53 protein-coding genes (1 of these 53 running past the window's edge) are annotated in these 57,671 nt (G+C 32.5%); 29 read left to right on the top strand and 24 right to left on the bottom strand.

Going from position 1 to position 57,671, the window contains the following annotated elements; all coding sequences use genetic code 11:
• The 5 genes from fusA to ACTF45_RS00245 all read left to right on the top strand — a co-directional run.
• Positions 1-2,012: the 3' portion of an elongation factor G gene (fusA, locus tag ACTF45_RS00265; protein WP_288347081.1), read on the top strand. Its footprint begins 64 nt before the window's first position; 2,012 of the gene's 2,076 nt are visible here — the last part of the coding sequence; its start codon lies beyond the left edge, outside the window; it ends in the stop codon at positions 2,010-2,012.
• Positions 2,013-2,055: 43 nt separating this feature from the next.
• Positions 2,056-3,255 (top strand): elongation factor Tu, encoded by a 1,200-nt coding sequence (gene tuf, locus ACTF45_RS00260; protein WP_288347080.1) that lies wholly within the window; start codon positions 2,056-2,058, stop codon positions 3,253-3,255.
• 109 nt (positions 3,256-3,364) lie between these two features.
• Positions 3,365-3,685: a 30S ribosomal protein S10 gene (gene rpsJ / locus ACTF45_RS00255; RefSeq protein ID WP_011133135.1), complete on the top strand. Its 321-nt coding sequence runs from the start codon at positions 3,365-3,367 to the stop codon at positions 3,683-3,685.
• Between the two features lie 55 nt (positions 3,686-3,740).
• Complete coding sequence (locus ACTF45_RS00250) at positions 3,741-4,397, top strand: LON peptidase substrate-binding domain-containing protein (RefSeq protein ID WP_288347078.1); 657 nt, start codon at positions 3,741-3,743, stop codon at positions 4,395-4,397.
• Entirely contained in the window at positions 4,398-5,333 is a 936-nt protein-coding gene (locus ACTF45_RS00245) for a methyltransferase domain-containing protein (RefSeq protein WP_438949154.1), read from the top strand.
• Here the strand turns inward: ACTF45_RS00245 and pheA are convergent, their stop codons facing one another.
• Entirely contained in the window at positions 5,334-6,179 is an 846-nt protein-coding gene (gene pheA, locus ACTF45_RS00240; protein ID WP_438949153.1) for a prephenate dehydratase, read from the bottom strand.
• A gap of 52 nt (positions 6,180-6,231) precedes the next feature.
• Between pheA and ACTF45_RS00235 the strand changes: the two genes are divergently transcribed.
• Entirely contained in the window at positions 6,232-6,750 is a 519-nt protein-coding gene (locus ACTF45_RS00235; protein ID WP_288348341.1) for a DUF1997 domain-containing protein, read from the top strand.
• Here the strand turns inward: ACTF45_RS00235 and ACTF45_RS00230 are convergent.
• Together ACTF45_RS00230 and ACTF45_RS00225 are read right to left on the bottom strand one after the other, a co-directional pair.
• Entirely contained in the window at positions 6,736-7,365 is a 630-nt protein-coding gene (locus ACTF45_RS00230) for a ribonuclease HII (RefSeq protein WP_438949152.1), read from the bottom strand. The genes ACTF45_RS00235 and ACTF45_RS00230 overlap by 15 nt on opposite strands.
• Entirely contained in the window at positions 7,310-9,127 is a 1,818-nt protein-coding gene (locus tag ACTF45_RS00225) for an Rne/Rng family ribonuclease (RefSeq protein WP_438949151.1), read from the bottom strand. Before ACTF45_RS00225 ends, ACTF45_RS00230 begins: the two co-directional genes overlap by 56 nt.
• A gap of 300 nt (positions 9,128-9,427) precedes the next feature.
• On the opposite strand from ACTF45_RS00225, the gene ACTF45_RS00220 reads away from it, so the two are divergent.
• A complete protein-coding gene (locus tag ACTF45_RS00220) occupies positions 9,428-10,654 on the top strand; it encodes an LL-diaminopimelate aminotransferase (RefSeq protein WP_438949150.1) in 1,227 nt (408 codons plus the stop codon).
• Between the two features lie 38 nt (positions 10,655-10,692).
• Positions 10,693-11,010: an ATP-dependent Clp protease adapter ClpS gene (gene clpS / locus ACTF45_RS00215; RefSeq protein WP_036930728.1), complete on the top strand. Its 318-nt coding sequence runs from the start codon at positions 10,693-10,695 to the stop codon at positions 11,008-11,010.
• A 35-nt stretch (positions 11,011-11,045) separates the two neighbouring features.
• Here the strand turns inward: clpS and ACTF45_RS00210 are convergent, their stop codons facing one another.
• The 3 genes from ACTF45_RS00210 to ACTF45_RS00200 all read right to left on the bottom strand — a co-directional run bounded on the left by ACTF45_RS00210 (position 11,046) and on the right by ACTF45_RS00200 (position 15,421).
• Positions 11,046-12,665, bottom strand: coding sequence for a photosystem II high light acclimation radical SAM protein (locus ACTF45_RS00210; protein WP_438949149.1), 1,620 nt, complete (start codon positions 12,663-12,665; stop codon positions 11,046-11,048).
• Between the two features lie 102 nt (positions 12,666-12,767).
• Positions 12,768-13,859, bottom strand: coding sequence for a glycosyltransferase family 2 protein (locus ACTF45_RS00205; RefSeq protein ID WP_438949148.1), 1,092 nt, complete (start codon positions 13,857-13,859; stop codon positions 12,768-12,770).
• Positions 13,860-13,894: 35 nt separating this feature from the next.
• Positions 13,895-15,421, bottom strand: coding sequence for an ArnT family glycosyltransferase (locus tag ACTF45_RS00200; protein WP_288348075.1), 1,527 nt, complete (start codon positions 15,419-15,421; stop codon positions 13,895-13,897).
• Between the two features lie 173 nt (positions 15,422-15,594).
• Here ACTF45_RS00200 and ACTF45_RS00195 point away from each other — a divergent pair, with 173 nt between their 5' ends.
• The gene (locus tag ACTF45_RS00195; protein ID WP_288348076.1) at positions 15,595-15,834 is read left to right on the top strand and encodes a DUF3493 domain-containing protein; all 240 of its coding nucleotides are present in this window, start codon (positions 15,595-15,597) and stop codon (positions 15,832-15,834) included.
• Positions 15,835-15,838: 4 nt separating this feature from the next.
• On the opposite strand, the gene infB is transcribed toward ACTF45_RS00195, so the two are convergent.
• The 4 genes from infB to rimP form a co-directional block, all read right to left on the bottom strand.
• Positions 15,839-19,120: a translation initiation factor IF-2 gene (gene infB, locus ACTF45_RS00190; RefSeq protein WP_438949147.1), complete on the bottom strand. Its 3,282-nt coding sequence runs from the start codon at positions 19,118-19,120 to the stop codon at positions 15,839-15,841.
• A gap of 72 nt (positions 19,121-19,192) precedes the next feature.
• Complete coding sequence (locus tag ACTF45_RS00185) at positions 19,193-19,432, bottom strand: YlxR family protein (RefSeq protein ID WP_438949146.1); 240 nt, start codon at positions 19,430-19,432, stop codon at positions 19,193-19,195.
• A gap of 17 nt (positions 19,433-19,449) precedes the next feature.
• Positions 19,450-20,853, bottom strand: coding sequence for a transcription termination factor NusA (gene nusA / locus ACTF45_RS00180; RefSeq protein WP_288347699.1), 1,404 nt, complete (start codon positions 20,851-20,853; stop codon positions 19,450-19,452).
• Between the two features lie 36 nt (positions 20,854-20,889).
• Positions 20,890-21,357, bottom strand: coding sequence for a ribosome maturation factor RimP (gene rimP, locus ACTF45_RS00175; protein WP_288347697.1), 468 nt, complete (start codon positions 21,355-21,357; stop codon positions 20,890-20,892).
• A 162-nt stretch (positions 21,358-21,519) separates the two neighbouring features.
• Here rimP and ACTF45_RS00170 point away from each other — a divergent pair, with 162 nt between their 5' ends.
• Positions 21,520-22,647, top strand: coding sequence for a trypsin-like peptidase domain-containing protein (locus tag ACTF45_RS00170; RefSeq protein WP_288347696.1), 1,128 nt, complete (start codon positions 21,520-21,522; stop codon positions 22,645-22,647).
• A 65-nt stretch (positions 22,648-22,712) separates the two neighbouring features.
• Entirely contained in the window at positions 22,713-23,408 is a 696-nt protein-coding gene (rpiA, locus tag ACTF45_RS00165; protein WP_288347702.1) for a ribose-5-phosphate isomerase RpiA, read from the top strand.
• Here the strand turns inward: rpiA and hisD are convergent.
• On the bottom strand, positions 23,405-24,691 hold the full coding sequence (hisD, locus tag ACTF45_RS00160; RefSeq protein WP_438949145.1) for a histidinol dehydrogenase: 1,287 nt from the start codon (positions 24,689-24,691) through the stop codon (positions 23,405-23,407). The genes rpiA and hisD overlap by 4 nt on opposite strands.
• A gap of 122 nt (positions 24,692-24,813) precedes the next feature.
• Here hisD and rpsT point away from each other — a divergent pair, with 122 nt between their 5' ends.
• The 13 genes from rpsT (at position 24,814) to ACTF45_RS00095 (ending at position 40,074) form a co-directional block, all read left to right on the top strand.
• Complete coding sequence (rpsT, locus tag ACTF45_RS00155) at positions 24,814-25,107, top strand: 30S ribosomal protein S20 (RefSeq protein ID WP_438949144.1); 294 nt, start codon at positions 24,814-24,816, stop codon at positions 25,105-25,107.
• 6 nt (positions 25,108-25,113) lie between these two features.
• Positions 25,114-25,908, top strand: a complete 795-nt coding sequence (locus tag ACTF45_RS00150; protein ID WP_438949143.1) for a TatD family hydrolase — start codon at positions 25,114-25,116, stop codon at positions 25,906-25,908.
• A gap of 238 nt (positions 25,909-26,146) precedes the next feature.
• Complete coding sequence (gene rpoB, locus ACTF45_RS00145; protein WP_438949142.1) at positions 26,147-29,440, top strand: DNA-directed RNA polymerase subunit beta; 3,294 nt, start codon at positions 26,147-26,149, stop codon at positions 29,438-29,440.
• 38 nt (positions 29,441-29,478) lie between these two features.
• A complete protein-coding gene (locus ACTF45_RS00140; RefSeq protein ID WP_288347691.1) occupies positions 29,479-31,383 on the top strand; it encodes a DNA-directed RNA polymerase subunit gamma in 1,905 nt (634 codons plus the stop codon).
• 33 nt (positions 31,384-31,416) lie between these two features.
• On the top strand, positions 31,417-35,517 hold the full coding sequence (locus ACTF45_RS00135; RefSeq protein WP_438949141.1) for a DNA-directed RNA polymerase subunit beta': 4,101 nt from the start codon (positions 31,417-31,419) through the stop codon (positions 35,515-35,517).
• 50 nt (positions 35,518-35,567) lie between these two features.
• Positions 35,568-35,720 (top strand): high light inducible protein, encoded by a 153-nt coding sequence (locus tag ACTF45_RS00130; RefSeq protein WP_288347688.1) that lies wholly within the window; start codon positions 35,568-35,570, stop codon positions 35,718-35,720.
• A 33-nt stretch (positions 35,721-35,753) separates the two neighbouring features.
• A complete protein-coding gene (rlmN, locus tag ACTF45_RS00125) occupies positions 35,754-36,800 on the top strand; it encodes a 23S rRNA (adenine(2503)-C(2))-methyltransferase RlmN (protein ID WP_438949140.1) in 1,047 nt (348 codons plus the stop codon).
• Between the two features lie 70 nt (positions 36,801-36,870).
• Positions 36,871-36,996 carry a hypothetical protein gene (locus ACTF45_RS00120; protein WP_268741257.1) on the top strand — a complete coding sequence of 42 codons (126 nt, stop codon included), beginning with the start codon at positions 36,871-36,873 and terminating at the stop codon, positions 36,994-36,996.
• Between the two features lie 19 nt (positions 36,997-37,015).
• Positions 37,016-37,786, top strand: coding sequence for a HEAT repeat domain-containing protein (locus ACTF45_RS00115; RefSeq protein ID WP_288347685.1), 771 nt, complete (start codon positions 37,016-37,018; stop codon positions 37,784-37,786).
• A 118-nt stretch (positions 37,787-37,904) separates the two neighbouring features.
• The gene (locus tag ACTF45_RS00110; RefSeq protein WP_438949139.1) at positions 37,905-38,120 is read left to right on the top strand and encodes a DUF2997 domain-containing protein; all 216 of its coding nucleotides are present in this window, start codon (positions 37,905-37,907) and stop codon (positions 38,118-38,120) included.
• Positions 38,107-38,499, top strand: a complete 393-nt coding sequence (locus ACTF45_RS00105) for a DUF1257 domain-containing protein (RefSeq protein ID WP_438949138.1) — start codon at positions 38,107-38,109, stop codon at positions 38,497-38,499. The genes ACTF45_RS00110 and ACTF45_RS00105 overlap by 14 nt, the downstream gene beginning before the upstream one ends.
• 3 nt (positions 38,500-38,502) lie before the next feature.
• A complete protein-coding gene (locus ACTF45_RS00100) occupies positions 38,503-38,868 on the top strand; it encodes a ferredoxin (RefSeq protein ID WP_288347904.1) in 366 nt (121 codons plus the stop codon).
• Positions 38,869-38,874: 6 nt separating this feature from the next.
• Complete coding sequence (locus ACTF45_RS00095) at positions 38,875-40,074, top strand: aldo/keto reductase (protein WP_438949137.1); 1,200 nt, start codon at positions 38,875-38,877, stop codon at positions 40,072-40,074.
• Here ACTF45_RS00095 and rsmG read toward each other — a convergent pair.
• Entirely contained in the window at positions 40,071-40,790 is a 720-nt protein-coding gene (gene rsmG, locus ACTF45_RS00090) for a 16S rRNA (guanine(527)-N(7))-methyltransferase RsmG (protein ID WP_288347899.1), read from the bottom strand. The two genes, ACTF45_RS00095 and rsmG, sit on opposite strands and share 4 nt — an antisense overlap.
• 91 nt (positions 40,791-40,881) lie before the next feature.
• Between rsmG and ACTF45_RS00085 the strand changes: the two genes are divergently transcribed.
• Positions 40,882-41,328 carry a J domain-containing protein gene (locus tag ACTF45_RS00085; protein WP_011133102.1) on the top strand — a complete coding sequence of 149 codons (447 nt, stop codon included), beginning with the start codon at positions 40,882-40,884 and terminating at the stop codon, positions 41,326-41,328.
• Between the two features lie 17 nt (positions 41,329-41,345).
• The gene (locus ACTF45_RS00080) at positions 41,346-41,603 is read left to right on the top strand and encodes a DUF3143 domain-containing protein (protein WP_011133101.1); all 258 of its coding nucleotides are present in this window, start codon (positions 41,346-41,348) and stop codon (positions 41,601-41,603) included.
• Positions 41,604-41,612: 9 nt separating this feature from the next.
• Here the strand turns inward: ACTF45_RS00080 and bioA are convergent, their stop codons facing one another.
• The 5 genes from bioA to ACTF45_RS00055 are packed head-to-tail and all read right to left on the bottom strand — an operon-like array spanning position 41,613 to position 46,183.
• Positions 41,613-42,914 carry an adenosylmethionine--8-amino-7-oxononanoate transaminase gene (gene bioA / locus ACTF45_RS00075; protein WP_438949136.1) on the bottom strand — a complete coding sequence of 434 codons (1,302 nt, stop codon included), beginning with the start codon at positions 42,912-42,914 and terminating at the stop codon, positions 41,613-41,615.
• A gap of 3 nt (positions 42,915-42,917) precedes the next feature.
• Positions 42,918-43,580 carry a dethiobiotin synthase gene (gene bioD / locus ACTF45_RS00070; RefSeq protein ID WP_438949135.1) on the bottom strand — a complete coding sequence of 221 codons (663 nt, stop codon included), beginning with the start codon at positions 43,578-43,580 and terminating at the stop codon, positions 42,918-42,920.
• Positions 43,577-44,335, bottom strand: a complete 759-nt coding sequence (locus tag ACTF45_RS00065) for a methyltransferase domain-containing protein (protein WP_438949134.1) — start codon at positions 44,333-44,335, stop codon at positions 43,577-43,579. The genes bioD and ACTF45_RS00065 overlap by 4 nt, the downstream gene beginning before the upstream one ends.
• The gene (locus ACTF45_RS00060; RefSeq protein ID WP_288347892.1) at positions 44,325-45,041 is read right to left on the bottom strand and encodes a hypothetical protein; all 717 of its coding nucleotides are present in this window, start codon (positions 45,039-45,041) and stop codon (positions 44,325-44,327) included. The genes ACTF45_RS00065 and ACTF45_RS00060 overlap by 11 nt, the downstream gene beginning before the upstream one ends.
• Positions 45,038-46,183 (bottom strand): aminotransferase class I/II-fold pyridoxal phosphate-dependent enzyme, encoded by a 1,146-nt coding sequence (locus tag ACTF45_RS00055; protein WP_438949133.1) that lies wholly within the window; start codon positions 46,181-46,183, stop codon positions 45,038-45,040. Before ACTF45_RS00055 ends, ACTF45_RS00060 begins: the two co-directional genes overlap by 4 nt.
• Positions 46,184-46,322: 139 nt before the next feature.
• Here ACTF45_RS00055 and ACTF45_RS00050 point away from each other — a divergent pair, with 139 nt between their 5' ends.
• Positions 46,323-49,049: a DEAD/DEAH box helicase gene (locus tag ACTF45_RS00050; RefSeq protein ID WP_438949132.1), complete on the top strand. Its 2,727-nt coding sequence runs from the start codon at positions 46,323-46,325 to the stop codon at positions 49,047-49,049.
• An 11-nt stretch (positions 49,050-49,060) separates the two neighbouring features.
• Here the strand turns inward: ACTF45_RS00050 and ACTF45_RS00045 are convergent, their stop codons facing one another.
• Together ACTF45_RS00045 and purB are read right to left on the bottom strand one after the other, a co-directional pair.
• Complete coding sequence (locus ACTF45_RS00045) at positions 49,061-50,446, bottom strand: class II fumarate hydratase (RefSeq protein ID WP_438949131.1); 1,386 nt, start codon at positions 50,444-50,446, stop codon at positions 49,061-49,063.
• A 40-nt stretch (positions 50,447-50,486) separates the two neighbouring features.
• Positions 50,487-51,782, bottom strand: coding sequence for an adenylosuccinate lyase (gene purB, locus ACTF45_RS00040; protein WP_438949130.1), 1,296 nt, complete (start codon positions 51,780-51,782; stop codon positions 50,487-50,489).
• Between the two features lie 293 nt (positions 51,783-52,075).
• Between purB and ACTF45_RS00035 the strand changes: the two genes are divergently transcribed.
• Positions 52,076-52,888 carry a TlyA family RNA methyltransferase gene (locus ACTF45_RS00035; protein WP_438949129.1) on the top strand — a complete coding sequence of 271 codons (813 nt, stop codon included), beginning with the start codon at positions 52,076-52,078 and terminating at the stop codon, positions 52,886-52,888.
• On the opposite strand, the gene ACTF45_RS00030 is transcribed toward ACTF45_RS00035, so the two are convergent.
• Both ACTF45_RS00030 and ACTF45_RS00025 read right to left on the bottom strand, forming a co-directional pair.
• Entirely contained in the window at positions 52,889-53,227 is a 339-nt protein-coding gene (locus tag ACTF45_RS00030; RefSeq protein ID WP_011133091.1) for a P-II family nitrogen regulator, read from the bottom strand.
• A 24-nt stretch (positions 53,228-53,251) separates the two neighbouring features.
• Positions 53,252-53,497 carry a hypothetical protein gene (locus ACTF45_RS00025; protein WP_438949128.1) on the bottom strand — a complete coding sequence of 82 codons (246 nt, stop codon included), beginning with the start codon at positions 53,495-53,497 and terminating at the stop codon, positions 53,252-53,254.
• A gap of 193 nt (positions 53,498-53,690) precedes the next feature.
• Between ACTF45_RS00025 and queF the strand changes: the two genes are divergently transcribed.
• Entirely contained in the window at positions 53,691-54,101 is a 411-nt protein-coding gene (gene queF, locus ACTF45_RS00020; RefSeq protein ID WP_438949127.1) for a preQ(1) synthase, read from the top strand.
• Here queF and ACTF45_RS00015 read toward each other — a convergent pair.
• The 3 genes from ACTF45_RS00015 to ACTF45_RS00005 all read right to left on the bottom strand — a co-directional run bounded on the left by ACTF45_RS00015 (position 54,098) and on the right by ACTF45_RS00005 (position 57,354).
• Entirely contained in the window at positions 54,098-55,384 is a 1,287-nt protein-coding gene (locus ACTF45_RS00015; protein ID WP_438949126.1) for a cytochrome c biogenesis protein ResB, read from the bottom strand. The two genes, queF and ACTF45_RS00015, sit on opposite strands and share 4 nt — an antisense overlap.
• Positions 55,385-56,041: a cytochrome c biogenesis CcdA family protein gene (locus ACTF45_RS00010; RefSeq protein WP_438949125.1), complete on the bottom strand. Its 657-nt coding sequence runs from the start codon at positions 56,039-56,041 to the stop codon at positions 55,385-55,387.
• An 83-nt stretch (positions 56,042-56,124) separates the two neighbouring features.
• Complete coding sequence (locus tag ACTF45_RS00005; protein WP_438949124.1) at positions 56,125-57,354, bottom strand: FtsW/RodA/SpoVE family cell cycle protein; 1,230 nt, start codon at positions 57,352-57,354, stop codon at positions 56,125-56,127.
• Between the last annotated feature and the right edge of the window lie 317 nt (positions 57,355-57,671).

The raw sequence follows: 57,671 nt of genomic DNA, 5'->3' as shown, positions 1-57,671 counted from the left end.
GTAAAACAACTACTACTGAAAGAATACTTTTTTATTCAGGGGTTGTTCACAAAATCGGAGAGGTACATGATGGTGCTGCAGTAACAGATTGGATGGCCCAAGAAAGAGAGAGAGGAATTACTATCACAGCTGCTGCTATTTCTACAAGTTGGCAAGATCATAGAATTAATATTATTGATACTCCAGGCCACGTTGACTTCACTATCGAAGTTGAAAGATCAATGAGAGTCTTAGATGGGGTTATAGCTGTGTTTTGTGCGGTAGGAGGGGTTCAACCACAGTCAGAGACTGTTTGGAGACAAGCTGATAGATATTCTGTCCCAAGGATGGTTTTCGTCAATAAGATGGACAGAACAGGTGCAGACTTCTTAAAAGTTAATCAACAAATTAAAGATCGTCTCAAAGCAAATGCTTTTCCTATTCAACTTCCAATAGGAGCTGAAGGTGATCTTTCAGGAATTATTGATTTAGTAAGTAACAAGGCCTATTTATACAAAAATGATTTAGGAACTGATATTGAAGAAGCTCCAATACCAGATGACATGAAAGATGAGGCATTGGAATGGAGAAGTAAATTAATGGAAAGTGTCGCAGAAAATGATGAAGAATTAATTGAAATATTTTTGGATAAGGGAGAATTAACTGAAGATCAACTAAAAAAAGGGATTAGAGAAGGAGTTCTCAAACATGGTTTAGTTCCTGTTTTATGCGGATCAGCCTTTAAAAATAAAGGAGTTCAATTAGTTCTTGATGCAGTAGTTGATTATTTACCAGCCCCAATTGATGTAAAACCAATTCAAGGTGTTTTACCAAATGGTAAAGAAGATGTTAGACCTTCGGATGATAATGCTCCTTTCAGTGCACTTGCTTTCAAAGTTATGTCTGATCCTTATGGAAAACTAACTTTTGTAAGAATGTATTCTGGAGTGCTTTCTAAAGGAAGTTATGTTATGAATTCAACTAAGGATGCTAAAGAGAGAATTTCAAGGTTAGTTATCTTAAAAGCAGATGAAAGAGAAGAAGTTGATGAATTAAGAGCGGGAGATTTAGGTGCTGTATTGGGATTGAAGAATACAACAACAGGTGATACCTTGTGTAATACCGATGACCCAATAGTTCTAGAAACTTTATTTATCCCCGAACCTGTTATCTCAGTTGCTGTAGAACCAAAAACTAAAGGAGATATGGAGAAACTTTCTAAGGCCTTACAAGCCTTGTCTGAAGAAGATCCAACCTTTAGGGTAAGTACAGATCAAGAGACTAATCAGACTGTAATAGCCGGAATGGGGGAACTACATCTTGAAATTCTTGTAGACAGAATGTTGAGAGAGTTTAAAGTTGAGGCAAATATAGGCGCCCCTCAGGTTTCTTATAGAGAAACAATTAGATCAAGTTCCAAGGGTGAAGGTAAATATGCAAGACAAACAGGAGGTAAAGGACAATATGGACACGTAGTTATTGAAATGGAACCTGCCGAAGTCGGCAAAGGGTTTGAATTTGTTAACAAAATCGTGGGTGGAACTGTGCCAAAAGAATATATTGGACCAGCCTCAAATGGAATGAAAGAAACCTGTGAATCAGGGGTTCTTGCCGGTTATCCGCTGATTGATGTAAAAGTAACACTAGTCGATGGTTCGTTCCACGATGTAGACTCATCTGAAATGGCCTTCAAAATTGCAGGTTCAATGGCTTTTAAAGATGGGGTTAAAAAATGCAATCCTGTCCTCTTAGAGCCTATGATGAAAGTCGAGGTCGAAAGTCCTGATGATTTTCTTGGATCTGTAATTGGTGATCTCTCTTCAAGGAGAGGTCAAGTCGAAGGACAATCTGTCGATGATGGATTGTCTAAAGTACAGGCCAAAGTGCCTTTAGCCGAAATGTTCGGTTATGCCACTCAACTCCGATCAATGACTCAAGGTCGGGGCATATTTTCAATGGAGTTCGCAAATTATGAGGAAGTTCCTCGTAACGTTGCTGAAGCTATCATTTCCAAGAATCAGGGCAACTCCTGATCTCTAAACTAAACACTCTTTAACCCTCGATTCTTTAATTCAAATGGCTCGCGAGAAGTTCGAAAGGAACAAACCACATGTCAACATAGGTACTATTGGCCACGTTGATCATGGAAAAACAACCCTGACTGCTGCTATTACTAATGTTTTAGCTAAAAAAGGTCAAGCACAAGCTCAAGACTATGGAGACATCGATGGTGCTCCAGAAGAAAGAGAGCGTGGTATTACAATTAATACCGCACACGTTGAATACGAAACAGCCGACAGACATTATGCTCACGTTGACTGTCCAGGTCACGCTGATTATGTGAAAAACATGATCACTGGTGCAGCTCAAATGGATGGTGCAATTTTAGTTTGTGCGGCAACAGATGGTCCTATGGCTCAAACAAAAGAACACATTCTTTTAGCAAAACAAGTTGGAGTTCCTGCTTTGGTTGTTGCCTTGAATAAATGTGACATGGTAGATGATGAAGAAATCATTGAACTTGTTGAAATGGAAATCAGAGAACTTCTTGATAGTTATGATTTCCCTGGTGATGATATACCCATCGTTCAAGTTTCAGGTCTAAAAGCTTTAGAAGGAGATTCTACTTGGGAATCTAAAATTGAAGAATTAATGACTGCCGTTGATGCTAGTATTCCTGAACCTGAGAGAGAAATCGACAAGCCATTTTTGATGGCAGTTGAAGATGTATTTTCTATCACAGGTAGAGGAACAGTTGCCACTGGAAGAATAGAGAGAGGAAAAGTCAAAGTAGGGGAAGAAGTCGAAATAGTTGGAATAAGAGATACAAGATTGACTACTGTCACGGGCGTTGAAATGTTCCGTAAACTTCTTGATGAAGGTATGGCTGGAGATAATGTTGGACTGCTTTTACGTGGTGTTCAGAAAGAAGATATTGAAAGAGGTATGGTTCTTGTTAAAAAAGGTTCGATTACTCCTCATACAAAATTTGAAGGAGAAGTTTATGTCCTTAAGAAAGAAGAGGGTGGTAGACATACACCTTTCTTTGCTGGTTACAGACCACAATTTTATATAAGAACAACAGATGTAACTGGACAAATCACTGCATTCACTGCTGATGATGGAGCAAATGTTGAGATGGTAATGCCAGGTGACAGGATAAAAATGACTGGAGAATTAATTTGTCCAGTTGCGATTGAACAAGGTATGCGCTTTGCTATTCGTGAAGGTGGTCGTACTATTGGAGCTGGTGTTGTTTCTAAAATTATTGAATAATTTTCTTTAATTTTATAAAGTTAACCTTTGATAATCTAAAATAGTTAAATACAGATATATGGGTTATTGATTATCAATAACCCCTTCATAAAGAGATTAATTTAAACTTATGACAGCTTCACTTACTCAACAAAAAATACGTATCAGATTAAAAGCCTTCGATAGAAGAATGCTTGATTTGTCTTGTGACAAAATAATTCAAACGGCAGATACAACCGCTGCTTCAGCTATTGGACCAATTCCATTACCAACTAAAAGAAAAATTTATTGCGTTTTAAGATCGCCTCATGTAGATAAAGACTCTAGAGAGCATTTTGAGACCAGAACTCATAGAAGAATAATTGATATTTATAGTCCTTCAGCTAAAACTATAGATGCTTTAATGAAATTAGATCTTCCTAGTGGTGTAGACATAGAAGTTAAATTATAAGAAATCCCGAATAGAACTTTAATTCACTAAAATACAAGAAACATTTGAGGTTTAAATGGGAGAGCTTTCAGTAAGGGAATTACCATTGTTCCCTCTCCCAGAAGTTGTTCTTTTCCCACAAGAAGTCTTACCACTGCATATCTTTGAGTCGAGATACAGAATTATGCTTAAATCTGTACTTGAATCTGATTCAATGTTTGGAGTAATTAAATGGGATCCCAATAAAAAGAGTATGGCTAACGTTGGCTGTTGTGCTCAGATAATTAAACATCAAACGGCCGAAGATGGTAGAAGTAATATAATCACTTTGGGACAGCAAAGATTTCAAGTTCTTGAAATTGTACGTTCTACACCTTATTGTTCAGCAATGGTAAGTTGGATAACTGACGAAAATATTGATAGTTTTCAAAGTTTAGATCTTTTAAGAGATTCAGTCACTGAAGCCTTAAATGATGTAGTTAAATTAACTAGTAAATTAACTAATTCTCAGAAAGTTCTTCCTGATAAGTTACCTGAGAACCCTATGGAACTTTCTTTTTGGATCGGTGCTCATCTTGGAGGGCCAGTAGCTGAAGAGCAGCAAAAACTTTTAGAGGAAAGGAATACACATACTCGTTTGCAAAGAGAGTTTGAAATGTTAGATCATACTAGAAAACAATTAGCAGCTAGAACAGCTTTAAAAGAAAGTTTTCCTGATATCAAAGAAAACTAAATGTCTATTTTTTTAATATCTTCCCTCGTTATATTTTTAACTCTATTATTTTTTTCTTTAATACTTTGGAGATTTAATAATAGAAAATACATTTCTTCGAGAACTGTAGCTAATGCATATGATTCCTGGACTCAAGATAAATTACTAGAAAGATTGTGGGGAGAGCATATACATCTAGGTTATTATCCTCTAAATAAAAATATAGGTTTTAGAGAGGCTAAAGTTCAATTTGTGCATGAGTTAGTAAGTTGGAGTGGTTTAGATAAATTACCTAGAGGTTCTAGGGTTTTAGATGTCGGTTGCGGAATAGGTGGAAGTTCTAGAATTCTCGCGAATTATTATGGATTTAATGTCACTGGAATAACTATTAGTCCAGCTCAAGTAAAAAGAGCAAAAGAACTTACGCCTTATGAATGTAAATGCAACTTCAAAGTTATGGATGCTTTGGATTTGAAATTTGAAGAGGGAATATTTGATGGTGTTTGGAGTGTTGAGGCAGGAGCCCATATGAATAATAAAACTAAATTTGCAGATCAAATGTTAAGAACTTTAAGACCTGGAGGATATTTAGCATTGGCTGATTGGAATTCAAGAGATTTACAAAAACAACCACCATCCATGCTTGAAAAAATAATCTTAAAACAATTACTTGAACAGTGGGTACATCCTAAATTTATAAGTATCAATGACTTCAGTAGTATTCTTATAAATAACAAAAATAGTTCAGGTCAAGTTATATCCTCTAATTGGAATTCTTTTACAAATCCCTCTTGGTTTGATTCAATATTTGAAGGAATGAGAAGACCTAATGCAATTTTGTCCCTTGGTCCCGGAGCGATTATAAAGTCTATTAGAGAGATACCTACAATACTTTTAATGGATTGGGCCTTTAAAAAAGGTTTAATGGAATTTGGAGTTTACAAATGTAGAGGTTAATTAGTCCAAATAAACCTCTTCTGATAAATAACATCCAAAGTCGATCAAATGTTTACATAAGGGTTGTATTTTTTTCTTTAATTTATTAAATGCTTCAATATTAGTTTTAGTATTTATTTCAACATCAACATAGATAATATATTCTCCTAGTTCTCTCTTTGAAGGTCTAGATTCTATTTTACTCATATTGAATCCAAATTCTGCAATATAATTTAAAGCTTCTAGTAAAGCACCAGGATTATTTGAGAGTAATGAGAAGGCAAAACTTGCAATATTGGCTTTATCTACAATGTATTCTTTACTCAACAATACAAATCTTGTACAATTACCCGGGACATCATTAATAGGAAATGCTAATTCTTGAAGTCCTTCTATTTCAATAAGAGATTTCGAACCAATAGCGGCTCTAAATGAGCTTCCTTTTACCATATTCACAGCTTCTGAAGTTGATTTTGTTGATAAAGTAATAGCTTCTGGAAGGTTCTCAGATAGCCATTCTGAGCATTGAGCTAAAGCTTGTGGATGAGATAATACCTCAGATATCTCTGAAATCTTGCCATCACTAATTAATGCATGTTTTATTGGCAAAACAATTGCTTTATTAATATTAATATCAGAAAATTTCCAAAGCGCGTCTAAAGTCGTTGTTACTCCTCCTTCAACAGAATTCTCAATGGGCACTATTGCTGCATCACAATTGTTGTAGGCTATTGATTTAATAACCGAATACAGCCCGTTACATGGTACAAATAAAGGTGACTTAAAATTAGCAAGCTTTGATAAAATATGAGCTGCTTTTTCAGCGTATGTCCCTTTAGGGCCTAAATATGCAACTTGTTTGCTCATGGTAAATTGTAATAAAAAAAGAGATCAAATAAGCATTGGAGGTATATAGAAAATGCTTTTAGCTTTTGATGCAAAACAGAAACTTAAACTTTCTGTTACGAGGAATAAAGAATATCTTTCTAAATATCTTTTGGAGGAAGAAAGAGTTGTTGGAGCGATGCTAGACCCAAATAAATTAGAACCTGAAGGGGAAGGAATGTATAAGTATACTGTAACAAGTTTCAAGGTTTTTCAATTAGATGTTAAACCTGTTGTATCAATTGCAGTTGAGAATAATGAGGGTGTTTTAAAAATGAGTGCACTTGATAGTACATTAGATGGTTTAGGCATGGTTGAAGACTTTAATTTAATTTTGAAAGCAAATTTGGAGGCAACAGATTTTGGGTTAGAAGGTGAAGCCTTACTCGGAGTTTCAGTAAGTCAACCGCCTCTTTTGAAACTTTTGCCAAAGAAAATTTTAGAATCTACAGGTCATTCAGTATTGAATGGAATTTTATTAGGAATAAAATCTAGAGTTCAACAACAATTAATAAAAGATTTTGTAAATTGGTGTGAATTAAATCAGATTTAACTTATTCAAGAAACTTTTTCTATGGAGATTAGTTAGTCCATTTTCTTTAAGACTTGAAAAATGTTGTTTGGTACCATATCCCTTATTTTTAAATATGAAATATCCAGGATATTTGCTTTCTAATCTTTCCATCAAAGAGTCACGCATTACTTTAGCAATTATGCTTGCAGTAGCTATTGAAATAAATTTAGAATCACCTGAAATAATATTTCTTTGATTACCCTCCCAAAGTCTTAATGGTAATGGGCCGTCAATTAATAGTTCAGATGGAATATGTTTTAACTTTTTAACTGCTCTAATCATTGAAAGTTCAGTTGCATGCCTTATCCCCAACAAATCTATTTCTCTTACTGAAGACTGCCCTAAACCGTAATCTGATGATAATGCAATAATTTTAGGAAAAACATCTTTTCTTTTTTTTGGAGTTAATTTTTTACTATCATTAACCCCTAATTTATTGAGAGTTAATCCACTTTTCTTAGAAAGAACTACAGCAGCAGAAAATACAGGTCCGAAAACCGAACCACGACCTACTTCGTCAATACCTATCTCAGAAGCTTTATTCAATATTTGCAGATGATCTTCTTCTTTTTCTTCTTGAATTATCAATTTCATCTTTAGTTTCTATTTCCTCGTTCTCATTTGTTACTTTTGGCAATTTTTTGTCGGGATTCACTTCTTTAGGGTAATCTGCTTCAACCTCTTCTTTTGAATCAAAAGTTGAGGTTATTTTATTTGATTTCTTGCTTGAAACTTTATTATTTGTTTTTACATTTTGCTCAGAAGCAGTTTTTTCTTTGTTCTTAGCATCTTCCAAACGTACTAAGTGATTACTACTTAGATATTCTTTTCCTAATTTAATTAATGGATTAATGCCCAATTGGCTATAAACAATTTTTTCATCATTACTGAGCTCAACCGTGATTACTTTCTTTTCTCTACGATTATTTGAATTAGATACTTCATTATCATTTCTCCTTTTATTGGAATTATCATCGTCTTTATTGGTATTTCTAGTTTTAGTAAACTCTTCCCTAGTGATCGTTTCTTGATTTTCAATTAATTGAATGGGAGTTAAGTCTGGGATTTTGGTGTCATTTATTTTACTGGATTTTTTTGCATTTTGATTAGTTTTTAAAGAATTATTTTTATAATTTGGTAAATTTTCTATATGCCCTAATCCATTGCAGTTGCTACATTTAGTACCAAATAATTCATATATATTTTGACCTTGTCTTTTTCTTGTTAATTCAACTAAACCTAACTCAGTTAATTGAGCTATCTGTGGCCTTGCTGAATCATCTTTAATGGCTAAAGTAAAATGTTCAAGTAACTGAAATTGATCTCTTCGAGATTCCATATCTATAAAATCTATAACTAAAACTCCCCCAATATTTCTTAATTTCATTTGCCTAGAAATTTCTATAGCTGCTTCACAATTCGTCCATAAAACAGTTTGTCTTGAATTAGCTGATCTTGTGAAAGATCCAGAATTAACGTCAATTACTGTTAATGCTTCAGTAGGTTCAATAATTATGTATCCTCCTGAAGGTAGATCTACTCTTGGCTGAAGCGCCTTTTGAATAGTTTTATTAATTTGGTATTTTTCTAAAATATGTTCATTTATTTCATTATTGTGAAAAACAAGTTCCACTTTAGAGTCATTATTAACTAAAAAGTCTTTTGCTTTTTCGAGAGCGATATTATTATCAATTACAATTTTATTAGTGGATGATTTGATGCAATCTCTTAAAATTTTTAATGAAAAATCTTCATCTCTACTTATTAAATTTGGTGGATGAGTACTCTCTGAATTTTTTAATACTTGATCCCATTGTTGAATTAAATTTTCTAAATCTTCAATAAGTAATTCTTCTTTGATTTGTTCGGCTTCAGTTCGAAATAATAATCCTGTGCTTGGCGGTTTAATTAAAACTCCAAGAGCTCTTAAACGACTTCTTTCAGTCTCAGTATTTATCTTCCTAGAAATATTGACTCCTTGTCCATATGGTTGCAATATCAGATATTTACCAGGTAATGAGATATTACCTGTAAGTCTAGGTCCTTTATTTCCTGTAGGTTCTTTCATTACTTGCACGAGAACTTTTTGTTTTGGTTCAAGAAGTTCAGTAATTCCTACAACACCTTTTTTTAATCTTAATGGACCTAGATCTGATACATGAATAAAGCCATTTTTTTCACTTTCTCCAATATCTATAAAGGCAGCGTCAATACCTGGAAGGACATTTTCAACAGTTCCTAAAAAAATATCCCCGATTTGATATTGACCTTGTGCGACGATTAATTCATCAACTTGATCATCTGTGAGTAGTGCTGCAATACGCGCCTGCTCAGCTATTACAATTTGCTGAGACATAAAATGTTTTAAAGTATGTTTTGAATTTTTTGAAAATCGATAAAAAGTAAATAATTATATACTTAATTATTCGCTAGCAATTTCTTGAAAGCTTAATTTATTAGATTTTTAAAATAATTAGTAGCAGTTTGACTTGCTAAGTTTTTTAGTTTTAGACGACTTTCAAACGATTTGAAATTGATTAATAGCTATGATTATTTCTTTAATTAAATCATAACCACCTTCATATTAACATCTAATTCCCGCTTAAGTACATTGTCCATTATTCTTGTATAGGTCAAGTGTAGAAATTTTTTTAAAGTGGTTAAAGTCAACGAAAATTATTTAAAACTCAAAGCAGGATATTTATTTCCTGAAATTTCAAAAAGAGTTAATAATTATACTCAAGCTAATAGCAGTTCGAAAGTCATTAAGCTTGGAATAGGCGATGTAACGGAGCCGCTACCTAAAGCTTGTGTGAAAGCTATGGGCGAAGCATTAAATGAAATGGGAACAAATAACGGATTTAAAGGTTACGGCCCGGAGCAAGGATATGGATGGCTTAGGGAAAAAATTTCTGTAAATGATTTTATTTCAAGAGGGTGTCAAATCTCATCGGAAGAAATATTTGTTTCTGATGGTTCAAAATGCGATAGTAGCAATATTTTAGATATTCTTGGGGATGATAATTTAATTGCCGTAACTGACCCAGTTTATCCTGTCTATGTCGATACTAATGTGATGACTGGGAGAACAGGAGAAACACTTCAAAATGGTACTTATCAAGGATTAGTATATTTAGCGATTAATGAAGAAAATAATTTTCAACCTGAAATCCCAAAAAAGAAAGTTGATATTGTTTATCTTTGTTTTCCAAATAATCCAACTGGGGCAACAATTACTAAACAAGAATTGAAAAAATGGGTTGATTATGCTATCGAAAACAAGTCTTTGATTCTTTTCGATGCAGCTTATGAAGCTTTTATTCAAGACAAAAATATTCCTCATTCAATATATGAGATTGAGGGGGCAAAAAATTGTGCTATCGAATTTAGATCTTTCTCAAAAAATGCAGGATTTACTGGAGTTAGATGCGCTTATACAGTAATACCAAAAAATCTATCAGGACAAAATTCAAAAGGGGATAAAATTGATTTATGGTCATTATGGAATAGGCGTCAATGTACTAAATTTAATGGAGTAAGCTATATCGTACAAAGAGGAGCTGAGGCGGTATATTCTTCTCAAGGTAAAAAAGAGGTTAATTCTCTAATTGACTTTTATATGAAAAATGCAGAAATTATGCAAAATAAGCTCAGAAGTGCAGGTTTTAAAGTTTATGGAGGTGATAATGCACCATATGTTTGGATAAAAGTACCAGATAGAATGACTTCTTGGGACTTTTTTGATTATTTACTTGAAAAAGCTGATGTCGTAGGTACACCAGGAAGTGGATTTGGATTGGCGGGTGAGGGCTATTTTCGATTATCTGCTTTCAATTCAAGAATGAATGTTAATAATGCAATGGAACGAATAATTAATATATAATGATCAATAGATTTTCTTGTAATTACAATCAAAAAGTAATGTCAAATATAAAGTTTGAAAAAGGGGAAAATAATAACGCAGCAGTGTTGGAGAAAAAAACAGCCCCGTTAAAAAACAAATCACCAAAATACAAAGTTTTACTTCACAATGATCCAGTTAATTCAATGGAGTATGTTACTAATGCACTTAGAGAAGTAGTCCCACAATTAAGCGAACAAGATGCTATTTCCATTATGCTTGAAGCTCATAATACTGGTGTTGGTTTAGTTATTGTATGTGATCTTGAGCCGGCTGAATTTTATTCAGAATCTTTGAAATCAAAAGGGATATCAAGTTCAATTGAAAAAGAAGATTAATTATCTTCTTACGAATGAATTAATTTTAAATACTTTTAAACTTTTGCTGCAGTAAGCTTTCTTTCTGATAATTTACGAACTTTTAGGGAATCATCTAAGGATGATTTACCATAATTTCTTTCCAAAATATTAATAACTGTTTTTCCAAATTCGTCATCTTTATTATCAAAAGCTTCTAAACATACCTCTCCCAGTTTTTTACCAAGAGGACCAGGGTTCCATAAAAGTTTACGTGCTGTCCAAGGCATCATACTCATTGGATTATAACTAGGTTTTAATATATTATTTTCAAGAGCGTACTTTTCTAAAAGTGTATGTGGTTGTAAACCTATAAAAAATATAGCTGGATCTACTAAACCTTTCCCAAATATATTTTCTAGCTCTCTATGATAAGCAACTGTTTGTTTAATTGTATTAGGGGTTTCATCAAAAACATTAAATGAGTAATTCACTGAGACATGATTTCTAAAACCTGCCTCAACAAGCATTCTACAATTTTCAAGTACAGTTTTAAGGTTATATGCGAGTTGCATTTTTCTAACAAGTTCCTGAGATCCTGATGTAATCCCTATCTCAAAATAACTCATTCCTGTCTCAACCATTAATTGAGCTAATTCACGATCAATATTATCGGCCCTAATATATGCCGCCCACTTAAGATCGGTCCAACCCTGATCTTTTATAGCTTGAAGAAGTAATTTTGCATCTTGAATATGTTTCTTTGTTGGAATGAATTGAGCATCAGTAAACCAAAAACCTCTAACGCCCATCTCATAAAGTTGCTTCATTTCTTCAATAATTTCATTTACGGGATTAACTCGAACTTTTTTACCCTCTACAACTCCATAAACGCAAAAACAACAATTATGTGGACAACCTCTTTTTGTTTGAACTCCTACATAATAATCACCACCTTCTATGTACCAATCAAACTCAGCCCAAATAGATTTAATATATTTGTAGTTGCAAGCTGTTTTAATTGTTCCTGACGGCTGTTCATGTATTAATTTATTTCTAGGTTTTTGCCCAGCAAGATAACATCTTTCTTCGATAATAGAATCACCCTTAAGAACTTTTTCGATAAGGTTCTCACCTTCTCCAACAGAAATTATTGTACCTTTGGGTAATAATTTACCTAGCTGTTCGTAGAAAACGCTTACAGCTCCTCCTCCTAAAATCACTTTTACAGATTTGTTGTATTTTTGAGCTCTATTGAGACCCATCTTCACTAAGGATGTATTTCTATTTATTTCTTCATAATGTGATGTTATTAACTTTAGACCTCCCCAAGCACCTCTAATTTTTTTTAAGATATTATTCGAATAAAAAACTTCAAATGAGTTTTGCAAAGGATTGCCACTTCTTCCGTCAACTGGTGCGTATATTTGTATGTCCCTCCAAGAATAAACAATTATATGGGGTCTGAATTGGTCAATTTTTCTTTTTAGATATTTAGATACGTTGTTTAGCGGTACTATTGCTAAATCTATGAATTGTTGATCAATCTCAGGAAAACACTTATGAATATGATCCGCTAAGTAAATAGGCCCTATTGGAAATATCGGGTTGCATGGAAGTCTAACAATGAGAACTTTTCTAAAAGATTCTCTATTGGTCTCTTTAGCTAAATTTTTTGAAGGAAAGTTAAACTCCATAAAAGAGATTTAAATGATCTCATGTTAAGAATCTAACTATTTTATTACCCTTTCGGTGATTTTTTTAAATTTAATCCTGAAAAAATTTAACTCTATTTTCAGTTAGATGTCTGAAATCATATATTTCCAACAAACATTTAGAAGTTTAATACCATCTATCCATCGTGATATATTTGGTGCTCCAGACCGCCTTGCATAATATCTGACAGGGTAATTTAAGATTTTAATATTATTATTGGCCGCTTCAAAGATTATTGTAAAATCGCCAAAAGGATCTGACTTTGATTCCCAACTACCATTTTTTTTCATCAAATTAAAAAACTTCCTTGAGAAAACTTTTGTTCCACAAAGCGAATCAGATATAGGCTTGTTAATTAAAATTGATAAAAATATTGCAAAACATCTATTGCCAATATAATTCGCCCATCTCATGGCATCTTTTTCCATTGGGAAAGTTGTCCTAGAGCAATTTATTAGTATATTTTCATTTTTTGTGGATTCCATTATGGCACTAATACTATCGTCAATATCTACGGTTAAGTCAGAATCAATAATTGCTAGAGTATCCCCAGTTGATATATTAAATCCTTCAACAACTGCGTTTTTCTTTCCCTTCGAAGTTTGTTTTAAAAGAGACATTTTAAAGTTTTTTGAGAAGTCTTTAGTAAGATCTTCCAACATTTGAAAAGTATTATCTTTACTATTTCCCTCTACAAATATTATTTCGATTTTATTTGGTATTTTTTTAAATTTATTTAAGGCTTTGATTAAAAGTTCTCTATTACCTTCTTCATTTCTTGCAGGGATAAGTATTGAAATCATATGATCATTTAAAGTTTCATAATATTTATAAAATGTGATTTCTATTTCAAATGCAAGGTTCTTAATTATTGGTAACTTTCGCAAAGTATTTTTTATAGAATGGGGAACTAATTTGGTTTGTATTGGAGTTAATTTTTTTGCTTTCCATCTGATAGATCTGTAATTATAGATTTCTGCTAATGATTCAATATCACATAACGTAATTCTTGCTGTATTTGTTGTTCCCCTAAATATTCTGGAATCTAATCTAAGCCATCTTGTAATTGGTTCCCAAGTATTACCTCTTACTTTAAGTGAAATAAATTCTTTATCATCTTTAAATAATTGGTGGAGTTTATTGTTCGTTAAATTCCAAGTTTTTACTGATTTCATTTTTTGAAACTTTAACCATGATTAATATTAACCTATTAGATTTTTTTGATTAATTTCCAAGGAAATATAACTTCATTTTCATAAATAATCTTAATGGAGGTATCTTTTTTTTGATCTTCTTTTGGAAAGATAGACCAAGCAAGGTCTGAGGATTTTAAACTTTTGATGTTATCGATCCCTTCGCCTAAATTAGGCGTTAAGAGAGCAATTCTAATAATTTTTGAGTGTGTTGAAGCATTTATAATGCTGCTTTTATCAACTTTAATTATTCGATTATTGATTGTTTTCAAAGAAGAGATAATCTCCATAGTTTCTCTTATTTCTCTTGATCGGTCTGTAAAAAGACCTGATTGCAAAAAACAGGATGTCATTAAATAGGGTCCAATAATTAATATAGAAATCATTTTTGAGGGGTTTTGACTTTTTTTGATAAAACTCCAAGCCAATGCGAATAGTATTAATCCACTTATTAAAAATGTATTTTCTCTGAGATTAAAATTTATCGTAGCTTTGAAAAAGAGGAAATATATAAAAACTATCGTTACTACAAATAATGGAATTACTCTTGACGATATAAAAATAAATAGAAATTTAAATCTTTTTTCTTCTATTAAATACTTGATACCTATAAATGCATTTAAGGATAGTAAAGAAGAGATTTGTAAAGGATAGTATGGCGTTTTTGTAGAAAAACTACTTATCAAAATTATTAGAATTAAGGGGAAGTAAAATAAAATAAAACCTTGTGAATTTTTGCTTTTTAAACCATGAACTAATCCAATAATGGAAAATATGCTCCATGGAAGAAAAGTTACTGGTATGTTCCACAAATAATAGTAAAAAGGATTTGTAAAAGTATTTTCTTTAGATAAATTATTAAATTTATCTAAAAGGTGAAAAATAATATTTTTATCAAGAAATGTATTTATAGATGTTGACCATACAATGAATGGAGTAAAACCAATTATTAATCCAAGCCAAAAATATTTTGAAGTAAAAATATATTTTTTTTTAATCAGATAGGGTAATAATGATGTAATTGGTACCGCTACTAGAAAAGTCTTCATCATAAAAGCTAAACCTATCCAAATTCCAAAAAGAGATATGTAAACTAATTCTTTTTTACTGTTTGTTTTTACAATGGAAAATATTCCAATAGTCACTAAACAACTGTATATTAAATCTTGAGTAGCTAAGTGAGAATAATCAAACCACAAAAAAGTTGTTGAAAGAATAAGTGGTGATGCGATTGCAAACTTTTTACCTATTAATTCTTCATGTAATTTATAGGTTATTATTAACATCACTATTGATGAAATAGTTGTTGGTAAATAGGCTGCGAATAAATTTTCCCCAAATATTTCTTGTGATTTGGCAATTAGAAATTGTATACCTATTGTTCTATCTAAATTAAAATCTCCCCACCATAATGGAATTGTCCAATTTCCTTTTTCCAATATCCATCTGGCCTGTAAAGCATAAAATCCCTCATCATAAGCTAAGTAACTTCTTTTACCAAAGTAGAAAATTAATGGAAAAAATATAAATAATTTTAAAATCAATTTGAAATTAATTTTCCACATATAAAAGTTTGTCTTATTTTAGATAAATACCGATAATTTGAATTGAACAAATTACCTAATGTTTACGAAACAGTTTCTGTTCCACCGACTATGTCGGCGATATTAAATTTTAGTTTTTTCATATAGACTTAACTTTATATTTTAAAGAATTAATGTCAAAAATTGACCCTGAATTAAAAAAAAAGTTACTAAAGGAGACTCAAGCTCCATTCAAAGGTTTAAGGAGAATATTATGGATTGCCTTCTCTGGTTCTGCTTTTTTAGGTCTTCTAATAATGGTTTCTAAAATTGCTGGAGGAAATGAAATACAGCAAAATAATCTTTTAATACAACTAGGAGCTTGTGCATTATTTCCTATCTTATTTTTCTTCGATAGAAATAAGGAAGATTAAGTTTTTATTTATTTAGAGTCCTTTTTTTTGTTACAAATTTGAATGCCGAAATGATATCTCCTTCACTCCAAGTTGAGAATTTATCACATCCAACTCCACATTCGAAACCAGTATTAACCTCTTTTACATCATCTTTCGATCTTTTCAGAGAATCTAAATTACCTTCAAATATTACTTTATCGGATCTAAGTACTCTTAAAGAACAATTTCTTTGAAGCTTTCCACTTTGTATGTAGCATCCAGCAATTGCTCCTTTCCCAACCGCAAATGTTGCTCTTACTTCAGCTTGACCTAAAGATTCCTCAACCAAATCAGGTTCAAGTAATCCTTCCATAGCAGATTGAATATCTTCTAGAAGTTTATAAATGACTTCATACTCTCGTATGTCAACATCATTTGCGTCGGCCGCTCTTTTGGCTCCAGAGGCTAATGATGTGTTGAAGCCTATTATTACTGAGCCAGAGGCAGCAGCAAGATCTATGTCAGTCTCAGTTATTTCACCAGGTGCGGAGAGTAGGACTCTCACTTGAACCTCATTCTTTGGTAATTGTTCTAATGAACCTAATATAGCTTCTACACTACCCTGGACATCTGCTTTTAGAATTAGATTTAGTTCTTTAAGTTCTCCATCATTTGCTTGAGTAGATAAAGACGATAAGCTTACCCTTCTTGATGCCATTTGCTGGGCTAATTTTGTTGCTCTTGCATCAGTCGCTCTATCCCCAACAATTGCTCTAGCAGATTTCTCATCAGGATAAACTTCAAATTCATCACCAGCTGTTGGGACTTCGCTAAATCCAAGAGCTTCCACTGGACATGAAGGCCCAGCCTCTTTAATTCTATTACCATGTTCGTCGACCATGGCTCTAATTTTCCCAAGGACTGAACCTGCTGCTAAAACATCACCAGCTTTTAATGTGCCATTTTGTACTAATAAAGTTGCAACAGGACCTTTGGCTTTATCTAAATGGGCTTCAATTACTGTCCCTTTAGCTAATCTTTCTGGGTTTGCTTGGAGATCTTCAACTTCAGAAACCAAAAGGATCATTTCGAGTAATTTATCAATATTTTGTTTTTTGATTGCACTGACTGGCACCATAACTACATCCCCACCCCAATCTTCGGCAATTAGATCTTTTTCTGATAATTCCTGTTTAACTCTATCTGGAGAAGCACCTTCTTTATCAATTTTATTTATAGCTACAACTATTGGTACTTTCGCTGCTCTTGCGTGACTAATAGCTTCAAGTGTTTGAGGTCTGCAACCATCATCAGCAGCTACAACAAGTACCGCTACGTCAGTAACTTTTGTACCTCTTGCACGCATGGCCGTAAATGCTTCATGACCTGGAGTATCAAGAAAAGTTAGCTTTTTCTTTTTTGATTCGTGCTCAAATTCAACTTGATAAGCTCCGATATGTTGAGTTATTCCACCTGCTTCTCCAGAGGCTACTCTGGATTCTCTTATGGAATCTAAAAGACTTGTTTTACCATGATCGACATGTCCCATAACTGTAATGACTGGAGGTCTTTTGATGAGACTTTCAATATCATCGGTTTCAATCATGTCTACTGTTTTCTTTGCAGCCTCTTGAACATCATCTTGTAAAACAGGGACCCCAAATTCCTCAGCCACTGTTTCAATGGTTGCTAAGTCAAGTGATTGAGTCACTGTAGCCGTAATACCTTTAAAGAAAAGAGATTTGATTATTTCAGAACTTTCAAGACTAAGCTTATCGGCTAATTCTTGTACTGTTAAATTATCTTCAGGTATTATTATCATTTCAGGTCTTACTTGTTTCGCATCTTTCGCAGCTCTTAATTCCATAGCTCTTCTCTTTTGTCTTTGCCTAGTAGTCTCTTTTTTCTTTTTCTTGAATTGTTTTGAGGGTTTTTGTGATTTGATCTCTTCAGACTTTTCTTTTTTTGGACGAGCCAAACTTGCTGATAGTATTGAAACCTTTTCTCCTGAGTAACCGCTAGTCTCAGAGGTTAATGAATCATCATTTTCGCCAATAATATGAACTTTTTGTCTTTGTTTCTGTGGATTTTTATTTCTTAATGCTTCCAGCTTGGCACTATCGTCCCAATCTGTTCTGCCAGGCTTCTTAGAGTTGCTTGCAAATGATCTATGAGGTGGTTTCTTGGCCGTAGGAGAAGGAGATGTATTTAAACGACTATTAGGTGCTTTTGCCTTCTGATTGGCCCCTTCGATTTTTTGTTTGTTTACATTAGAAATATTAGGTTTTTCTTTATTTGATGCATTGGTTTTCTGTAACTGCATCAGTTCATTGGGTGCTACTGGCTTTCTAATCCCAGAAGCACCTTGTCTATAAGGAGTTCCTGGCCTATTAGGAGATCCCTGTCTATAGGGGCCACCGCCCTCTCTATTTGGAACACCCTGCCTATTCTGCCCCCCTGGCCTATTTGCAGAAATTTGTGTATTAGATGAGGGTTGCCTGCTATTAGAGTTTGGCCTGTTTGTATTAATTTTAGGATCTTCCCTTCTAATCGGGGCACCTACTAGTTCAGGAGTACTTTTTACGTTAGGACTATTTAAGTTCTTTTTAGGAAAATTATTATTATCAGCTCTACTTAATTTATTATTATCAGCTCTATTTAATGATTGAGCCCTTTGATTAACTGAGTTATTTATTTTGTTTGCGTTTATATTCCTATTGGAATTTGCCAAATTTTTTGGTTTTTCAATTAGTTGAATAGGCGGTCTTGCAGTAGTTTTTGCGGGAGATCCTGAAGAGTTTTTTAAAGGCTTTTTGTCTTGTAGAGCACTTGGATCTTTTTTGTCTTTTAGATTGGGAGTTGTTATTACTGAAGTATTAGTTTTATTTTGAGTTTTTGAAAGCGCTTGAGATTTGAGGTTAGAGACAATAGTAGGGGGATTTGGATTTTTAATATTATTTAGATTTTTTTTATTTGAGCTTACTAATGAATTCTCTACTTTATTAGTAGGCTTTATTAAAAGGGGTTTTTTATTTAAACCTTCTTTTGACAACTTTTCTGGATGAGAGGGATTAGAAAAATTTTTATTATTTTTTGGGTTTTCATTTTTTGCTTTAATTTCAGATTTACTTACAGAAAGAATTTTTTTACTTGAATTTTTGTTATTTATAAGATTTTTAATTTTTTTCGCATCTTCTAAACTTATTGAACTGCTGTGACTTTTGACTGATATTGAAAGTTTTTGAGCAGCGTCCAATATATCTTTATTTTCCAGTTTTAGATCTCTGGAAAGTTCATAAACTCTGATTTTATCGCTGATAGTCATTTAATCTGAATGTTACTCTTTTTAAGAAATTTTGGAAGAATGTAATTTTAATTATATGCCCTTTTGGGATAGTTATTTATAGTTTGCAATTTCCCTTTCAAAAATATCAATAAATTCAGGATTTAAAATGCCTTTTAAAGCTTTTTGAAGCTTTTTTTTAAGTTTAGAATCTGTGTAACACTTTTTTGACTTACAAATGTAAGCAGAACGACCCATACCTTGGTTAAGCATTATTCCTAACTTATGATCATTAGTAATCTTCAAAAGATTATTTCTATCAAAAGTTGTCCTGCAAGAAATGCACTTACGCATAACAGGAGATTTCTGTATCACCGTGTGTTCTCCTCTTTAGACAATAGTTCCTCTTGTTTCAAGTTTTCTGTTTGGTCGTTTTCTGAACGAGTTTCTTCTTCGTATAGTTCATCTCCATATTCTTCATCATCTTCAGGTAAAGGGTAAAGTTCCCTTAGTCTTTTATCTTCTGCAGCTCTTTCTGCTTGCTCAGCCTCCAATCTCTGTTCAGCTTCTCTTTGAAGATTCTCTTCTTCCTCCCTTTGAACAATTAATTCTGCTACTGCAGAGTCTTCAGTCTCCTGATCATATTCATGGGAGTTTTTAACGTCTATTTTCCAGCCTGTTAACCTAGCAGCAAGACGAACATTTTGACCTTCTCTTCCTATGGCAAGACTTAATTGATCAGGGGGAACTAAAACATGAGCATGTTGTCCTTCTGGATCAACAAGTCTGACAAGATCAACTTTAGCTGGACTCAAAGAATTTAGTATGTACTGAATAGGGTCAGATGACCACTTTATAACATCTATTTTTTCTCCCCGTAATTCATTAACTACTTGTTGAATTCTTGCTCCTCTAGCTCCAATGCAAGCTCCGACTGGATCAACTTCTCTTTCAATACTATCTACGGCAACTTTAGTCCTTGGCCCAACAGCTCTTGAAGGAGGATTTGCTTCTCTCGAAACAGCAACAATTTTGACTGTGCCTTCTTGAATTTCTGGGACTTCATTTTCGAATAAATAAACCACTAGACCAGCATTAGCTCTACTTACAAAAAGTTGAGGACCTTTTCTCGCTACTTCGCTAACTTCTTTAAGAAAAACTTTGAATGTAGCGTTAGCTCTATAATTGTCATTAGGTAATTGATCCCTTTTAGGAAGTTCTGCTTCTACTTCTGGTCTCCCGATCCCTGAGCTAACCCCCATAATTACTGACTGTCTCTCAAATCTAATAACTCTTGCAGTTAAAACAGGATCTTCCAAATCTGCGAATTCTTCCTGAATCATTTTCCTTTGTTGGTCTCTCAACTTTTGAGCCAATACTTGCTTAGTTGTCGAGGCAGCCATTCTACCAAAATCCTCTTTTTCGGGAGTGACATCTAAAACGACGGTATCGCCTATTTGAGCATCATCAGCAACTTGTTTAACTTCTTGAAGAGATATTTGATGATCTTCGCTTTCAACATTTTCAACAATAATTTTACTCGATAAAATTCGATAACCCTCTTCGTCTAGATCGAATCCTACATCAAAATTACTAAAATATTCTTCATCAAATGGATCTTCTTTCACTCCAATGTAGAAAGTTTTTCGGTATTTTTCGTAGCCTTTAAGTAAAGCTTCACGTAAAGCTAATTCCACAACGTGAGGAGGTAATTTTTTTTCCTCACTTATGTCTTCAATAAGATTGTTTAAACCTGGGAGAATTACTAATGCCATCTATGATGGGTAAAATGAATAAGAGTTGATAATTAATTAGTCTTTAAAAGTGCAAAGACTAACCTTTAATACTTCATTAAAGGGAATTTTTTTAATCTTACCTTTAATGTTAATGGCTAAATAATCTTTAGACTTTTCATAAAGTAAACCGTTCAAAAATTTTATTTGAGAATTTTTTTGGTTTAACTCAACATTAACTGGAAAACCTTTAAAAGTTTTGAAGTCTCTTTCTGAGGTTAATTCATCACTGACACCTTGACTACTAATTTCTAAAACATATGAACAATTTAAAAGATTTGAATTCTCAATCACACTAATAGCAGGGTTATTGAATCTTGAACAGTCATCTAAAGTAATATCATCGTTGTTAGTTTTGCAAATAATAATTTTTATAATAATAGGATTTTGATTTGTCAGTATATCTAAACTATGAATCTTTAGGTTAAATTCTTTAGCGACTCCTTGAAGAAGACTTTCTAAGTTGCTTTTACATTCCTTATCCAATTTATTTTAAGTTTTTGTTTTAATAATTGATTATTTTCACATATCAAAAAGTTTTTTTGAAAATAAGTTTTTGTAATGTGTATTTTATGGATGTTAACAAAAAAACAACACTAGGAATTTTATTCAATTAAATTCTGAATATTCTTGATGTTTTTAAAGGTAATGAGATTTCTAAAAACTAAATTTAGTTATTTGCTTAAAATAAGTTTACTAATTACTTTTTTTATATATTTATTCCCTTTTTCTGAAGTTTTAGCTCTTGATTTTATTGATGGGCATAATTTTGTTTCAGATGCGGTCAAAAAGGTAGGTCCTGCAGTCGTAAGGATTGATACTGAAAGATTAGTAGAAAGACAACAATTTGATCCAACTTTATTAGATCCACTATTGAGAGATTTACTTGGAGAACCCGGCATGGCTCCCGACCGAGAGAGAGGTCAAGGTTCAGGTGTAATTATTGATAAAGATGGTTTAGTTCTAACTAATGCTCATGTTGTAGAACGAGTTGATAATGTATCTGTTACTTTGGCTGATGGAACTAATCGGGAGGGTCAAGTGTTGGGAACGGACTCAATTACCGATTTAGCCTTAGTTAAAATTGATAATCAACAGGACTCTAGTTATGCACCCTTAGGAGATTCAGAAGAGCTTGAAGTTGGAGATTGGGCAATAGCTCTTGGGACTCCTTATGGCCTAGAAAAAACAGTAACTCTTGGGATAGTTAGCAGTCTTCATAGAGACATTAATGCTCTCGGTTTTTCTGATAAAAGGCTTGATCTTATACAAACAGATGCTGCAATTAATCCAGGTAATTCAGGAGGCCCACTTATTAATTCCAATGGTCAGGTAATTGGTATCAACACTCTAGTAAGAAGTGGACCTGGAGCTGGTCTTGGTTTCGCAATACCAATAAATTTGGCTAAAAATGTTTCTGAACAGTTACTAGAAAATGGAGAAGTTATTCATCCTTATTTAGGCGTACAATTGATTTCCTTGAATCCTAAAATAGCCAAAGAACACAATGAAGATCCTAATTCACTTGTTCAATTGCCAGAGCGGTCAGGGGCTTTAATTCAATCTGTAATACCAAATAGTCCTGCAGAAAAAGCGGGATTAAGAAGAGGTGATCTAGTAATTGCTGCTGAAAATATTCTAATAGAAGAGCCTAAAACTCTTTTAGATGAGGTAGAAAAAGCTCAAATTGGAAAAATATTTCTTTTAAATGTCTTAAGAGATAATAAAGAAATTAAAGTTAATATTAAACCTGAAGCACTTCCAGGTTTGACATAAAGCATCTGTTGAAATTTAATAATCTATAAACTCTTGGTCAAAACATTTTGGATTTACAGACTCAGATGAAGCAAATAGTTGCTGACGCAGCTATTAAAGAAGTAGAAGATGGAATGATCTTGGGTTTAGGATCTGGATCAACAGCTGCACTTATGATAAAAAGTCTTGCTGAACAAATTAGATCAGGCAAATTAAAAAATATTAAAGGAGTTCCAACTTCCTTTCAATCAGAGGTACTTGCATTAGAACTCAATATCCCTTTAATTGATTTAGCTTCAGTTCCTTACATTGATTTAGCCATTGATGGAGCGGATGAAGTAGATCCTGACTTTCAACTCATCAAGGGTGGAGGAGCTTGCCATGTCCGAGAAAAATTGGTTGCATCTAAAGCAAATAAATTATTAATTGTTATTGATGAATCAAAGTTAGTGCAAAATTTAAACCAAGTTTTCCCTCTCCCTGTGGAGGTTATGCCTTCTGCGTGGAAGCAGGTGAAGGATATAATTTCAGAAATGAGTGGAGTTTCTAATTTAAGGATGGCAACAAAAAAAGCAGGCCCAGTTGTCACAGATCAAGGTAATTTGATTTTGGATGTTTTATTTGATGCTGGTATAAAAGATCCAAAAGATTTAGAAATGCGTATTAATAATATTCCTGGAGTCTTGGAAAATGGATTATTTGTTGATTTAGTAGATAAGGTTTTGGTGGGTAGAATTGAGGATGACGTTCCAGTATTATTTTCACCTTCTAGGAAAAGTTAATCTTCAAATCTAATTTTTACTGAATTTGCGTGACTATGTAAACCCTCACTATTTGCCAAATTAATAATATCCAAACTGTTAATTTTTAAACTTTTTTCATTAAATTCAATTATTGAAGAATTCTTCATGAAAGTTTCAACTCCTAATGAACCACTAAACCTCGCATTCCCACATGTTGGTAAAGTATGGTTTGGCCCAGCTAAATAATCACCTACAGCCTCTGGTGTCCATTTTCCTAAAAATATCGCACCTGCATTTTCAATAGACTTGAGGATCGTTTTTGGATCAATAGTCACTATTTCTAAATGTTCTGGGGCAAACTCATTACTTAGTTCAACACATGATTCTAAATTTTCGCAAATAGCAATTAATCCCCAATTCTTAATTGATTGAATGCAAATTTCTTTTCTGGGGTGATGCTCTATTTTCTTAAAGACTTCATCAAAAACTTCTTGGGCTTGATCATTTGATGTAGTCAACAGTATTGAGGAAGCTAATGGGTCATGCTCGGCTTGTGCTAGTAAATCCGATGCTATTTGAGAGCTGTTGGCTGTTCTATCGGCGATGATTAAAATTTCACTTGGACCGGCTAAGGAATCAATTCCAGTAAATCCGTAAATTAACTTTTTAGCAGTGGTTACATAGATATTTCCAGGTCCCGAAATTACATCAACTTTATTTATTTGCTTTGTGCCAAATGCTAATGCGCCAATTGCCTGAGCTCCACCAATTCTAAAAACTTTATCAACCCCTGATAAGTAAGCAGCGGCTAAAACAGTTGTATTTATTTCCCCTTTTTTGTTTCCAGGGGATACCATTGAAATTTCTTTAACTCCAGCTACTTTTGCAGGTATCGCATTCATTAAAACTGTACTTGGATATGCCGCTCTCCCTCCAGGAATATATAAACCAGCATTTTTTACAGGCATCCATCTTCTTTGGACGTAGTCACCATATTCTCCCTTTATAGTAAATGATTCAGGGATTTCTTTTTCATGGAATTTTTTTATTCTTTGATAGGCAATTTCTAATGATTGCTTTAAATGCTGATCTGTCTCTTCCCACGCAGTTTTTAAATCCCTAGTACTTACTTGCATTGGTTTAGGATAGAATCCATCAAATTTTTTTGTATATTTTTCTACAGCTATATCTCCATGAAATTTCACCTCTTGAAGAATATTTTCAACAATTGAATTTATTTTTTTATTGTCTCCAGAGGTAGTTCTTTGTGAAATTCTTCTTAACTCTTGGAGAGCTTTTTGTTTATTATTTATAATCTTCATATTCTTAAACTTAATTTAAATTCAATTAATTAATTATGTAACTCACTGATCTAAATTATATATTATTGATTAATAGTCTATCTATTTGATATAATAAAATCTATATTTTAATCTAATTTTCTGTGGCCAATAACAAATCAGCGAAAAAAAGAATTCAAGTTGCTGAGAGAAATCGTTTAGTTAATAAATCATATAATTCAACAGTAAGAACGCTAACAAAAAAAACATTAGCTAACTGTGAGAAATATAAGCAAGAACCTAATTCAGATAATAAAAATCTAGTTCTTGTTAGTGTAAATGAAGCCTTCAGTCTTATCGATAAGGCAGTCAAGAAGAATGTTCTACATAAGAATAACGGTGCTAACAAAAAATCAAAAATCAACAAAGTAGTTAAAGATTTTCTTACAAGTAAGTAAGTAAAAATGACCAATATTGAACTAATTGATTCTCATTGTCATTTGATATTTGAAAATTTTGAAGAGGATCTTGAGGCAGTTGTTTCAAGATGGCGTTCAATAGGAGTAAAAAAATTGCTCCATGCATGTTGTGAATTATCAGAAATTCCCAAATTGAAAAATATATCTCGAAAATTTGATGAATTGTATTACTCAGTTGGTTTACATCCTCTTGAAGCTAACAAATGGGAATGTAATTCTAAATCTATAATGAAAAATGCAGCCCAAGGTGATTCAAGAGTTGTTGCTATTGGTGAATTAGGATTAGATTTTTTTAAAAGTGATAATACAAATAAACAGATTGATGCGCTTGTTCCACAAATGCACTTAGCCTGCGAACTTGACTTGCCCGTCATTATCCATTGTAGAGAAGCTGCAAATGAGATGATAAAAATATGTCACGATTTATCTAAACAAGGTATATGTCCTAAAGGAGTTCTGCATTGTTGGAGTGGCACTCCAGATGAGATGAGGCAATTTTTAGATCTAGGATTTTATATAAGTTTTAGTGGGATAGTTACATTCCCAAAAGCATACGAAATTCATGAATGCGCAAGAATTGTTCCGAGTGATAGATATTTAATAGAAACAGATGCTCCCTTTTTAGCCCCTGTCCCATATCGAGGGAAAAGAAATGAGCCAGCTTTTGTTGAGAGTGTAGCTAAGTCTATAGCCAGTTTAAGATCTTCAGACTTGAAAAATATTGCAGATGAGTCTTCTAGGAATGCTGAAGAATTGTTTAAATTTGACTTGATAAATTAACATATAACCTGTTAATATTAAAAATTACTGGATTTTTTCCTTAATTATTAGTAAACAGCTGGTTGAAGTGTGGTTTTATTACCTTTATCTTTGATCATTTCAGCTAATAATAATCTTGATATTTGTTGAATTCAAGACTAAAATCTCGAATTCACTTTAAAAGTTTTGATTATTTTTCTAAAAGTTAAGTCAAACTTATGGTAATTAGTAAATCTTACATAATGGCGGGTTTTCTTGGATGAACAGTAGCGCTTTACAGATAGCTAAAACAGCAACTTATCTACCAGATTTGGTTGAAGTTCAAAGGGCAAGTTTTAAATGGTTTCTGGAAAAAGGCTTAATTGAAGAATTAAAAAGCTTTTCTCCAATTACTGACTACACAGGTAAATTAGAACTACATTTTATCGGCGAAGAATATAGGTTGAAAAGACCTAGACATGATGTAGAAGAAGCCAAGAGAAGAGATGCAACTTTTGCTTCGCAAATGTACGTAACATGTAGGTTAATAAATAAAGAAACAGGAGAAATCAAAGAACAAGAAGTTTTTATTGGTGAACTACCTTTAATGACTGAGAGAGGGACCTTTATTATTAATGGAGCCGAAAGAGTAATAGTCAATCAAATAGTACGTAGTCCAGGGGTTTATTTCAAAGATGAAATGGATAAAAATGGTAGGAGGACTTATAATGCTAGCGTTATCCCCAATCGAGGAGCTTGGCTAAAATTTGAAACTGATAAAAATAATCTACTTTATGTAAGAGTTGATAAAACGAGGAAAATTAATGCACACGTACTTATGAGAGCTATGGGCCTCTCGGATAATGATGTGGTTGATAAATTAAGACATCCTGAGTTTTATAAACAGTCAATTGATTCAGCTAATGATGAAGGAATAAATTCAGAAGATCAAGCTTTATTAGAACTCTATAAAAAATTACGACCAGGTGAACCCCCTTCTGTTTCTGGTGGGCAACAACTTCTACATAGTAGATTTTTCGATCCTAAAAGATACGATTTGGGAAGAGTAGGTAGATACAAAATTAATAAAAAATTGAGATTAACTGTTCCAAATGATGTCAGAACCCTTACACATGAGGATGTTCTTTCGACAATTGATTATCTTATCAATTTAGAACTTGATATTGGTGGAGCGAGTTTAGATGATATTGATCATTTAGGTAATAGAAGAGTTCGATCCGTTGGAGAACTTCTTCAAAACCAAGTCAGAGTTGGCCTTAACCGATTAGAGAGAATTATCAAAGAAAGGATGACTGTTGGCGAGACAGATTCTCTTACACCTGCTCAGCTAGTTAATCCAAAGCCTTTGGTAGCAGCTATTAAGGAATTTTTTGGATCCAGTCAATTAAGCCAATTTATGGATCAAACAAATCCATTAGCTGAGTTAACGCATAAAAGAAGAATATCAGCATTAGGACCTGGCGGTCTAACTCGAGAAAGAGCAGGTTTTGCTGTTAGAGATATTCATCCATCACACTATGGAAGATTATGTCCTATTGAAACTCCCGAAGGCCCAAATGCAGGTCTTATAAATTCTCTCGCAACACATGCAAGAGTTAATGAATTTGGTTTTATTGAAACCCCTTTTTGGGAAGTAGAAAAAGGTAGGGTTATGAAAGAGGGGAATCCTGTTTATTTAGCAGCGGACTTGGAGGATGAATGTAGGGTTGCTCCTGGCGATGTGGCGACTGACAAAAGTGGTAATATCCTTGCAGATTTAATTCCAGTAAGGTACCGGCAAGATTTTGAGAAAGTTCCGCCTCATCAAGTTGATTATGTTCAGCTTTCTCCTGTTCAAGTTATTTCAGTAGCCACTTCTCTTATTCCCTTCTTGGAACATGATGATGCAAATAGAGCGTTAATGGGTTCAAATATGCAGCGTCAAGCGGTTCCATTATTAAGACCTGAAAGACCCCTAGTCGGCACAGGATTAGAATCCCAGGTTGCTAGAGACTCTGGGATGGTGCCAATTACAAAAGTAAATGGAATCGTTTCTTATGTTGATGCTAATGAAATAGTTGTTAAAGATGTAGATGGTAATGAGCATGTTCATTATCTTCAAAAATACCAGAGATCTAATCAAGATACTTGTTTAAACCAAAGACCAATAGTGAAAAATGGAGATCAAGTTATATCTGGTCAAGTTCTTGCTGATGGATCAGCTTGTGAAGGTGGAGAAATAGCTTTAGGACAGAATGTTTTAATTGCTTATATGCCATGGGAAGGTTACAACTATGAAGATGCAATACTTGTAAGTGAAAGGATGGTTACTGATGACCTCTATACTTCAGTGCATATTGAAAAATATGAAATAGAAGCCAGACAAACTAAATTGGGCCCTGAAGAAATAACTAGAGAAATTCCTAATATTTCAGAAGAAAGTTTGAATAATCTTGATGAAATGGGAATTATCAGAACAGGTGCTTTTGTAGAAAGTGGTGATATTCTCGTAGGAAAAGTTACCCCTAAGGGAGAATCAGATCAGCCACCTGAAGAAAAACTTTTGAGAGCTATATTTGGTGAAAAAGCAAGAGATGTGAGGGATAATTCTCTTAGAGTTCCTAAAACAGAAAAAGGAAGAGTCTTAGATGTTCGTATTTACACAAGGGAGCAAGGCGATGAGCTGCCTCCAGGTGCGAACATGGTTGTAAGAGTTTATGTTGCTCAAAGGAGGAAAATTCAGGTAGGTGACAAGATGGCTGGGAGACATGGTAACAAAGGGATAATAAGTAGAATTTTACCTAGAGAAGATATGCCTTATTTACCTGATGGCACACCAGTTGATATCGTTTTAAATCCTCTTGGTGTTCCAAGTAGAATGAATGTAGGTCAAGTTTTTGAGTTGTTAATGGGGTGGGCAGCATCAAATTTAAATTGCAGAGTTAAAGTTGTGCCTTTTGATGAAATGTATGGTGCTGAAAAATCACATCAAACTGTTCAAGCGTTTTTAGAGGAAGCTTCAAAGCAAGATGGTAAGGATTGGGTTTATAACCCTAAAGATCCTGGAAAGTTATTACTCAAAGATGGTAGAACAGGCGAACCTTTTGATCAACCAGTAGCTGTTGGATACTCTCACTTTCTTAAACTTGTTCACTTAGTAGATGATAAGATCCATGCCAGATCAACAGGTCCATACTCTTTAGTTACTCAGCAACCTTTGGGTGGTAAAGCTCAACAAGGTGGACAGAGACTTGGAGAAATGGAGGTTTGGGCTTTAGAGGCATACGGTGCAGCTTATACTTTGCAAGAATTGTTAACTGTTAAATCAGATGATATGCAAGGAAGAAATGAAGCATTAAACGCCATAGTTAAAGGTAAACCAATACCTAGACCAGGAACTCCTGAATCATTTAAAGTCCTAATGAGAGAATTACAGTCCCTAGGTCTAGACATTGGTGTTTACACTGATGAAGGTAAGGAGGTTGATTTAATGCAAGATGTAAATCCAAAAAGAAATACTCCTTCGAGACCTACTTATGAATCTTTAGGTACCTCTGAATATGCAGAAGATTAAATACTTTATCAACACTTTCTAATTTAAATATTCTAAAAATGACTAACAGCAACTTAAGAACAGAAAATCATTTTGATTACGTCAAGATATCTATTGCGTCACCTCAAAGAATAATGGATTGGGGGCAAAGGACATTACCTAATGGGCAAGTAGTAGGAGAAGTTACTAAACCAGAGACGATTAACTATAGAACCTTAAAACCAGAAATGGATGGCCTTTTTTGTGAAAAAATATTTGGACCATCCAAAGACTGGGAATGTCACTGCGGTAAATATAAAAGAGTTAGACATCGTGGAATTGTCTGTGAAAGATGTGGTGTAGAAGTAACTGAAAGTAGAGTAAGAAGGCATAGAATGGGATATATAAAACTGGCAGCTCCAGTTTCCCATGTTTGGTATTTAAAGGGTATACCAAGTTATGTCGCAATTCTGCTAGATATTCCTCTTAGAGATGTAGAACAGATAGTTTACTTTAATTGTTATGTTGTCTTGGATGTTGGGGATCATAAAGATCTTAAATATAAGCAACTCCTTACTGAGGATGAATGGTTAGAAATAGAAGATGAAGTTTATGCAGAAGACTCTACTATTGAAAATGAACCAGTTGTTGGTATAGGTGCAGAAGCTCTTAAGCAATTACTTGAGGATCTTGATTTAAACCAAATTGCTGAAGAACTTAGAGAAGAAATTACAAACAGTAAAGGTCAAAAAAGAGCAAAACTAATTAAAAGGATAAGGGTAATTGATAATTTCCTGGCAACTAACGCAAAGCCAGAATGGATGGTACTAGATGCAATCCCTGTTATTCCTCCTGATCTTAGACCAATGGTCCAACTTGATGGAGGTAGGTTTGCCACATCCGACTTAAACGATCTTTATAGAAGAGTCATAAATAGGAATAATAGGTTAGCTAGGCTTCAAGAAATCTTAGCTCCTGAGATCATTGTCAGAAATGAAAAAAGAATGTTGCAAGAAGCTGTTGATGCACTTATTGATAATGGAAGAAGAGGTAGAACAGTTGTTGGGGCAAATAATAGAGCTCTAAAATCTCTCAGCGATATAATAGAGGGTAAGCAGGGGAGATTTAGACAGAATTTACTTGGCAAACGTGTTGATTATTCTGGAAGGTCTGTCATAGTTGTTGGTCCAAAGTTAAAGATGCATCAATGCGGACTCCCTAAAGAAATGGCTATTGAGCTTTTTCAACCTTTTGTGATACATAGATTAATCCGTCAAAATATTGTAAATAATATTAAAGCCGCAAAAAAATTAATACAAAAAGGAGATGATGAAGTCATGCAAGTACTCCAAGAAGTTATTGAAGGTCACCCAATACTTTTAAATAGAGCTCCAACTCTTCATAGGTTAGGAATTCAAGCATTTGAACCTAAATTAGTTGGAGGTAGAGCGATCCAACTACATCCACTTGTATGTCCTGCATTTAATGCTGATTTTGACGGAGATCAAATGGCTGTCCATGTCCCTTTAGCATTAGAAGCACAGACAGAGGCACGTATGCTTATGTTAGCCAGTAATAATATACTGTCACCAGCTACAGGAGAACCAATTGTAACTCCCTCACAAGATATGGTTTTAGGTTCTTATTATCTAACTGCACTACAGCCAAACTTTAAAAAACCAAAATTTGGTGATAATCAAAAAACTTATGCTTCATTAGAAGATGTTATTTTTGCTTTTGAAGATAAAAGAGTTGGCTTACATGAATGGGTCTGGGTAAGGTTTAATGGTGAAGTTGATGATGATGAAGAAGCGAATAAACCCAAAGAATCTAAAGAACTGGAAGATGGTTCAAGGTTAGAAACTTGGAACTTTAGAAGAGACAGATTTGATTCTCAAAATAATCTAATAAGTAGATTTATTTTAACAACAGTAGGAAGGGTGGTTATGAATCATACGATCATCGATTCTGTTTCAAAAACGTAATCCTTAAAAAATTAACTATTCATTCATAAAAACATGACATCATCTAAACCAAAAAAAAGTTCAAGAGTACGTAAAACTACAAAAAATTCAAAAAAAAATAATATTACAATGATACCTTTATTGGCAAAAACACCGCCATCATTCAAAAATAAAGTAGTAGATAAAAAAGCTTTAAAGAATTTAGTTTCATGGGCTTATAAAACCCATGGAACTGCCGTTACTGCTGCAATGGCTGATAATCTAAAAGATTTAGGATTTAAATATGCTACACAAGCAGCTGTTTCTATTTCAGTAAATGATTTAAAAGTTCCTGAAGCTAAGCAAGATTTAATTGGACAGGCAGAAGCTCAAATTACGGCTACTGAAGAATGTTATAGACTTGGAGAAATTACAGAAGTTGAAAGACATACCAAGGTTATTGATACGTGGACTGAAACTAATGAGAGATTAGTAGATGCAGTTAAGAATAATTTTAATCAAAATGATCCACTTAACTCAGTTTGGATGATGGCTAATTCTGGGGCTAGAGGTAACATGTCTCAGGTAAGGCAACTAGTTGGGATGAGGGGATTGATGGCTAATCCTCAAGGAGAGATTATTGATTTACCCATTAGAACTAACTTTAGGGAAGGGCTTACGGTTACTGAATATGTAATTTCTTCTTATGGTGCTAGGAAAGGTTTAGTTGATACAGCATTAAGAACTGCCGACTCAGGTTATTTGACCAGAAGATTGGTTGACGTAGCACAAGATGTAATTGTAAGAGAGGAAGATTGCGGAACTGAACGGTCGATAGTTATAAATTCTGAAGATGGAAAATTTGGTTCAAGGCTTATCGGAAGACTCTCTGCTGAAGATATCTTAGATTCTGAAGGTAATTTAATTGTGCCAAAGAATACTGCGATAGATCCTTCTTTATCTAAGACTTTAGAGACATCATTAATCTCAAAAGTAAATATTAGATCCCCATTAACTTGTGAGGCTAACCGTTCTGTTTGTAGAAAATGTTATGGATGGGCTTTGGCTCATAATCATTTAGTTGATTTAGGAGAGGCTGTAGGGATTATTGCTGCGCAATCAATTGGAGAACCTGGAACCCAATTGACTATGAGAACCTTTCATACTGGAGGTGTATCTACGGCAGAAAGTGGAGTTGTAAGATCTAAAATTAAAGGTAAAGTTGAATTCGGTTCAAAAGCAAAAATCAGAGGATACAGAACCCCGCATGGAGTTGAGGCTAAACAAGCTGAAGTAGATTTCTTATTAAAGATTATTCCAACTGGAAGTAATACTAACAAAGCCCAAAAAATCGAAGTAACAAGTGGATCTCTTTTATTTGTAGAAGATGGTCAAGATATTGACTCAGATATAACTGTTGCACAAATCACCTCAGGAGCTGTAAAGAAAAGTGTTGAAAAAGCTACTAAAGATGTTATTTGCGATTTAGCTGGAGAAGTAAGGTATGACAAAGTAATTCAACCAAAGGAAGTTACTGATAGGCAGGGTAATATCACTTTGAAAGCACAAAGATTAGGAAGGTTATGGGTCTTAGCTGGAGATGTATATAATCTACCTCCAAATGCTAAACCTGTTGTTTCTACAGAAACAAAGGTAGAACAAGGAACTGTTTTAGCAGAAGCAAGTCAATCTAGTGAGTTCGGTGGAGAAGTGCGTTTGAGGGAATCAGTAGGCGATTCAAGAGAAGTTCAGATCGTAACAACTTCAATGCTATTAAGTAATTTTAAATTACTTGAAGAATCTACTCATTCAGGTGAACTATTTCATTTAGAGTCTAATGATGGAACTATTTACAGGCTAAATACTTCACCTGGAAGTAAAATTAGTAGTGGTGAAGTCATTGCTGATTTAGCAGATGAAAGATTCAGAACAAAAACTGGCGGGCTGGTGAAATATGCACCTGGTTTAAGTGTTAAAAAAGCAAGATCATCTAAAAATGGTTTTGAAGTTAGTCAAGGTGGAACATTGCTTTGGATTCCTCAAGAGACACATGAAATAAATAAAGATATATCCTTACTCATGACTGAGGATATGGAATGGATTGAAGCAGGAACAGAAGTTGTCAAAGATATATTTAGCCAAACATCAGGAATAGTTACAGTGACACAAAAAAATGATATCTTGCGTGAAATTACTGTTAGAAATGGTTCTTTTCATGAGTGTGAAGATGAAGAGATATTGAGTCGATTTACTGAAGAAGGAAAGTTGGTTAATCCAGGCGAAAAAATTATAGATGGAGTAGATAATGACGAAATTCTGTTCGTTCAAAAATTAGAAACATCAAAAGGTAAGGGTTTACTTTTGAGAACTGTAGAAGAATACACCATACCTAATGAGGCTGAGTTACCTGAATTATCTCATGTTAAACAGGAAAAAGGACCATCATTAGCTTTGAAAGCTATTCAAAGGCTTTCTTTTAAAGATGGTGAATTAATAAAATCTGTCGAGGGTGTAGAACTACTTAAAACTAATTTGAGTATTGAAAGTTTTGATGCTACCCCTCAGATGACAATTGATGTAGAGACAATTCAAGATAAAAGTGATAAATCAATCAATAGATTAAATTTAGTTATTTTGGAATCTATCTTGGTTAGGAGGGATACAATTTCTGACTCAAGTCATGGTTCAACTCATACTGAACTTCAAATAAACAATAATCAGCTTGTTAAAGCTGGTGATGTAATTGCTACTACTCAAATTCTTTGTAAAGAGAGAGGGGTATTGCAATTACCAGATTCAGTTGAAGGTGAACCAATTAGAAGACTTATTGTTGAAAGAAACGAAGATAAAATAAAAATTAATATTAAAGATAAAGCAGTTGTTAAAACTGGAGATCGTGTTGTCGATGGAGATTCAATTAGTAAGGGAGTAAAATCTACTTCATGCGGAGAAATAGAAGAAGTTTCTAACGAATATGTGATCTTAAGGCTTGGAAGACCCTATATGGTTTCTCCTGATTCTGTTTTGCATGTGAAAGATGGAGATTTAGTTCTTCGAGGCGATGGTTTAGCATTATTAGTCTTTGAAAGGCAGAAAACTGGGGATATTGTTCAAGGCTTGCCTCGAATTGAAGAATTATTAGAAGCAAGAAGGCCAAGAGATTCTTCAACTTTATGCAAGAAATCTGGAGTTGTGCAAATTAAAGAAGGGACTGATGAAGAATCAGTATCATTATCTGTTATTGAGAGAGATGATTCTATTAGTGAGTATCAACTTTTAATGGGACAGAATATTATGGTAAGTGATGGACAGCAAGTTACCGGTGGAGAACTCTTAACTGATGGTCCTATTAATCCTCATGATTTACTAGATTGTTTATTTACAGATTTAAAAGATCAAAAACCTTTAATGGAAGCTGCGCAAGAATCCATATCAAAATTACAAAGAAAGATGGTAAACGAGGTTCAGAATGTTTATAAGTCTCAGGGCGTAGCAATTAGTGATAAACATATTGAAGTCATAGTAAGACAAATGACAAGTAAAGTTCGTATTGAAGATGCAGGAGATACCACCCTTCTTCCTGGTGAATTAATAGAGTTAAGACAAGTAGAAGATATAAATCAAGCAATGTCTATTACTGGGGGGGCACCCGCAGAGTTTACTCCAGTACTATTAGGGATAACTAAAGCTTCACTAAATACAGATAGCTTTATTTCAGCAGCCTCTTTCCAAGAAACCACAAGAGTTCTTACTGAGGCTGCTATAGAAGGTAAATCTGATTGGCTTAGAGGTCTAAAAGAGAATGTGATTATTGGAAGACTGATACCTGCTGGCACAGGTTTTAGTGGGTTTGTTGAAGAATTAGCCTCAGAAGCTGGACCTCATCCTGATATTCTTGCAGAAGAATCCGGTGGGTATAGAAGGACCCAGAATTTAAGGCCAGACTATACAGTTGACATGCCGCAAACACCGATTGTAAGTTCTACTGCTATTCTTGATGACCCAAGTGATGAAGATTTAGAAACTACTAGGAATAGACATGGGATTGATCCTACATCCAGCAATTTTGCTGCTTTTGCAAGGCCAAATGCTGAAAATCAATTTTCTGAAGATCAATTACCTGATCCTTCAGCTTTGGAAGGGTTACAAGAGGAAGGACTTCTCTCTGATGAATAAAGGCTATTCTCATTTTCAGTTACTAGAATGCTATTTTAAAATTTTAATTAATGATTAAGCCTGACATTGTTCCTAAAAGAAAACTACCTCGTTACGGGTTTCATTTTTATAATGAAAAACTTAATGGAAGAATGGCCATGATTGGTTTTATAGCACTTATTCTTACTGAATTTTTTTTAAAACATGGATTATTATTATGGTGATAATCCTACTTAATTAATTAGTTTATAAATAAATTGAAGAATCTTCTTGGATGTAGTGTTAAAGATCTAGAAAACATAGCTTTGAATTATGGTCAAGCTGCTTTTAGAGGGCGTCAAATTTATAGTTGGCTTTATAACTATAAAAATAGGTCTAAAAGTATTGATGAAATCAACGTCTTGCCATTAAAGTTTAGAGATCAATTAAAAAATGAAGCCTTTTTATTTGGAGAATTAACCTTAAATGAAAAGCATTTAGCAACTGATGGAACCTTAAAGTTGTTGTTAAATACTAGAGATAATGAAAGTGTTGAGTGCGTTGGTATTCCAACTGAGAAAAGATTAACTGCATGCCTATCAAGTCAAGTAGGATGCCCAATGGATTGTAAATTCTGTGCTACTGGTAAAGAAGGATTAAAAAGATCTTTAAAAGCAAGTGAAATACTCGATCAAATTTTATTTATTGAAAATGAAATGAATCAGAAAGTATCTAATATTGTTTTTATGGGAATGGGTGAGCCCTTGTTAAATATTGATGAGTTACTTCTATCAATTAGATCAATCAATGAGGATTTTGATATTAGTCAGAGAAAGATCACAGTAAGCACTGTCGCTATTCCAAAAATGATAAGTAAATTATCAGAACTGTCTTTTCAAATTTTGGGTAAATGTCAGTTTACGCTTGCAATAAGTTTGCATGCTTCAAATCAAAAAATAAGAGAAGCTATCATACCGAGTGCAAAAAATTATCATATTAAAAATATTATTGATGATTGCAGAGAATATGTAAGAGAGACCGGCAGAAGAGTGAGTTTCGAGTACTTAATGCTCCATGGAGTTAATGATAAATTAGAACATGCTGATGAATTAAGTAATCTAATAAAAGGTTTCCAATGCCATGTGAATTTAATTCAATATAATCATGTCGAGGAAGTTGAATTTAAGCAAACCCCTATAAAAAATGCTCAACTCTTTCAAACCAGACTTTCTAATAGTGGGATTAATGTTAGTTTTCGAAAAAGTAGAGGCTCAGATAGGAATGCAGCATGTGGTCAGTTAAGGCAAAATGACAAGATCAAATAATCATATTTAAAAACTTTTTATTAAAATTAACTTAAACACGTTATTATTGATTTAATTCTTTTTTTTATTATTGGGATTTATTAGAACTAAGCTTTTACCTTTTGCAATTGTTAGTTTATTCGGCGTTGCTTTTTTTGCTGTTAGTGCAAGGATATGGCTACCTGGAGATATGATGTCACCTGCTCCGATTAATTAATCTTTATTATTATTTGATAATGACTAAAAGAAAGGATATACAAAATGAAAGTTTGGCAGAAATAGCAATAGATCCAGATGTATTAGCTAAAGAATTATCTGTAGAGCTCGAAATTGATCCTTTAGAACAGATTGATAAAGATGGTTTCTCAAGAGGAACTTTAGATAAAAATTTAGAATGCGATGAAGCCTTAAAATTACTTAAGGGTGACCGAGAGCAAAGAATTCAAGGCTTAAGAATATTTTGTGAATATCGAGATAAAAGATCTTTCCCTCTTTTACTTCCTTTACTTGATCAACCTTGCCCAGTAGAACGAATGAGTGCTGTATATGCATTGGGTAGAAATCCATTTCCAAGCGCAGTTGAAAAATTAGTCAGTCTATTAGAAACAGACGACAATGCATATGTAAGAAGAGCTACTGCTTGGAGTCTAGCTAATTATGATAATGAAATTGTTTTGAAGCCATTAATAAATTCATTGAAAAATGATGTGGCTTCAGTAAGATTATGGTCATCTAGTTCTCTAGCGGAAATTGGAAGTACTTCATCCTGTAACGCTCAATTAGCGGCTGAACAATTATTAATTAGCTTAAAAATAGATAATGAGCCCGTGGTAAGAAGTAATTGTATATGGTCTTTATGCAGATTGTTTGAAAAATTAAATGAAATTTCGCAAGAGAGTTTTGTTGATGAATGTACAAAAATTGCTCTTTTTGATAAAGAACCTTCAGTTATGGAAGAAGCCAAAACTGCTTTAGATTCAATGGGGATGAAAGGGTTTTATAAATAGAGTTTTATATTTATTAAGTAATCAATATAAAAAAATATATTTTAATTAACTTGTACCAACTGAAACAATTATTTTTCGTTATCGTATATAAAGTATTAGTACTTAGTACTTGATTTTAATGCCTCAAAGAACATTAAGATTCAAAATTCATCAAGATGGAAGAGTTGAAGAAACTGTTGAAGGATTCAACGGCAATGCATGTAATAGTGCAACAAAAAATGTTGAAGATGCTCTTGGGCAAGTAAAAGTCAAGAATAAAACTTCAGAGGCATTTATCTCTAATCAAAGCGAAAAATCAAATCAAATTAACAACGAATCTAATGTCACATTTTAGTACTATCAAAACTCAACTTAAGGAAGTAAAGCCTCTTATTAAAGCTTTAGACCAACTAGGCTACGTAGTAAATCAGGAAAAAAAGTTTGTCAAAGGTTACAGAGGACAATTTACAGCTGTTGATATAAGCATGGATTTGCCTAGCGAAACTAAAGTTGGATTCAAATGGGATAATAACTCTAACTCATATGAATTAGTTACTGATCTCGACCTTTGGAAGTTTGATTTACCGGTTGAAAGGTTTATTTCAAAGGTTACTCAAATGTATGCTTACCATACAATTATTTCTAAAACAGAAGAGGACGGTTACCAAATAGTTGACCAAATAAACAAAAATGATGGATCTATCGAATTGGTTCTCACTAAGTGGGAAAGTTAATAATTGGATAGTAATTCCTTAAGTGCAATTGATAATTATGTTGAAACTAGAGAACTAACAGGTTATGAGCCTGTCCTAGGAGGAGAATTAACTGAAAAAGCAGTTTGGGTTGATGAAAGTAGATGTATAGGTTGTAGATATTGTGCTCATGTAGCTACTAATACTTTTGTAGTTGATGATGATTATGGACGGAGTAGAGCAATAAGACAAGATGGAGATAATCTTGAAACGGTGCAAGAAGCTATTGATACTTGTCCAGTGGATTGTATTCATTGGGTTGAATTTGGAAACTTAGAAGATCTAGAAAGTAGTCTTGATAGGGATATGTTTCAATCACTTGGGAAACTACCAAGAATGAATAAGCATTAATTTCTAATGGAGTTGCCTTGTCGCAGATTTGGTAGAACCAATCTAAAAATGCCTGTTTTGTCCTTAGGAGGCATGAGATTTCAAAAAAGTTGGGATGAATTGAAATTTTCAGAGATTTCACGGAAAGAACAGAATAAAGTTGAAAATATATTGAATCTTGCTAATAAATTTGGTTTTAATCACATAGAGACAGCTAAGTATTATGGGACTTCAGAAATACAGTTAGGTATGGGTTTCAAGAGTATTGAAAAAATACCAAAAATCATTCAAACAAAAATCCCTCCTAATCGTGATCCGAAATTATTCGAAGCAGAACTTTTGAAAAGCTTTGAAAAATTGCAAGTAAAGAAAATTGATTTATTAGCAATCCACGGCATAAATACACCTGAACATCTTCATCAAGCTGTTAAAAATGGAGGCTGTATTGATATTTTAAAAAAATTCCAACAAGAAAATTTAATTGGATATATAGGATTTTCGACTCATGGAGAATTATCTCTTATAGAAAAAGCGATAACTACAAATTTATTTGATTATATTAATTTGCACTGGTATTTCATCAATCAAACGAATTCCAAGTTAATTGAGTTGGCTCGTAAATATGATCTTGGGGTTTTTATAATAAGTCCTACCGATAAAGGTGGACATCTTCACACTCCATCAACAAAAATTTTGGAACTTTGCAACCCTTTACACCCAATAGTATTTAACGATCTTTTTTGCTTAAGGAACAAAAATGTTCATACAATTAGTGTCGGGATAGCCAAAGAGCAAGACTTTAATTTACATTTAGAAGCAGTTTCATTATTGTCAGAATCTGATCATTATATTCCTAAAATACTAAATAGATTAAAAGAGGAATCAATAAATTCATTAGGTATAGAGTGGTATAAAAGTTGGGATAAAAATTTACCAAATTGGAAAAATACACCAGGAGGAATAAATATTCCGGTTCTTCTCTGGCTCGCGAATTTAATAGATTCCTTTGATTTAGAAGAATTTGCAAAATCTAGATACCAATTACTGGGTAATGGGAGTCATTGGTTTCCAGGCAATAATGCAAATTTGTTAGATGTTAATGTATGCGAAAGTCAATTATTAAAAGTTTTAGAAAGTCATATAAAACCAAAAAAGGTTATAAAGAAATTAAGAGTCCTAAAAGACAAGTTTGGGGACAAATCATTATCAAGATTATCAAAGAATTAACCTTTGAGTGGATATTTTTCAGCCTTGCCAATACTTCTAGGATAAATATCAGGGCAAGATGCTTTTGGCTCAATAAAAATAGCATTACGTATCCCTTTTTCTCTGGGAAGAAAATTACTTTTAATTTCTAAGATTTGCCCTTCTAATACGTTTAATGTATTTTCTAAATTTTTATTATCTTCATTGGTCCACTTCCCACAATATAAAATACCTAATCCGTTTGATTTCAACATAGGTAATATATATTCAGAAACTGTTGAAGGATTACTAACTGCTCTTGCTGTCGCAATATTAAAGCCATTTTTAAATGAAGATTGACGTCCAATGTTTTCAATACGATCATTAATTACAAATATATCGTTTTTGAATTTAATACTTTTGATAATTTCTTTTAGTGAATCTGTTTTTTTTTTAGAGGAATCCACTAGATATATTTCTGAATTAGGATGTGTTATCGCATAGGCAAATCCTGGGAAACCACAACCTGATCCAATATCAATAAATTTTTTATTATCAAAAATTTTATTTGTATTTTCTTTAAATGTCCAAAGGCTGTCATAGACTTGTGATATCCAGTAATCATCTCCTTCAATTAATCTAGTTAAGTTAGTTTTATAATTAAGTTCTTGGATTTTTATCTGTAATTCTCTAAACATTATTATTTCCTCTTCAGTTAATAAATTGAGAAGTTCATTAGGGATACTTTCTTTTGTCATTGAGTTTTAAGTAGTTTCTTATTCTTGATAATTAAAAATATTCAATTTAATCAAAAATGACTAGAATATTTTTAATGATAATTAAATTTTTTTGAAAGGCGAGATAACTTATTATAAGATTTTAGGCGTTAATGAAAATGCCTCAAATAACGAATTAAGAAAAGCTTTTTGTAAACTTTCGATAGAATTACATCCTGATACGACTTCCTTAGAATTAGAAGATGCAAAAAATAAATTTCAAAAAGTATTAGAGGCCTATGAAAATTTAAATAATTCTAATTTGAGGAAAATTTATGATGAAAAATTACAAGTAAATTCTAAAAAACCAAATAAAACAAATTTAAATGTCTTGAATCCTTTAGTAATGGATGCTAATAATCAGCAGTTAGTAGGTAATAGGAGACCATTTTCAAATGGAGAAATGTTCTCATTATTTTTGTTGATTATTATTATTTTGATAAGTTTATTTTTAGCTATCTTAATCGCTTCTTTTGCTGGCAAAGAAATACAGTCAATTCCAACTTGGCTTTTGAGATAATAATTTAAAGAAATTCTGTGATCCCATCTGACACCCCAATTAATCAACATTCACTTCAATCATTAGAATTATGGTTAAAAGATTTAGGTGCAACTAAAGATATTGATAATCCGTCTAAATGGTATTTGTTACTTTCTAATTGGAATGCAACTATTATTTTTGAACAGGAAGATTTAAGTGTTGTCTGGGAGAGTGGAGGTAAATTAACTAAAAGACTATTTTCTTATTGTATTAATAGAGAAGATATAGAAAATGCAATTTTACAGGGGCCTTAATTTTGTTTTTTAAAGATCGCTTAAAATTTCAAAAATAATTCTGTAACTTTTTTCTAACTGTTTGTCTGTAATACAAAGAGGGGGTAATAGATAGATAACATTACCAAGTGGCCTAATAAATAAACCTTTTTTAATTGATAATGCTTTTATCCTTTTGCCAACATTGTTTAGATAACCTTTATTTTTACCTATTTCAATATCAAATGCGGCGATAGTTCCTGTGACTCTTATGTTTTTTACAAATGGTAGTTTTTTAATTTTCTTTATATGGGAAAGGTGCTTTTCCTCAAAAGAAAGATATTTTATTGGATCTTTTTCTAATAAGTCAAGGCTCGCATTAGCTGCAGCACACCCTAAAGGGTTTGCAGTGAAGCTATGACCATGCCAAAAAGTTTTTTTAGGAGAATCGCTAATAAAAGATTGGAAAATTGTCTCTTTAGCTAATGTGATTCCCATAGGTAGGAATCCTCCCGTTAAACCCTTCGAAATAGAAATTAGATCAGGAATTATATTTGCCTTTTGAAATGCAAAGAGACTTCCACATCGCCCAAATCCAGTTAATACTTCATCAGCTATTAATAAAGAATTATTATTTTTTACTACTTCTGAAACTTGTCTGATAAATTCAGGCCTAACCATATTCATTCCTCCCGCACCCTGTACTAATGGTTCAAGAATGACAGCTACAGTTGGCTTTTTAAGAAGTTTAGTTAATATTTGAATCGCGTTATTCTCTTTTATTTCAACCTCTTCATCATTTATCCAAGTTGAAGGCCATGGGACCCTTTTAACAGGGAACATTAGATTATCAAAATTCTCATTGAAAATATTTCGTTCCCCTAAAGCCATTGCTCCAAATGTATCACCATGATAAGCACCATCAAAAGCAATTATTTGGTTTCTTGTTTCACCTTGATTTTGCCAAGATTGATAGGCAATTTTTAAAGCTACTTCTACAGCGGTAGATCCATTATCAGAAAAAAATAGTCTTTCTAATTTTGTTAAGCCACTGAGTCTCTCTGATAATATTTGAGCCTGTGGATGTAAGAAGTCGGCGAATATAACTTGCTCTAGAGTCTTGGCTTGATGATAAATGGCATCTGCTATGTAATCGTTACTATGACCATGTAGAGTAACCCACCAACTACTTATTCCATCAATAAGTTCTTGTTTTGGATTTTTAGTATAAATTAAAGCATTTTTTCCATGAGTTACTTCTAATTGAGGCTTGCTATTTATAATCTGTGTAAAAGGCGGCCATATATTAGGATGCCAATCTTGATTAGGATTTTTTAAAACTAGAGATTTCATTTATTATTTTTTTTGATTTAATAAGGTGATCAATTTATTTTTAATATTGAGCTCTTCCCAAAGTATATCTAAATTATTAGAGTCAATTTTCTGGATATATGGAAATTCAGCAATAATAGGAAGACTACTAAATTCAGTTAATGTTTTTGGATTATCTAAGTGTTTTTTCCCGTTTATAACTAGACCTAGAATTTTAATATTTCTTTTTCTTAATGCTTCAATACTAAGAAGAGTGTGATTCAGAGTCCCAAGGCCGCTCTTGCATACAAGTATTACAGGGATATCCCATTTCTTGATTTGATCTATTTGCAAACAATTTCTTGTAATTGGGACCATTAAGCCCCCCGCTGTTTCTACAATTAATGACCCATCGATATTTGGTAAATTTAATAGCTGAAAGTTTATAACTTTTTGATCTATTTCTGACGCCCAATGAGGAGAAACAGGTTCTCTAAAGATATAAGCTTCACTGATTATTTTCGCTTTTTTCACTTTTGCAAGTCGTGCAACAGCTTGACTATCAGTCTCTGACTCAATACCACTTTGAATAGGCTTCCAGTAAAAAGAATTTAATCCTCTTACAAAAAAAGAACTAATTAATGTCTTCCCGATATCAGTATCTGTCCCACAAATAACAAATTGGGATTTATTCTTTATAGCGCTCATGATTTTTTTAATATTTCAATATTAATTTCCCATGTAAGGTTAACTGAATTAGTTGCAGTCTTAGGCCAAAACTTTTGTATTGCTTTTAATTCACATACTTTATTACGTTTACACTTGGTTGATTGAGCTCCCACGTTCACTATGCTTCTGAAAAGTTTATAAACATCTGGAAAGTTTTCTATATATAAGTATTTATTTGAGAAGAGTATTTCGTCAGAGTTGAAACTTTTGACTATATTTTGCGAAACAGGGAAAGTAAGGCCACTATATTCAATATTAGTTTCTAAGCAAGTTTGCTTCCATTCCGGGAATGAATTTATTGTGGGATATGAAATGATTAAATAACCACCAGATCTTAATTTGTTAAACCAATCTCTTATTTTTTTTTCGGGATTGTCTAACCAGTGTATACAAAAGTTAGATGTCATTAGAGGACAGTTTCTAATTGATGGAGGTAAACCATTATTTAAATCCCATAAAATCTTTGTACTAGAGTCCTTATTTTGAAGAAGCATTTTTTTGCTGAAATCAATTCGGCTAATATTTTTTGTAGAAAATTCTTTTTCTATTTCATCAGCTAATAAGCCAGTTCCTGAACCAAGATCTATCCATTCACCTTTTTGAATATTTAGATCTTTTAAGAAATAAACAATCTTATCAGCAAAATGCTTTTGAATATTTGAATAACTTAAATAATTTGCTGAAGCATTATTAAAGTTATTTTTAACTGTTTCATTCCAGATTTTATTTTTCATATTTATTATCCAGAGTTCTTTTGATGATTTGGTAAAAATTTAAATTAGTTAGACAATGCCCTTGATTATCTAATTCAATTAAAGTTGGCTTTTTAGTTAATGTTTTTTTTAATAATTCAATAAAGTCATCACTTGAATCTTGGTCAAGAATTAAATCGTTTTTAGAATTTATAATGATGACATTGCAATTTTTCTCAAAAGACTTTAAAGAATTTTTATCTGTATAAAGTTTTTTAAGGTCACTTAATAGAAGATTATTATTTAAATTCTCTAAGTTTTTATAAAACATAGTTTGGAAATTAATGCTCATATTATTGGGCAAAAAAGATCTACGTATAAATTCTTTTAACATAACCTCTGCTTCAAATAACATTATTTTTTTTTCCATTCTCTTAAGAGATCTATAAATTAAATTTCTTTTTTTGCTTGAAGGAAGAAAGTTATTAAATGAATTTATAAAGACAACATGGGATGCTTCATCTAAAAGATTTTCTTGAATTAAATGGAAACCTAAAGAGTGACATAAAATCATCTTGATTTGATTGTTCATATTGTTTTGTATCCATTTTGATTGATTGATATTTTTTGAAAAATATCCTCTTTCATTATCTTGCCAATGCCATCCATTTTTTTGAAATTCAATTTTATAATTATCCCAGAAACTTTGATCTAACCCCCAACCATGCTGAGTAATAACTTGTTTCATTTGAAGGTTTTTAAAACAGAAATAAAATTATTAAGTATGTCTAAATTTAAATCTCTTCTAATTGTTAGCCTTATTCTTGATTCGTTCAAAGGAACAGTAGGTGGTCTAATAGCAATAGCTAAAAAACCGTTTTTTTCAAGATGTTTTTGTAGAAGAATTGCCTTTTCTTCTTGTCCGACGATTATAGATAAGATTTGAGATTCTCCCTTAACTGGGTAACTTAAATTTCGAAGAATTTCTTTTTTCCATTTTTTAGAAGAGATTAATAAATTAATACCCCATTCCTGATTGGCTTTGATTTTTTGGAGTGATTTAAGTGCACCTGCAGATAAAGCTGGGGAAAGAGCAGTTGTATATCTAAAAGCCCCACTCGTTTGAATAAGGTGTTCACCAATCTTTGAGTTACAAGCTATGAAAGCCCCGCCGCTACCGAACGATTTGCCAAAGGTTCCAGTAAGCATAGTTATTTCATCAGATAAATCAAAACTTAAACCTTTCCCTTCAGTCCCTAAAATCCCAATAGCATGAGCTTCGTCGACTAATAATTCAACATTATACCTTTTACAAATTCTAGCAATTTCTTTGAGAGGAGCAATTGAACCTTCCATACTGTAAAGGGATTCAACAATTATAAGAATGGACTTTTGCGATGAATTGAATTTAAGAATTTTATTTTCTAAGTCTTTTAAATCATTATGTGCGAATCTTACTAGTTTTGATCCGGCAGCTTTTACTCCAACTAATAAAGAATTATGAATAAATTTATCTGCAATTACAATACTATTTCTGTTAGCTAAACCTTGCACGGCAGCAATATTAGCTTGGAAACCGCTAGGAAATAAAAGCACTTTTTCCTGATTAAGCCATTCTGCAAGTTGTGTCTCTAATAATTTATGTATTGGTCTTGAGCCTGTTATGAATCTCGAACTGCCTGAACCAAGACCTTCAGATAAGCTTATTTCATAAGAGGCTTTTATTACATCATTATCTCTACTTAATCCAAAATAATCATTACTACATAAGTCAATAAAGTTATTTTTAACTTTCTTTGGATTTACACCTTGAAGTTCATATGGCTTTTGACCTAATGTGAATGTTTTTAATTTACGAAGTCTATTTTTTGGGATTTTTACTCTATTCATTTGTAAGTAATTTTAACTAAATATTTTTTATAAAATGATCTAGATTTACTATTAAAGTGTGCAAGGCGGCTATTGTTTATTAATATCTATATAGATCATATCTTAAGAAGTTAACTCCTCCCCTCTTCAATCACAATTATTGCTTAATTTAGAGGAATATTTCCCATTCCCACTAGATCCCTTTCAAATAGAGGCAATAAAAGCTATTAATAGTGGAAATTCTGTTGTTTTAACTGCTCCAACTGGCTCAGGTAAAACATTAATCGGTGAATTTGCTATTTATAGAGGCTTATCCCATGAAAGTAGAGTTTTTTATACAACCCCTTTAAAAGCTTTATCAAATCAAAAGTTTAGAGATTTTATTAATCAATTTGGAGAGAAGAAAGTAGGTCTCTTAACTGGAGATATTAGTATCAATAGAGATGCTCCAATCTTAGTAATGACTACTGAGATTTTTAGGAATATGCTCTATGGAGAATTTGAAGAATTTGATGACCCATTGGTAAATCTGGAATCTGTAATTCTTGATGAATGTCATTATATGAACGATCCTCAAAGGGGGACAGTTTGGGAAGAAACAATAATTCATTGTCCAAGTAGAGCACAGATAATAGCTTTATCAGCAACTATCTCTAATGCAGACCAACTTCAAAATTGGATAGAAAAAGTTCATGGTCCTACAGTACTTGTGAACAGTAATAAAAGACCAGTTCCATTAGATTTTAGTTTCTGTAGTGCCAAGGGACTTCATCCTCTTTTGAATAATAAGGGTAATGGGATTCATCCGAATTGTAAGATTTGGAGAGCACCAAAAGGGCAAAAAAAGAAAGGTAAAGTAGGAAGAATAATGCAACCAAAGGCGCCTCCGATTGCCTTTGTAGTCTCTAAACTTGCAGAGAGAAATATGTTACCAGCTATCTATTTTATTTTTAGTAGAAGAGGTTGTGACAAGGCTGTTGAGTATATAAAAGATTTATCTTTAGTAAGTTATTCAGAAGCAAATTTGATATCTCAAAGATTAGATGTTTATCTAAAAAATAATGAAGAGGGTATAAAAGATAAATTTCATTGTGAAGCTCTTAAACGAGGTATAGCCTCACACCATGCTGGTTTGCTTCCAGCATGGAAAGAGTTAGTAGAGGAACTATTTCAGCAAGGATTGATAAAAGTTGTTTTTGCAACTGAAACTTTAGCTGCGGGTATTAATATGCCTGCAAGAACAACAGTAATTTCAACATTATCAAAAAGGACTGATGAAGGACATAGATTATTATTTAGTAGTGAATTCTTGCAGATGTCAGGAAGAGCTGGAAGAAGAGGAAAGGATTTGCAGGGATATGTTGTAACCTTACAAACTAGATTTGAGGGAGCAAAAGAAGCTAGTACCTTGGCTATTAGTGAACCAAATCCACTAGTTAGTCAGTTCACACCAAGCTATGGAATGGTTCTTAATCTTTTGCAAAATTATAGTTTAGATAAATCTCGAGAGTTAATAAAAAGAAGTTTTGGGAGCTTTTTATATTTAGGAGAATCTTCAGAAGAGACGGCTATTCTTGATAATTTAGAAAGAGATTTAAAAGAACTAAAAAAAATAACTTCCAATATTTCATGGCAAGATTTCGATTCATACGAAAAGTTGAAAAGTCGTTTAAAAGAAGAAAGAAGATTGTTGAGGATATTAGAAAAACAAGCAGCTGAAAAATTATCAGAAGAAATTACTAGTGCACTTATCTTTATTAAAGATGGAAGTTTAATTTCCATAAAAGCCCCTCAAATAAATAGAAAAGTTGTTCCAGCTTTAATTTGTAAAAAAATATATGAATCAAAAAAAATTAAAAGTTTGCTTTGTTTAACAATTGATAATTTATTTATCCTTATAAAACCTTCTTACATAGTCAATATTTTTCCTGATTTAGAAGAAATTGAAATTTTGAGGCTTGAAGAACCCAAGATGAATTTCTCAGGAGAAGTTGTAAGAGGTGATAATGAATCACAAATTTTTGTAGACAGAATTTTTGATATTTCTGAAAAATATGATTTAAGAACTCCTCAATATGACCTATCAACTGAAGTTTTGGCACAAAAGAAACTAATTACTAATTTGGAAGAAACAATTACTAATCAGCCTGCGCATAAATTTGGTGACTCTAAAAAATTAAAAAGATATAGAAAAAGGATTATCGAGATTGAGCAAGAAATAGTTATGAAAAATAATCTTATGGAAGAAAAAGAAAATCATAACTGGATAAAATTTACTAATTTAATAAAAATTTTGAATCATTTTGGTTGTTTAAATGATTTAGAGCTTACCGAAGTAGGGCAATCAGTTGGTGCAATAAGAAGTGAAAATGAATTATGGGTTGGACTTGTTTTACTTAGTGGATACTTGGATGATTTGGCCCCTCCTGATTTAGCCGCAATCATTCAAGCAATTTGTGTGGATGTAAGAAGACCCAATCTTTGGTGTAATTTTAAGCCTTCCATAAAAGTTATAGATGTTTTTAATGAGTTAGAGAGCCTAAGAAAATTAGTAGCCTCGAAACAAAATAAGTTTAATATTAACACTCCAATTTTTTTAGAAACGGAGTTGACTGGGATAATTTCAGAATGGGCGAGAGGTAAAAAATGGAAAGAACTAATTTTTAATACTTCTCTAGATGAGGGGGATGTTGTAAGGATCTTAAGAAGGTCTATGGATGTTTTATCACAAATTCAATATTGCGTAGGAGTAAGTAATAAACTAAAAAATAAAGCAAAGTTAGCCTTAAAAGCTATAAATAGATTTCCTGTTTCTGAATCGAATGATTTGTTAAAAGTCTCTGATAATATTAATCCAGCAACGAAAAGAATTGATAATAATTCCTAAAAGTAGTTCAATTAAATCATTTTATTAGTATTTATAGCATCCTCAAAATCATTAGCAGTTAAGTAACCTAATTTTATTGTTGCTTCTTTTAAGTTGATTGATTCATTAAAAGCAAGATTCGCAATTTCTGCTGCTTTTTCATAACCTATTTTGGGAACCAATGCGGTTACAAGCATTAGTGAATTTTCAAGATTAGCTTTTATAGTTTTTGGGTTTGGTTGTATCCCTTCAACTAATTTTAGTCTGAAGTTACTTATCGCATGATTCAGTAATTTTATACTCGTGAGAATATTAAATCCAATTAGTGGCTTATATTCATTCATTTGTAAAGTGCCGCTGGCATTAGCTATTGATACTGCGTATTCAAAACCCATTACTTGAGTGCATACCATTGATAATGCTTCACATTGGGTTGGATTAACTTTCCCAGGCATGATTGAGCTCCCCGGTTCATTTTGGGGAATTATTAATTCATAAATGCCAGATCTAGGTCCTGAGGACAATATTTTAATATCATTAGAAATCTTAAATAATGCACTTGCTAGGATTTTTATTTGACCCATTACTTGGGCTAATCGATCATGAGATGCCATTAAAGAGAAATGATTCTTTGATTTATAAAAAAATAAACCAGTATATTCTGAAATTGATTTTATAGATTCTTTTGAAAAATCTTTTGGACAATTAATACCTGTACCAACTGCCGTACCACCTAGTGGTAAGAAACATAATTCATCAAGACTAATTATCAGAGCATCTTCAGCGTCCTTTAGTTGTTTTGACCATGCAGAAACTTCTTGACCAAGAGAAATTGGCACTGCATCTTGAAAATGAGTTCTACCTATTTTTATAAGATCTTTCCATTTATTACTCTTACTATCAAGAACCTTAGTAAGTTCCTTTATTGATGGAACTAATTTTTTAATTATTTGAGTAACAACAGATATCTGAATAGCCGCAGGAAAAGTATCATTTGTAGACTGCGATTTATTAACATCATCATTTGGATGAATAGGATGATGACTTCCAAGTTCTGAATTTGTTTTTAACGCAGCAATATTAGATATAACTTCATTGATATTCATATTTGTTTGTGTACCACTACCTGTTTGCCATATTTTTAAAGGGAATTGAGAATCGTGTTTCCCATCAAGTATTTCTGTACAGGCTTCAATAATGAGATCTTTTTTTACATTATTTATTAAACCCAATTTGAAATTAGAAATTGCAGCTGCTCTTTTTATAACCGTAAGTGAATAAATTAATTCAATTGGGATTAACTCCTCACCAATAGAAAAATTTATAATTGATCTTTGCGTTTGGGCTCCCCACAAAGCCTTTGAAGGAACTTTAATCTGTCCCATACTATCTTTTTCAAATCTAAAGTTCTTGGTCATCAAAAAAACTGTGGTTAAACTTAAAATAATATTTAGGGATTTAAATATTTAACTTATCCCATATTACATTTAAATTGTTGAGGTGAATTGAGGGGTCAAAGCATACCTTTAAATCATTCTCAGAAACTAATGTCATTATCTCTTGGTCTCCCTCAATATTTTCCTTGAAATTACCATCCTCGTTATTCCAGGCTTGATGAGCACTTTTTTGTACCAAGCTATAAGCCTTTTCCCTAGACATACCCTTTTCAACAAGTAAAAGTAAAACTTTCTGACTAAAAATTACTCCCCCATATATATTTAAATTTTTGAGCATATTGTCCGGATAAACTTTTAAATTATTTATAATTTCTTTCATTTCTCTAAGCATAAAATGTAGGCATATAGATACATCGGGTAACATGATACGCTCATTAGAACTATGGCTAATATCTCTCTCGTGCCAAAGCGGAACATTCTCAAGAGCTGTTACAACATAACTCCTCAATATTCTAGATAAACCGCTAACCCTTTCACTACGAATAGGGTTTCTTTTATGAGGCATAGCTGAGCTTCCTTTTTGCCCTTTTGAAAATCCTTCTTCGACTTCTAAAACATCTGTTCTCTGAAGGTTCCTTATCTCAGTAGCAAACCTATCAAGTGAAGCTCCTATCAACGCTATTGTTTGAACATATTCAGCATGTCTATCTCTTGATATTACCTGAGTACTTGCTGTATCTGGTTTTAAACCCAGCAACTCGCAAGTAATTTTTTCTATTTCTGGGTTTGTATTAGCGTAAGTTCCCATTGCTCCACTTATTTGTCCAATGGAAATAGATTCTTTAAGGATTAATAATCTTTTTTTATCTCTTAATATTTCTGCTAACCATCCTGCCAATTTAAATCCAAACGAAATAGGCTCTCCGTGAATTGCATGAGATCTGCCAATCATTAAAGTATTTTTATGCTTTCTTGCTAATGATCTAACCTCATTTTCTAGTTTTTTAATTTCCTCTAATAACAATTCGCAGGAATCTTTTAGCTGTAATGATAGGCCCGTATCTAAGACATCGCTGCTAGTCATTCCAACATGAATGTATCTTCCGGAATCTCCAACATATTCATTGATATTTGTTAGAAATGCAATTACATCATGTTTTACTTCTTTCTCGATTTCTTTAATTCTTGATTCTTCAAATTTTGCATTTAAACGAATTTCTTTTAAAGCAGCTTCAGGCATTTTTCCAAGAGAACAATTTGCTTCGCATGCTGCAATTTCAACTTTAAGCCAACTCTGGAATTTTGCATTTTCAGTCCAGATTCTTCCCATTTCGGGTAATGTGTAACGTTCAATCACAATTTTTAAACATCTTCAATTTAAACTTTATAACTAAAATCTCATAATTGCTCTATACGTAAAAGTTCTACTTGCCATTGAACATATTTGTATAAGTATTATTGTCATAAATAAAAGCTTTTGGATTTGTAAATATCAATTCATTTTGAAAAATGTCTAAATCTTGCGATTGGATTATCTTTATAACTAGTAGGTATTTTGTTTTTTATAAAATTTTAAATAAGTATTATGTTTCAAAAATATAATTTGAAAATAGCCAGTAATTATTTTTTAAAGTTACCTTTTTAGAATAAATGAATAAAAAAAGTAGGCTAGATCTTTATCTTATTTACAAAGGTTTATGCGAGACTCGTCAGAAAGCACAGGGGCTAATTCTTGCAGGAAAGGTTAAAGATATCAATGGTAAGATTTTCGATAAACCTGGTCAACAAGTTTTAATAGGAACTGAATTTATTATTGAATCTGAACCTCAATTTGTATCGAGAGGAGGAGAAAAATTACTGGAGGCTTTTAAAAAATTAAAAATTAATGTTAAAGATAGAGTTTGTATAGATGCAGGAATTTCTACTGGAGGATTTACTGATTGCTTGTTGCAACAAGGGGCGAAAATGGTTTATGGGATAGATGTAGGTTATGGTCAAACGGCTTGGAAAATAAGGAAAAATCCAAAAGTGAAACTCTTTGAAAGATCAAATATTAGAAATTTAAAGCCTTTAGATATCTATTCTGAAGAAAGTTTATTACCAAATTTTGTTGTAGCGGATTTATCTTTTATTTCACTAAAGTTAGTTTTACAACCTATTAATAATTTATTATCAGGAGATTTTATAGAGGGAATATTTCTTATTAAACCTCAATTTGAAGTAGGAAAAGATCGAGTAAGTAAAGGGGGCGTTGTAAGAAAGGCTGAATATCATATTGAGGCTATTGAGTCAGTTATTAATGCAGCAAATCAATTGCAATGGAATATTCAAGGTCTTGTAGCTTCGCCTTTAGTTGGGCCTGCAGGAAATCATGAATATCTAGCTTGGATGTCTAAGTTTGGTATTTCTAATCCAATAATAAATACTAAATTTATAGAAAATTTAGTAAAAGAAACTCTTTGATCAAAGGGCTTCTTCATCGGTATCTCCAGTTCTAATTCTTACAACAGAATCAATAGATGATATAAATATTTTTCCATCTCCAATTTCGCCTGTTTTTGCTGCTTCGGCAATTGCATCAATTACTGAACTTACTTTTTCATTTTCTACTACAACTTCTACTTTAAGTTTCTGAAGAAATTCAACTGTAAATTCAGAACCTCTATACCTTTCTACCTGACCTTTTTGTCTTCCAAATCCCCTGACTTCACTTACAGTCATTCCAACAATTCCAGAATTTACTAATGCAATTTTTACATCTTCCAATTTAAATGGACGTATGATTGCCTCAATTTTCTTCATGTTTTTCTCTTGGATATCTTAATTTTAATTCTTTTTCTGAAAAACATCTAGCATTGAAACTCCAGAAAATGATTTGATATTTAGACCAGCGCTAATTGCATCATTAACTAGTAACTTAGAGTTTTCTTTTGAAATTATTACTTGATTATTAGATAACGCCTCCCATTGAGTATCTTCAAAATGCGTTTGGAGCCATAACATTCCTATAACACTAGTGGGTTTAAGAGATTTATTTGAATTGTTGTCTATATCAACCAAACAGATATCCATAAGTTTTTAGAAACTAAATACATCTAAACCTTTTTAATGGCCTTAGGATTGTTACCGTTGATACAAAACAAAATTTTATATCCCTTGACTTATTAATTTGTAATACTTGAGTATATTTTTAATTTTTCTAGAATTATTAGCTTTTTTTATGGTTTTTTATATAGTTTTAATAAAGGTGATTTTGAAAAAAAAAATGAGTACAGCTAATTTACATGATGCGACCAATAAGCCCTTATACGGCGAAAGACTAATAGAAGAATCAAAAATCATTTGTTTTGAAAATCCAAATAAAAAGAGAATTTATGAAATTTCAATTGAATTACCTGAATTTACGTGTAAATGCCCATTTTCAGGTTATCCAGATTTTGCAAAATTAAATATCTTTTACCAGCCTAAGATGAAAGTATATGAGTTGAAATCCTTAAAACTTTATATTAATAACTTTAGAGATCTCAAAATATCACATGAAGAAGTGGTTAACAGAATTATGGATGATCTTTTAAATGCAGCTGCCCCGCACTGGATTCATTTAAATGCTGATTTTAATCCTAGAGGAAACGTCTCTATGAAATTAGATATCTATAGTGGACAGAAAAGAAATTAATTATTCTTGATCTCATCTGATAATTTTAGAAATTCCTTTTTAAAACCTAAAAGATTTCTATTACTTAAGCCACCAATAAATAATTTATTTGTATTTTCATTAAATAAAATCCATATTTGGTTTGTGGGAATAAGACTAAAAATTGTTCCCAAAATTATTAAAGTAAAGGATAAATAAATAAATGGAATTGAAGGATCATTTTTAATAATTAAACCACTACTAGGAATTATTTTTTTTAAAGATATTTTTGAAGAATTAATTTCTATTGGATTATTATTTAGATAAACAAAATTTTCAGAAAAATCTTCAATATTTGAGACTTTAAGTGGACCATTTTCATTATCTATAGTTAAAAGATAATTTTTTTTATTTTCTCTACCCAATTCAATTAAAAGCCCCCATATTTGATCTCCTATCTCAGGAATAGGCTTTAGTTGGAGTTGGTAAAGAACACTGTCAATTTCCATAACAATATTTGAAACAGACCAATCCGCTTGATAAATAGTTAAACCTTTGAATCTGATAGGTTGATTCACTTGAGTTGTTTTTATTTCATTCAAATTTTGTTGTTTCGAAAAAAATTCTAAATTTGAAATAAATTGCTTTGGTTTCCCATCACTTTCACGTTCAATAAAAAAGTTTTTTAATTTTATTTTCACTTTTGAATTTGTACTCTCATTTATTAAATCTAAACTTTCTCCTAATCTCAAATATTGTTCTTTAGATTGGCTACTGAAATTTCCGTATGCAGAACCGATCAGTAAAATAATTAACCCTATATGGACAATTATAGGTCCAAGTTTTCCCACTAAGCCTTTTCTTGCCGATAAGCGATTTTCAAATTTTGAAATGTTCCAACCTTTTTTTCTAAGTAAAGAATCAGCTTTTAAAATGTGATCTGTATCTTGGATTATTTCGTAATTAGTTATTAATTCGAGTTTGTAGAATTTTTTTTCATCTTTATAGTCAGTCCATTTTAATGCTGCTTTTAAAGACGGTATTTGCCTCCTAAAGCTGCAGGCTGCAAGAGAAATACAAAGTAGTATTAACGAAAATAAAAACCAATTACTTGTATAAATATGATCTAATTGGAGTCTTATAACTTGAGATCCATTAATGAATCCTAATATTGGCGTTTCGTTGTAGAAATCAATATACTCTTGTTGATCATTTCCTTGAGGTATAAACGTTCCAACTCCACTTGAAATGGCAATGAAAATTATTAATAGTATTGCAAATCTTAAACTTGATATCTTTAGAATAAATTTCTTAAAAATAACCATTTAGATCCAATTTGAAATTAAATTTAGAATCCCTAGCGAAACTAAAAATACCCCACTTAAAGTAGGAATTATTTGACTATATTTTCTGAGTTCTAGAAACTGCTTTAAATTTTCAGTTGTCGCTCCTGCAAGGATTAATGGTGTTACTTGACCAAGGCCAAAGAAAAATAAAAAAATTATTGAAATTGCTGGGTTTTTTGCTTGTGATACCCATGCTAAGAGTGTAGCCAGTACTGGAGTAATACAAGGTGAAGAGGCAAGACCAAAAGCTCCACCTATTACAAAAGGAGTAATTATAGAAGGCACCTTATCTTCCATAAATTTTAAATCGGGCCCATTAGGTAATTGGAATTTTAAAATTCCTAATAAGTTTAAGCCCATAATAATTGCTATTAAAGCTACTAAAGATGCGTAGTAAGAGGGTAATTGTCCATATATTTTTCCTAAGAATCCGCTCAAGGCACCCAATGTAATAAGGGAAAAAATTACCCCTCCAGAAAAACTAATAAGTTTAAACTTATTATTCTTAGTTCCACCCACATAAGCAATTGTGATTGGTAGTAAAGATAAAGAACATGGACCAAGACTTGTTAAAAGGCCAGCAGTAAAAACTAAAAATATGGTAAGTGGACCTGGATTATTAAGCCCTTGCTCCATTAGTAAATTACCCTTTTGAGCTAATTCTGAAATAAATAAATTAATTGAGGCGATAACAGGAATCTAAATCTTCTAAATTCTAACTAATGAAGAGACTTTCGCGCACTAATCATGCCTATATAACCAGTTGATTCCAGTGAACACCTTAACAACATTCCGATCACAAAAAATGAGGATAATAAGGAATTTCCTCCGTAACTTACAAAAGGTAATGGTAACCCAGTTGTGGGCATTGTTCCTGTTGCCACAGCTATATGCATTATAGATTGACCTATAAGTAAAGTTACGCATCCAATAGCAACTAACTTTGTATAATTATTCCTACACTTTATTGCGATTCTTAAGCTTACATAAGAAAAAAGAACTAAAAAACCCAACAATAATGTTGATCCTAATAAACCAAATTCTTCTGCAAAAATAGCAAAAATGAAATCTGTGCTTTGAATTGGTAAATATTGTAATTTTTGTGTAGAGAGGCCAAATCCTTGTCCAAATAATCCTCCTGAACCTATCGCTAGTAAACTCTGAATTAATTGATAGCCATTGCCCTCTGCATCTTTCCAAGGATCTATGAATGATATGACTCTTAGCTTTTGATACTCATTACTCAAAATACTAATACAACCACTTAAAATTCCTAATGAAGCTACTGATAAGAGTGAACTGAATTTTACTCCCCCACATAAACCCATCACCCAAAAAAGAATTCCTGTTAAACCTGCGGTACTTAAATTGGGCTGCTTCATTATTAGTAAAATTAAAAAACCAAAGGTGCTTAATGAAATAATTTTTCTATTATTTTTAACTAAATTCCAATGTGCAAATAAGTTGGCTGCTTCCAAAATTGAAAAAGGTTTAATTAATTCAGACGGTTGAATTTGTAGAGGACCTAGAATTAACCATCTTGAAGAACCGTTAACTGTACTGCCAAAGAATATTGTTAAAATTATCAAGAAAATTAAGAAGTAAAAAATAATTTTTGAAATTTTTAAAAGATCTCTAATATTTGTATTTAAAACAAAATAAAAAAAAGTTAATCCAGGAATACACCAAATAATTTGCCTTTTTAAATAATAAGCCCAATCCCCCATTTCCTTGCTAGCGACCCACCAACTAGCAGAACCAAGAATAAAAAGACCTAAAACAGACCATATACCAATTAAAATAAGTAGAAGTTTTCCTTCATAAGGCCAAATTTTCCAAGGTATAGGTAAGAAATTGTCCCTTAAATAGTTGGGGTTGTTTATGGAATCAAAAGTTCTATTTCTTTTAAAATCACTCTTATATTTTGTAGCTGATTTACTTATCTCCAATTTAAAGTTTGTAGATATACTATTGAGACGTTAAATGACTACTTTGCCAAGTCTTTAGGCTCCTTTTTGAGTGAATTTGAGTTTTTAGATTTTGATTAATAAAACTAAATTTATTTTTAGTTTTTCAAAAACATTTAAATCAAATATCACAAATCTTAAGAATTAGGACTTTAAACAAAATATTCCTAGCTAAAAGGCCCCTCCCCATGATAGATTCCGTGGGTTTATATACTTACTTAAATCTGTATAGAGGGGGTTTTCTAAATTATGTTCACATCTGTGGACTCAAATAGAAAAAAAATTGTTGAGCATCTTCC

The sequence above is a fragment of the Prochlorococcus sp. genome, from assembly GCF_965655815.1.
Lineage (GTDB): Bacteria > Cyanobacteriota > Cyanobacteriia > PCC-6307 > Cyanobiaceae > Prochlorococcus_A > Prochlorococcus_A pastoris.
The sequence above is the reverse complement of the archived record's forward strand: the minus strand, read 5'-3'. Positions and strand labels throughout refer to the sequence as shown.

Coding starts and splice junctions, on each gene's coding strand:
- ACTF45_RS00170 (WP_288347696.1), top strand. CDS start 21,520: ATGAGATTTCTAAAAACTAAATTTAGTTATTTGCTTAAAATAAGTTTA.
- queF (WP_438949127.1), top strand. CDS start 53,691: ATGAGTACAGCTAATTTACATGATGCGACCAATAAGCCCTTATACGGC.
- ACTF45_RS00225 (WP_438949151.1), bottom strand. CDS start 9,127: ATGTCTCAGCAAATTGTAATAGCTGAGCAGGCGCGTATTGCAGCACTA.
- ACTF45_RS00060 (WP_288347892.1), bottom strand. CDS start 45,041: ATGAAACAAGTTATTACTCAGCATGGTTGGGGGTTAGATCAAAGTTTC.
- clpS (WP_036930728.1), top strand. CDS start 10,693: ATGTCAAATATAAAGTTTGAAAAAGGGGAAAATAATAACGCAGCAGTG.
- rpiA (WP_288347702.1), top strand. CDS start 22,713: ATGAAGCAAATAGTTGCTGACGCAGCTATTAAAGAAGTAGAAGATGGA.
- ACTF45_RS00245 (WP_438949154.1), top strand. CDS start 4,398: ATGTCTATTTTTTTAATATCTTCCCTCGTTATATTTTTAACTCTATTA.
- ACTF45_RS00105 (WP_438949138.1), top strand. CDS start 38,107: ATGTCACATTTTAGTACTATCAAAACTCAACTTAAGGAAGTAAAGCCT.
- ACTF45_RS00150 (WP_438949143.1), top strand. CDS start 25,114: ATGACCAATATTGAACTAATTGATTCTCATTGTCATTTGATATTTGAA.
- ACTF45_RS00110 (WP_438949139.1), top strand. CDS start 37,905: ATGCCTCAAAGAACATTAAGATTCAAAATTCATCAAGATGGAAGAGTT.
- ACTF45_RS00095 (WP_438949137.1), top strand. CDS start 38,875: ATGGAGTTGCCTTGTCGCAGATTTGGTAGAACCAATCTAAAAATGCCT.
- ACTF45_RS00025 (WP_438949128.1), bottom strand. CDS start 53,497: ATGGATATCTGTTTGGTTGATATAGACAACAATTCAAATAAATCTCTT.
- ACTF45_RS00235 (WP_288348341.1), top strand. CDS start 6,232: ATGCTTTTAGCTTTTGATGCAAAACAGAAACTTAAACTTTCTGTTACG.
- ACTF45_RS00115 (WP_288347685.1), top strand. CDS start 37,016: ATGACTAAAAGAAAGGATATACAAAATGAAAGTTTGGCAGAAATAGCA.
- nusA (WP_288347699.1), bottom strand. CDS start 20,853: ATGGCATTAGTAATTCTCCCAGGTTTAAACAATCTTATTGAAGACATA.
- infB (WP_438949147.1), bottom strand. CDS start 19,120: ATGACTATCAGCGATAAAATCAGAGTTTATGAACTTTCCAGAGATCTA.
- rsmG (WP_288347899.1), bottom strand. CDS start 40,790: ATGACAAAAGAAAGTATCCCTAATGAACTTCTCAATTTATTAACTGAA.
- ACTF45_RS00010 (WP_438949125.1), bottom strand. CDS start 56,041: ATGGAGCAAGGGCTTAATAATCCAGGTCCACTTACCATATTTTTAGTT.
- hisD (WP_438949145.1), bottom strand. CDS start 24,691: ATGAAGATTATAAATAATAAACAAAAAGCTCTCCAAGAGTTAAGAAGA.
- bioA (WP_438949136.1), bottom strand. CDS start 42,914: ATGAAATCTCTAGTTTTAAAAAATCCTAATCAAGATTGGCATCCTAAT.
- ACTF45_RS00015 (WP_438949126.1), bottom strand. CDS start 55,384: ATGGTTATTTTTAAGAAATTTATTCTAAAGATATCAAGTTTAAGATTT.
- ACTF45_RS00140 (WP_288347691.1), top strand. CDS start 29,479: ATGACTAACAGCAACTTAAGAACAGAAAATCATTTTGATTACGTCAAG.
- ACTF45_RS00130 (WP_288347688.1), top strand. CDS start 35,568: ATGATTAAGCCTGACATTGTTCCTAAAAGAAAACTACCTCGTTACGGG.
- tuf (WP_288347080.1), top strand. CDS start 2,056: ATGGCTCGCGAGAAGTTCGAAAGGAACAAACCACATGTCAACATAGGT.
- ACTF45_RS00205 (WP_438949148.1), bottom strand. CDS start 13,859: ATGAAATCAGTAAAAACTTGGAATTTAACGAACAATAAACTCCACCAA.
- bioD (WP_438949135.1), bottom strand. CDS start 43,580: ATGAGCGCTATAAAGAATAAATCCCAATTTGTTATTTGTGGGACAGAT.
- ACTF45_RS00030 (WP_011133091.1), bottom strand. CDS start 53,227: ATGAAGAAAATTGAGGCAATCATACGTCCATTTAAATTGGAAGATGTA.
- ACTF45_RS00230 (WP_438949152.1), bottom strand. CDS start 7,365: ATGAAATTGATAATTCAAGAAGAAAAAGAAGAAGATCATCTGCAAATA.
- ACTF45_RS00055 (WP_438949133.1), bottom strand. CDS start 46,183: ATGAATAGAGTAAAAATCCCAAAAAATAGACTTCGTAAATTAAAAACA.
- ACTF45_RS00035 (WP_438949129.1), top strand. CDS start 52,076: ATGAATAAAAAAAGTAGGCTAGATCTTTATCTTATTTACAAAGGTTTA.
- ACTF45_RS00045 (WP_438949131.1), bottom strand. CDS start 50,446: ATGACCAAGAACTTTAGATTTGAAAAAGATAGTATGGGACAGATTAAA.
- ACTF45_RS00135 (WP_438949141.1), top strand. CDS start 31,417: ATGACATCATCTAAACCAAAAAAAAGTTCAAGAGTACGTAAAACTACA.
- rpoB (WP_438949142.1), top strand. CDS start 26,147: ATGAACAGTAGCGCTTTACAGATAGCTAAAACAGCAACTTATCTACCA.
- ACTF45_RS00185 (WP_438949146.1), bottom strand. CDS start 19,432: ATGCGTAAGTGCATTTCTTGCAGGACAACTTTTGATAGAAATAATCTT.
- ACTF45_RS00250 (WP_288347078.1), top strand. CDS start 3,741: ATGGGAGAGCTTTCAGTAAGGGAATTACCATTGTTCCCTCTCCCAGAA.
- pheA (WP_438949153.1), bottom strand. CDS start 6,179: ATGAGCAAACAAGTTGCATATTTAGGCCCTAAAGGGACATACGCTGAA.
- rpsJ (WP_011133135.1), top strand. CDS start 3,365: ATGACAGCTTCACTTACTCAACAAAAAATACGTATCAGATTAAAAGCC.
- ACTF45_RS00210 (WP_438949149.1), bottom strand. CDS start 12,665: ATGGAGTTTAACTTTCCTTCAAAAAATTTAGCTAAAGAGACCAATAGA.
- ACTF45_RS00195 (WP_288348076.1), top strand. CDS start 15,595: ATGTCAAAAATTGACCCTGAATTAAAAAAAAAGTTACTAAAGGAGACT.
- ACTF45_RS00065 (WP_438949134.1), bottom strand. CDS start 44,335: ATGAAAAATAAAATCTGGAATGAAACAGTTAAAAATAACTTTAATAAT.